This is a genomic window from Lactiplantibacillus modestisalitolerans, assembly GCF_005405425.1.
In the GTDB taxonomy this organism is placed as follows: domain Bacteria; phylum Bacillota; class Bacilli; order Lactobacillales; family Lactobacillaceae; genus Lactiplantibacillus; species Lactiplantibacillus modestisalitolerans.
The window spans coordinates 57,672-114,427 of sequence record NZ_BJEA01000012.1; the positions used below are offsets into that span (position 1 = coordinate 57,672).

The window sequence follows — 56,756 nt, forward strand, 5'->3', positions numbered from 1 at the left end:
CAACTGAACGGCCATGGAACCGACGCCCCCCGCACCATTGATAATCAGGATGGTTTGACCCGCGTTTCCAGTCCAGTTTAGTTGTAGTTGTTCAAACAGGGATTCGTAGGCCGTTAAGCCAACGAGCGGCACTGCAACTACTTGGGCAATTCAGGCGATGGCCTATAATGAAGCGAAAACACAGGGTGAAGTGACAAATTGAAGCCGATTAGCGAACTAACGGCGTAGCGCATCATAAGGCTCGAAGCGATGCTCGCAGTGCTTTCGCCAACCGCTGATTTCCGCCACTGACGGTCATCTCGGTGCCAATTGGATACAAAACTACTAAAAAACGAGCGTTAAAAATGGCAATTAGCCGTTTTTAACGCTCGTTAAATAATTTTCAATTAAGATGGTCTGGTTTAGTACCAGCCGTTTGAGAGCCAGTGGTTCTTGGCGTTTGTCCATGAACCGTAGCGGGAAGAAACGTAGTTGTTCGCAACCCGTTCCTGGTTAGCGGCGGAGTAGTCACCGTTTAAGTATGAAGCACTTAATTGGTACTTACCGATGTATTGACCGTTACGGGCGCTGTATGAACCACCAGATTCTTTTCCAGCAATCCAAGCCTTAGCAGCACTGTCGGAACTGTTACCAGCATTGTAGTTTGTTGCTGGGGTCGTTGCCTTAGCAGCGGGTGCTTGAGCTTGTGGCTGTGCCTGCGTCCGTTGTTGTGGTTGCGCCTGTTGGGTTTGTTGTTGTTGTGGTTGTGCTTGTTGGGTCTGCGTTTGTGCTTGTTGCGTCGTTGCTTCCCCGTCAAGTTCAAGTTGTTGACCAACGAAGATTAAGTTAGCGTTTTGTAATTTATTAGCTTGTTTGATTGCGTCGACCGTAGTGTTGTGGTCAGCGGCGATTTCTGAAACCGTGTCGCCCGCCTTAACGGTGACCGTAGCAGCTTGGGCGGTTGCACCAATGGCAAAGAGACTAGTGGCAGCGGCAGCGGTAGATAATAAAGCGTTCTTGATTTTCATACGTGATGTACACTCCTATTTTTAGTCCGAATTTGGCTTGGCCCCGAATTACTTCCAAGCGCTTTTACTATTCCATAGTATAACCGCTGATTGTAACAAACGAATAGCAGGAATTTTACGTTTTTTCATGAATATTGTAATAAATGGCGCTTTTTGTAATCTTCTGTAATATAAGCCGAATGAAATCGGTTAAATTTTAAACTTGATTTTAAGGTGGTTAACGCAAGGATTAATGGTTTGGTTGGCGAACGAACTAAATTGAGTCAAAAAAAAGCCCGTGTTACGGGCTTTTACAATTACTGTAGATTGAACGCTAACGGTGGCTAACGGTTAACCCATCGCGATGTAAGCGCTTTTTGCGTTAAATTTCCACTTATTTTTAGTAACTAGCAAATTAATCAGCTTTTAACTGGACGAGCCAGTTATCCTTCTCCGCGTTGGTGCCTAATTGAGCGGCATCAGCCAAAAGGGTGGTGTTAACCTTCTGAACGGTTCCGCCAAAGGGGGTGCTAATGGTCTGCGTGGTTTCACCGCTGGTTAGCGTGACGAGGGTCGCGCCACTAGCAAGGTGCTGCCCCTTTGCCGGGAGCGCCAGTGCAGTCACGGGGGTTGCCGGCGTCGCGGTAGCAGTTAGGCCTAAAATCAGGCGCTGGTGGGACTTAGTTTGAAGCCAAACGTCGCCGTAAATGGTGGGCGCGTGTTGTTCGCGGTATTCGTCGCGATAATAATTGATCATTTGTTTCCAAGCAGATTGACGTTTTGCCATGTGTAAGATCCTCGTTTTTTGAATTAGGTTAATGATAATAAGCGGTGCATTAGTTGAAAATGGTGCATTAACGCTAGCTTTTTAACGACGCCCAGGCCGGGAAAGCGCGGCGGTGTTTGGAGTGCTAGCAATTCCTGCAGCGCGGGGGTCGCGTTCAGGCCCGTTAAATGCGTTGGCGCCCAGGCCGTTAGTTTCGTTAAGGCCTCGAAAAATTTTTGCCGTTGGCCCCGCATGCTGGCGTTACTGTCGGAGACGAAGTGGTGAATCCGGAGCGTTCCGTCGGCGGTGGCATAGATGACGTGGAGGGCGATCGCCCGTTCCGGCATCCCACGGTCAAAGTAGCGTTGCCCCATTAACGAGTAGTCACCGAAGCCTTGGTAACCAAAGGGGGCTTGCGCCCACAACGCGCCACTGAAAAATTCATCGGGTAACTGCTGGTAATCGGCGACGTGCTCGGGTGTTGTAAGTGAATCCGTCAGCTGAATGGCGCGGTCACCCGCAATCGCGTGGAGCCGGGCCTCGTTGGAAATCAGAATACCAGCAACTTGGCGCAATGCGGCTGTTTGTTGATAGGCGGCCAATAACGGGTAGTTCGGGGCGACTAGTAAACTAGTTTGCTGCGGCCCGGTCGTCAGAAAATCCGCACTAAAATCGTTGGCTAAAATGGCGGCCGGGTGAAAGAACGGGACGTTGCTTAGAGTGGGTAACGGGTAGCGTTTCGCGCTATGGAGCCCGTATAAACTAACTTGCGGGTTAGCAATTAAACTAAACGGTTGTTGCGCGGCTATGAGCGCTTGGACGGTTCGTTGCAGTTCTTTAGAATCTCGGACCGGCTCAATGATTGGGACGATGTGCGGTCCCAGCATGTCAGCCTTTACGAGCGCTTCTAAAGCGAGCATATCATACATCCGACCGCGAAGATAGGGATAATAGGTCATAGGCGCTCTCCCAAATCGGGGGCGTGCAATTTTGCGAGTTGCAGTTTTAGCGCTTGGCACTCAGCGTTGCGGGCGTCCAGCTCGGTTTGCAGGGCGGTAACGGCCTGGTCTTCAAGTTCAGCGCTAAAGCGGTCGTACAAGTTGTGCTCCGGTGTGTAGACGTCGTAGCCCACCTGGGCGCGTTTTCGCAGCTCCTTAAAAAGCTGGTCATCCGAATACAGTTGCAGGCCCTTTTTAACCCGTTTAGCTTTATCGACTTCGCGGAATAGTGAGCCGACGAAGTGGTGGGTCAAAGCCGTTTCATCAACTTGTAAGGCTTGCGCCTGGGCCTTTTTAACGAGTGTTAGGAACCCGGGCGTTCGTAACGGGTGTGGCGCTAAGGCCTTTGCACGTGCATCGAAAGGCTGGTAAATCAGCACGCCAACGTGGGCCGGAATTTCATCCCGAACGGCATCGTATAGCTCGCGCGGCAGGACGAAGTAGTTGTAATGACCAATGAAGGATAACTTAGCCTTCGAGTGGAAGTCGGCCTTAGTTACTTTTAATTCGAAACAGCGCCAAACAACGTCGCCGTTTGCGGCGACTTCGTAACTGAGTGTATCGACGATTCCCTTTTTAGCGGGCATCGAGACTTCCTCCACGACGTAGGCGCCTTGGTCTAAACAGTAGTGGTAGAGGGTCGTTTCAAGTTGTTTCGTGAGTTTGGTTTTCATCGGGGACCTCCGTTTGGTGCCAAAAATTGGCAATCGTCGCCGTTAGTTGTGGGAGTGATTCAATCGTTTGGTAATATTGCCAGTGCGGCGGAAAGAGGGCGGTGTAGCGCCGACTCGCAAAGCGCTGGTCGAGTAACAAAATAATTCCGGTGTCGGTCTGACTGCGAATGAGCCGCCCAGCGGCCTGCAAGACGTTGTTCATTCCGGGCAATTGGTAGGCGTAGGCGAATCCCTGACCGTTTTGGTGATCGTAATAGTCGCGAATCAGGTTCGTTTCGGCGTTGATGCCGGGTAAGCCGACGCTAACGATGGCAACGCCAATTAGGCGGCGCCCCCGTAAATCGATTCCTTCGGAAAAAATTCCGCCGAGAACGCAAAACCCGACGAGCGGCTGATCATCGTCAATATTGAAGCGGTCGAGAAAGGCTTGCCGTTCGGCGGCCGCCATCGTTGGGGCCTGCGCCACCGTGGTGAGCTCCGGATGGGCCTGGGTAAACGCTGCCTGAACTTGGTGTAAATACCCGTAGGACGGGAAAAAGACGAGGTAGTGACCGCGTTTACCAGTCACGAGCGCGGATAAACTAGCCACGATGCGGTCTAAGTTATGTGCGCGTTGATGATAGGTCGTTTGCACGTAGCGGGTGACCAAAATCGCCTGGTGCTTGGGTGGAAATGGCGATGGTAGTTGGTAGGCTAAGCTATTCGCCTCGCCACCCAATACACGTTGGTAGTAACTCATGGGTGACAACGTTGCGGAGAACAGAACCGCGCCTGCGCCGAGGCTCAGCGAACGGTGCAGAAAGTCACTGGGATCAAGGCAGAGCTGCTTGACGGTTAAATGGTGCTCCGTGTAAACGTAGCGGGTTTGGTAACTGCCGTCGTACCAGTCCCCGATTTTAACGAACGTTAGGCTCGCAAAAAAATAGTCCCGAACCGCATCCACTAGCGGCGACGGTTTTTGGGTGGTTAGCCAGTCAGTGACGAACTCGTTGAACTTTCGTAACACTGGCAGTAACCGTTCCGGTGGGTCGGGCAGCACTTGTTCGGTCGCGTCTTCTTCAAACAGGCTCTTGGTCAGCCGGGTAAACCCGCGCCGAACCTTCTTCAAAGCCTGCTGGAGGTCGTCACTGGGTTGCGTTTGATCGGGCTTCGCCAATTTTAACAAGCCCGCAATCGGCTGATCACTAATTTCGGCCGAGTACATGGCCCGCGAGCGGCTCACGAGGTTGTGGGCCTCGTCCACCAAGAAAAAGTTATCATCGTCATCCTCACTAAAGAAGCGTTGCAAGTATACCAACGGATCAAAAAGGTAGTTATAATCGCAAATGACCAAGTCGCAGAAAAGTGACGCGTCGAGCGAAAATTCAAACGGGTCGACGGTGTGTTTGCGCGCGTATTGTTCAATAACGGGCCGGGTCAACTGATCCTCGTGGGTCAATAAATCCTTTAACGCCGGCTTTAAACGGTCATAGTAGCCCACCATAAAGGGGTTCTCTTCTGGGAGGAGGTCTTGCTCCTCGGCAAAGCGAATCTGATCCTTAGCGGTGAGGGTAATACTTTTTAAACGCAGGCCCTTGTTAGCCATTAAGGCGACTGCTTCTTCGGCAACTCGGCGGGTACTCTGCTTAGCGGTCAGGTAAAAGAGCCGTTCAATCAGGTCTTGCCCCATGGCCTTAATCGCGGGAAATAGCGTCGAAATTGTTTTACCAGTTCCGGTAGGTGCTTCCACGAATAAGCGCTTTTGAAGGCGGATGGTCTTGTAAACGGCCGCGGCCAGTTCCCGTTGGCCCGTGCGAAAAGCGGGAAACGGAAACGCAAGCGGTTCAATCGAAGTGTTGCGGCGATGGCGCAGGTCGGCTCGGAGGGTCAACCAATACTCGTATTCAGTAATTAAGTCCTTAAAAAATTGATCGAGTTCGGCGCGGTGAAGCACTTTTTGCGTCTTAGTAATTTTTTCGGTTGAAACTTGGAAATACGTTAATTGAAGCGTCACTTGGTCCAAATCGGGATGGGCTTGTAATAACAGGTAGCCGTAAACTTTGACCTGACCCCAGTAAAGTGTCAGGGTATTCGTGCTGAGGTCAGTGAAGTCCTGATCGGAGGTTTTGATTTCTTCGATTAAGGCCCCGTCGGCGTTTAATTGAAGGCCGTCGGCGCGGCCCGAAATGATGTAATCGGCGTTGTTCATCGTGACGGTCGTCTTCAAATAGACTTCGCTCGCGTAGTCGCTACCACGGGTGCTTTGAAGTTGGCGGTGGATTTTGGCCCCGGCCAGGGCAGTATTTTGGCTGTTTTTGACGTCGTTTAGGTCGCCCTGACGGAGAACGAATTCAACTAATTGGCGGATGCCAATTTTAGTGGCCACGGTGGACACCTCCTGCTTGCGTAGAAATTAAACCTATTATAAAACAGATGTTCGTATTTGGATAGAGTGTGAGGGCCAGCGGGTTGGTTTGAGGATTAGCCTAGCCAGTGGTGCTATGCGGGTTTTGCATGGTACCGCTGGCGTAGCTAACCGCAGAACCAAGCTGGCCCGAACACGTTTCGGCTATATCGCAGTAAAGCAACTAGTTGTCGCGGGTTATGCGATGGCGGCTTAGCGTAGCAAGCGCAGATGCCAGTCTGGCCGAACACGTTTCGACAATCGTTGTCTAAAAATAAAAACAAGACCGTGACGTTTGCCACGGCCTCCTAAAAAGTAACTTAAAAATGTAACCTGTGAGTAGTCGAAGTTAATGGAACCAGTTACTGTGACGGCGACGAATTGCCTTGCGAATGCTCAATCCGTAACTAGTGATTGCACCGGTTAAAATAACCGCTATGAGCGCTCCCAGCCAAGAGTGGGGCGAGCTATAGTAACTCGCGTAACCAGCGCCAAGACTAACGGCGATAATGACGGGAACGAGTAAAAATACGGGCGCTGGGTGAAGAAAAATCACTGCCGCAATCCACAGCACCGCTGCCGCAATGACGGCGTCCACACTGATTGACGATCCAAAACTGAGCCATAACCCACCGAGGGCTAATAGACTGCCAATGATAAATAAGAGCAGTGCGAAACAGTTGCTAAGAGTCCAGAAAAAGCGTTTGTTAGTCATGAGAATCGCCTCGCTTTCTTTACTCGTATTATACCGTAAAAGGGCCGTTTGAAAGAAACCAGATGCACCCGGGTTCGTTTACAAATTAACAAATTTGTTGCCTTTTACAAGAAACCCTTGAAAGCGCATCCATTATTGATTAAACTGACAGTAGGCACACTTGATGATGGATGGAGGAAAAACGATTATGGCAAAAGTTTTAGCAATTAACGCTGGTAGTTCAACATTAAAATGGAAGCTCTTTAGCGTTCCCGAAGAAAAGGTGATCGCTTCAGGGATGGTTGACCGGTTGGGGTTACCAAATTCCGTTTTTAAACTGAAAAAAGCAGATGGTACGAAGTATTCTGAAACCAAGGATCAGATTGATGCCCACGAAGCAGCCGCCATGGTGCTGACTCGCTTGAAGAGTGACGGTATTCTCGAGCATTTAACTGAAATCACGGGCGTTGGTCACCGGGTCGTTGCCGGTGGCGAACGGTTCCAAGATTCCGTTGTGATTACGCCAACGACGTTGAAGCAAATTAAAGATTTGTCCGAATACGCGCCGTTACATAACCCAACGCAAGCTTATTATATTGAAGTTTTCCAACAATTATTACCAAAAACGGTTCAAGTTGCCGTGTTTGATACCTCATTGTTTGCGAAAATGCCAAAAGTTAACTATTTGTACAGCTTGCCGTATGAATATTATCAACAATTTGGTGCGCGGAAGTATGGGGCCCACGGGACAAGTCACCGTTACGTTGCCAATCGAACCGCTGAATTGTTAGGTAAACCATTAGACGAACTGAAATTAATTACCTTACATTTAGGGTCAGGTGCGTCAATTACGGCGTTTGACCACGGTAAGGCGATTGATACGTCAATGGGCTTTACCCCATTAGCTGGGATCACGATGAGTACTCGTTCCGGAGATGTTGATCCGTCGGTTATTCCGTTCTTGATGCGGCACCTCGGAATTTCCGACGTGCAAGACTTCATTGATATCTTAAACCATAAGTCCGGGTTACTCGGGATTTCTGGCATTTCACCAGACATGCGGGACTTGGATAAAGCGAAGGATAGCAACGAACGGGCCGAATTAGCACTGGATATCTTTGCGAACCGGGTTGTGAAGTACGTTGGGAGTTACGTCGCCGAAATGAACGGTTTGGACGCCCTCGTCTTTACTGCCGGGGTTGGTGAAAACTCCGTTGCAATGCGGGCTCAGATTGCTAAGCAACTGGGTTACTTTGGGGTCACGATTGATGACGCTAAAAACGATACGCACGGCGAAGAACAGGTCATCAGTCAGGATGATGGCCCGGTTAAAGTGATGGTTGTCCCAACGAACGAAGAATTAATGATTGTTCGCGACGTGGAACGCCTCGCACACCGTAATCCGGTAATGAACTAAATTCAAATAATTAAGGAAAAGTGGCTGGTAAACGCAATCGGGGGTGGTTGCGGTACCGGCCACTTTTTTTACGGTGCTGAAAGTGCGACCATCCCGCTAGCTCGTAAAGTCAATTTAAATTGAAGTAACCTTTTAGCTGAAAATCCGGTCAATAGCGAGTACCATTAAATTATCAATAGGCTGTATCAAATTAAATTGCGATATAGCTAACCAGTGAGTTAGGTAAAAGCTTGAAAGGGGTTAGTAGGATGGCAGTAACGTTAGTTCTTGGCGGTGGCTACGCGGGTATGCGGGCCGTGAAATTTTTGCAACGCGGGCTTCCCAATGATGATCAGTTAATCTTGGTGGATCAAACCGGGACCCACACGGAAAAGACCAATTTACACGAGGTTGCAGCGGGGACGATTGCACCGGACCAGATCACGTATCAAATTGACCGGGTAATTGCGGACCGGGTCAAATTAGTGACGGCAACGGTCACTAAAATTGACGTTGAAACGCGGACGGTCGCGTTTGCCGACCACGCGGCTTTACGGTACGACTATTTAGTGGTTGCGCTTGGCTTTCAATCGGAAACGTTCGGCGTCCCTGGCGCGGACGAAAACGCGTTGCCGATGGACGATTTGGCTAGTGCTAAGGCGGTCGCGCACCACATCGGACGCCAAATTCGTAATTATCGCCAGTCGCACGATGACCGGGATTTGAAGGTTGCGGTTTGTGGCGCCGGTTTTACAGGCATCGAACTGTTAGGTGAATTGACCCAGTCACTACCCAAGTTAACGACTAAGTACCAGACGCCCGCGGTTGAATTGGTTTGTTTCGAACGGATGCCGTCGATTTTACCAATGTTCACCGAAAAATTGCAGACGTACGCGCTCGATTTCATGGCTAAAAATAACGTAGACATGCGCTTAGGCGCAAGCATCACGGCGATTAAGCCCGGAGCAGTGCTGTATAAGGACGACGCTGGAAACGAGCACGAATACGAGACCAACACGATTATTTGGACGGTCGGTGTCAGTGGCTCGCACGTCATTGCTGATTCCGGCTTCGACCAGCGGCGCAACCGGGTGAGCGTCCAGCCGGACCTGACGCTCGCTAAGCACCCCGAAGTCCTAATCGTGGGTGACGTTGCCGCGGTCATGCCGCCGGATGGGGAGCGACCGTACCCAACGACTGCCCAAATTGCGTTAGCTTGTGGCGAACACGCTGCTAAAAACATTATTGCCCACCGGCAAGGCAAGCCGATGACACCGTTTAAGTACGAATCTAGTGGGACGGTAGCGTCACTTAGCGACCGCGACGGGATCGGCGAACTGTTTAGTAGTCAGCGACCCGTGCACGGCTACGTCGCGTCAGCTTTGAAAAAGGTCATTACGGACCGCTCATTGTTGGAAAGTGCGAACCTGGGGACCGTCTTTAGTAAGGGCCGGTTTGACTTGTACCATTAAAATTGATTGAATGTTAAATAAGAGCGTGTGCCAAAAGTCGGACTTTTGGCGCACGTTTCGGTTATTAACATAAGGTAACTCTTTGGTTTGGGGATGAGTTTGCTTCATCAAATTGATTCCGTTAAGGTCGTTGTGGACCGCTTAGCTGCGGGCCTAAAATAGTGTCGATCATCAATAAAGTCCGCTCTGAATTGGTTTAACTCAGAGCGGACTTTATTTGGCTAAGTTATGTACTTACCGCACGTGTCGATTAACCGGGGTGTTCAATGAACGGACCCGGGCCACGTTTTGCTGCGGCGTAAAAAAGTGGAGTCGTGGGACGAACGTCAGTGCAGTACGCGCCACGCCAAATTGTGAAAAGGTGGCGCCGTTGGCCTCGATGGCCGCATTGATGCGTTGATTATGCCAATCTTCCATTAGCAAGCCTTCTTTGATGGATTACTCTAAAATGAGTTAATTCACATTTTATCATCATTTTCTAATAATTCAAGTCGAACGCCCGCTGTAACCAACGTAGGGTGGCCGTGCTAATCCGTTGAGATTTGAATTCCCCGGACTTGCCGACTGGCGACCACAAGCGCAATCACCAATAATCCCCCGTAAACGGCGGCAATGATCAGGGAGAGTTGCGGCTCGATATTTAAATTTGCCGAGCTGGTGGGGTGCTCAACAAGTTGAACAACGACCGAGATGTCGGTTGCCGCGTGCAATAAAATTGGTAATAGTAGGTTCCGAGTTCGGACGTATAGCCCCGCAAAGAAGGTCCCAAGGGCCATCGCGAATAAAATTTGCGGCAGAACGTAGGTCAGCGCAATGTGGCTACTATTGATTAAATGGAGACCCCCAAATAAGGCGCTTGAAAGTAAAACGACGAGGAGCGGTCGTCGTGGCCACGTTCGTGCAAGTAACGGAATCAGGACACCCCGAAAAACGTATTCCTCAGTAATGCCAATGAGGAGGACGTAGCCGAGGTAGCGAACGACCAATCCTGAAAGGGGGAGGTGAACGAGCTTAGCAACGTTGGCAGAACAGAGCACCCCGACAACGATTAGTGCGGGAAGGGCCTGCCGAAGCTGGGTGCCGAGTTGCCGGCCGTTCCACCAGTGAACGGGAACGTGAGCAATCCAACGATTAAACGCAATCACGCCCAGTAAGACGACGGCGTCCTGCGCAATGCCGTTATAACTTGCCGGAATGAAGTTGAGACCGGCTAATAATGCAACCCCGAAAAAGAGTGCGAGCACCCAGAGGTAGAGAAATAAAGCGGTGATAATGCCGCGACGAATGCGATGCATGGCTGAAGCCTCCTATTCATGACTAGTCCTATTTTACCATGTACAGGTCCGCGATAGTATGGACAAGTTTACGACAGCTAAAGGGCCGCGACTGCTTACCGGAATAATTGAGAGTTAAACAAAAACGGGACCACCTAACATTCAAGGATGGTGTTAGGCGGTCCCGTTGCTGGTGGCAATACCAGCATCGTTAATGGTTCATCTTAAATTCTAGGTAGCGGTCGTTATACAGCCCGACCTTTGCCGGTGATAAATCCTTGTAAATCTGTAAGTGGCGAATCGTTTCGTCACTCGGATAAAACTGCCGGTCGTTGCGAATTGACTTCGGTAACAGCGCCTTAGCGGGTGCGTTTGGCGTGGCGTAGCCGATGTACTCGGCGTTTTGCGCGGCGTTTTTGGGTTCACTCATAAAGTTTAGGAAGGCGTAAATGGCCTTAAAGTGCTTGGCCGTTTTAGGAATGACCAGGTTGTCAAACCAGAGGTTGCTGCCTTCGGACGGCACGACGTAGTGGAGGTGCGAATTGCTGGCGAGCATTTCGCTGGCTTCTCCCGACCAATCGACGGCAATGGCGGCTTCGTTTTGAATCATGTACATTTTGATTTCGTCGGCCACGACCGCCTTGACGTTCGGCGATAAGCGGTTGAGCTTATTGCGAGCGGCCAGCAGCGTTGCCGGATCCGTCGCGTTCATTGATTTGTTCATGGACGCTAATGAGAAGCCCATCACGTCGCGGGCACTATCGATCAACATAATTTGATCGTGGTACTTCGTCTGCCAGAGGTCGTCCCAGTGTTGGATACTGCCAGGTTTGACAAATTTATCGTTATAAATAATGCCCAACGTTCCCCAGAAGTATGGCACCGAATAGCGATTATGCCGGTCAAAAGCGAGGTTCATGAACCGGGAATCGTAATTTTGCATCCCGGTTAACCGGTTTTTATCCAGCGGTAACAATAAGTGGGCCCGTTTCATTTTTTCAATCATGTAGTCACTAGGGACGGTCAAGTCGTAACTCGTGCCCCCCTGTTTGATTTTAGTGAACATCGCTTCGTTACTATCAAAGGTTTCGACGTTGACGTGGTAGCCGGTTTCCTTTTGGAATTTTTTTAACAGCCCCGGGTCAATGTAGTCGCCCCAAGTATAGAGATTTAGTACCTTGGCACCAGTGCTTCCCGAAGTTCGTTCTAAGTGATTGGCGCCAAACGCGAGCAGGCCGCACACGACGAGTAGGCCAATAATGGCACTAATTAATTTTTTCATTTCCGCCGCCCCCTCGTTGCTGCCCGCCGGTGCCGACTACTGTACTGGTTAATAAAGTAGTAGCCGACGACGAGGACGAGCGCCATTAAGAACATCAAGCCAGATAGCGCGTTAATTTCGAGGTTGATTCCTTGCCGGGCCCGCGAATAAATTTCAACGGATAGCGTGGAAAAGCCGTTCCCGGTGACGAAGAAGGTGACGGCAAAGTCATCGAGTGAGTAGGTCAGCGCCATGAAAAAGCCGGAAAAAATACCGGGCATGATGTAGGGAATAACGACCTGACTCAGCAACTGCCAGTTATTGGCTCCCAAATCGGCCGCCGCGTCTAGTAAGCTGGTACTCATTTCCTGGATTTTAGGAAGCACCATTAAAACCACGATTGGAATGGAAAATGCAATGTGACTTAGCAATACCGAACCAAACCCCAGTGGGATTTTGAGGGCGGTAAAGAAGATCAAAAAGCTGGCCCCGATAATGACGTCCGGTGACACCATTAAAATATTGTTTAGCGAGAGCAGCGTATTTTTGGTGAGTGGCCGGGTAACGTTATTGATGCCGAGCGCTCCCAGTGCCCCCACCGCAGTTGCAATGATTGAGGACAGGAAGGCCACTAGTAATGTATCTAAGAAAATGGCAATTAGGCGACTATCCGCGAATAATTCCTGGTAGTGGGCCCAAGTGAAGCCGTGAAAATTGGTCATTGTACTGCCCTGACTAAAGGAGTAAACAATTAAAAAAACAATCGGCGCGTATAAAATAATGAAGACAAACCAAAGGTACAGGTAACGCCATTTAAATTGAAGTCGTTTCATTTTGTCAGCCCCTTTCCTGACCGCCGTTTCCGGCCGCCGGTGAGCCACATGATAATGACCATCGCAATGATTAAGACGACGCCAATCGTGGAACCCATCCCCCAGTTCATGGTGGTTAAAAAGTGTTCCTCAATCGCAGTCCCTAAGGTAATCACTTTGTTCCCGCCAATGAGGCGCGTCAACATGAAGAGTGACAATGACGGGATAAAAACGGCTTGAACCCCAGCTTTAACGCCCGGTAACGTCAGCGGGAAAATGACGCGACTGAAGGTTTGCCAGTTGGTGGCCCCCAGATCGCGGCTAGCGTTAACGTAGGACGCGTTTAATTCGCTAATGGAATTATAGATGGGTAAGACCATGAACGGAATTTGAATGTAGGCGGCAACAAAAATGAAACTAAATTTAGTAAACAGAAGTTGCTGTGGGCCGATGCCAATGAAACTTAGAAACTGGTTGGCAATTCCGGCTTGACTAAAAATCCCGATAAAGGCATAGGCTTTGAGTAATAAGTTGATCCAGGTCGGCATGATGATTAATAAGAGCCAAAGTTGCGGATGCTTGGTTGCGTTCAGCAAGTAGGCCGTTGGGTAGCTAATCAACAAGGTCGCTAACGTGATTAAAAAGGCGTACCAGACCGAATTAAGGGTCATCATTAAGTAAGTATTAGATGAAAAGTACGTCTGGTAGTTAGCGAGTGTGAACTGACCATCAATGTTAAAAAATGATTGATAAATTAATAGGATGACCGGTGCGATAACGAACAGGGCGATCCATAAAACGTACGGCACAAAGTAAGCCGTGTTGCGGCTAAGTCGTTGTTTACGTTGCATGTTGCCACCCCCTAATCCGCATCTTCGTCGTCATATTGTTCCAGTCGGGCATCGAAGGCGGCTTCACTTTCATTGAGCCGCATCACGTGAATGTCTTGTGGGTCAAAGGTCAGACCGATTGGTTCGCCCTCATCAGCTGGGTTGGTTGAATGAACCAGCCATTCGTTGTGGTCATTGTCGTAGGCAACAATTTCAAAGTAGTTGCCCCGAAAAAGCTGTGAGTCGACCGTGACGACCAGTTTCCCCTGGTCGGCCTTCACGATGTCCAAGTCTTCGGGCCGTAAGACAACTTCGACGGCCTCGTTGGGGTGCATCCCACCGTCCGCGCATTCAAAGCGCTTGCCGACAAACTCAACCTCGTAATCCTGAATCATTTTACCGGGGATGATGTTGCTTTCCCCAATAAAGTTAGCAACGAAGTGGTTGATTGGTTCATCGTAAATATCGACGGGGGAGCCGCCTTGCAAGATTTCGCCGGCCTTCATGACGAAGATCTCGTCACTCATGGCGAGGGCTTCTTCCTGGTCGTGGGTAACGAACAGGAAGGTGATGCCGAGTTGTTGCTGTAGTTCCCGGAGTTCGTACTGCATGTCCTTACGTAGCTTGGCATCCAACGCGGAAAGGGGTTCGTCGAGGAGCAACACTTTTGGCCGCATGACTAGTGCTCGAGCAATTGCGACCCGTTGTTGCTGTCCGCCAGAGATTTCACTGATCTCGCGGTCACCAAAATCGGGGAGCTGAACGAGCGCGAGTGCGGATTGGACCCGCGACTCGATTTCGTCCTTCGGAACTTTATGTAGCTTTAAGCCAAAGGCGACGTTTTCAGCAACGGTCATGTGTGGAAAGAGGGCGTAGTCTTGAAAGACCGTGTTGACTTGCCGCTGATTTGCCGGAAGCCCGTTGATGACTTGGCCGTCGAAATAAACTTGACCAGCCGTGACGTCTGTAAAACCAGCAATTGTTCGTAAAATGGTCGTTTTACCGCACCCGGATGGGCCGAGTAAGGTATAAAATTTACCGGCTTCTAATTCTAAGTTGATGTCCTTGAGAATCTGATGATCCCCATAACTTTTACATACGTTTGTGAGTCGAATAATTGGTTGTGGATTAACCGCCAAGGTAAAAACCCCCTTAATAAATTACAAGTAAGACGCGGTGGTTACTAGGGTAAACGTGCAGGCCGTTTGCCCGCTGTTAAAAATTTGGTGCGCCTTAGTTGCGTGAAAGTACAGGGTGTCACCAGCCGTTGCCTGGTAGCGTTGCTTACCAAGTTGTAAGCTGAGGGTTCCGGATTGAACCAGAACTAACGTTTCGGCAACCGACGGCTCGAACGGTTTGAACCGACCGTTGGGTGCGAGCGTAACGGTGATTGGTTCCATTTCATTTTCATTCGATGCCGGAACAAGCCATTTGAGTTGGTAACCAAGTGTGGCATCGTCGTAAGTGGTTTGCTCAGACGGGTGATAAACGACTTGGTGCGTTGGTTGCTCGGCTGAAAAGAAACTGGCCGGCGAACTTCCCAGTACTGCTAAAATTGAAAAAAATGTTTCCATTGAAGGCGATGACTGACCGTGCTCGAGTTGTGAAATGTAGCCTTTACTGAGATCCGTTCGTTCGCCCAATTCTTCCTGTGTCAGTTGTTTTTGGACCCGCAGTTCGCGAATTCGCTGACCAATATCCATGGCGACCACCCCCCTAGGTAGTTTTATTTGAGTAAACTTTAAGTTTAGTTCAGGCTTTAATTATAGCGAAAAGTGCCCGCGTTTCAAGCTTAATTTCAGTCAATTTCATTGTAACTTAGATTGCGGGTTTAGACATGTGAAAACCGTTTGATTCTTAAGCGCGGGGAGCGGTTTTAGTCGTTTTTGCTAACGGTTATTAAGCACCTTAGTGAAAGGGCCTTGAAAATTAACGTGGTTAGAAATGCAAAAGAAGCTACGACGAGGGTCGCAGCTTCTGAGATGTTTTTTTGGGGGGGACGAAACGTGTTCGGCCAGACCGGTATTTGTGCTTGCTACGCTAACGCGCCATCGCCAAGCCCAGGAGACAACGCCTTAGCTAGGCAGTGCTCGGCATCAACCCGGTATTTTTCTGCAATATAGTCGAAACGTGTTCGGTCCAGCTGACGCCTGCGCCTGCTACGCTAAGGACACAATGCCAAAGCCCGGCATCATGCCCTTAGCTAGGCAGTGCTCAGCATCAACCCGCTGGGCCTCACACTCTTAATCTGCCCGATACACCACTTCAAAGACCTCGCTAACCATCGGCGTATCGGCGTTCAACGATTGGCCGTGAGCCTCGAGCGTTGGCGTGAATTGCGTCGTTTTACGAGTCCGCCAGTCACCAATGGTGCGGTCGCCCTCGCCTTCGTGATAGGCGTGTTCGGCAGAAATCCGGTAAAACGGGATTAGTTCGGAAACGACGGTTTTGATAATCGCTACCGGCTTCATCTCACCGTTTAGCAGGATGTTATAGTCACCAACTTGCGGAATTGCGACTTGCTCGTGAGTATACGAATCAAGTGGCGTCGTCGTTGCGGTCTTAGTGCCGGCCAAAACGAGGTCGGTTAAGGCTTGGACGGCTTGCGGCTGGGACTGGTCACCGAACCACCGGGTTTGATAGCTTGCCCCGTGGGTGTCGGTCGTTTCATTGTAAGCGTTCCATAATTGTTCAGCTGATTGTGCTGGCATCGTGTCACCTAGTTTCATGAGATATAGTTGAATCCGTTTGCGTAAATGAAAACGAATTCACAACGATAGTATAGCATGACCAGTTCCGAAACGGCACGCTTAGCGACCGGAAATTATGAACGAGCGTAGCGGTAAAGGGCCGGTCTGGTATAATACAAGTGTGAATTGGAGGAAACTAATGATGATAGAAATTACGCCAGTCAAAGCCAGTGACTTGCCGCAAATCATGGCGATTGAAAAGGCCGGCTTTTCGAGTGCTGAAGCCGGGAGCGAGGCGGCCTACCGTGAGCGAATCGACCGGTTAGCGTCAACGTTTTTAGTTGCACGTGACCAGGCGGTTGTTCTCGGATTTATCGTCGGACCAGCTAGTGGTGCGCGCTACGTTGAAGATGGCATGTTTGAAAAAACGCCGACAAATTTGCCGCGCGGTGGGCACCAACTGGTTTTAACGTTAGCCGTTTCGCCGTTAGCGCGGCATCAGCGGGTTGGAAGCCAGCTTCTGCAAGCGCTGGAGCAACAGGCTCGGAAATTAGGCCGCAAGAGCATGTCGTTGACCTGTCTTGAAAAATTGGTGCCGTTTTACGAACAAAACGGGTTTGTTAATCAGGGCGTCGCGGCGTCGACGCACGCGGATGAAACTTGGTACAATTTAGAGAAAGTCTGGGAATCGTAATGAAATTAGCAGCTTTACAAGCGCAATTACCGAATTTTAAAATCCGGTTATTAACGCAAGCGGATCAAGCCGACCTGCTGGCATTAGAGCAAACTAATCCGGCTTATCACCGGTACTTCACACCGGAACCGTTAACCGCGACCGAAATTCAGCGAGATTTAACGGCTCATCCGGAGGGCGTCGTGGCCGCCCAAAAGCAGGTCTTTGGGTTCTATTTAGCGAACCGGTTGGTGGCCGTTTTGGACCTCTTAAATCAGTATCCCCAGGAGCGCTTTTTGTTCGTGGGACTGTTGATGGTTAATAAAACTTACCAACGAAAAACGATTGGAACGGTCATTATGACCGGTTTAATGGCGGCCGCGCAACAAGCGGGCATCGTTGCCATTCAATTGACTCGGGTCACGGCGGACACGGCCAGTGCGACTTTTTGGCGTCAGCTCGGCTTTGAGGATGGGGACCAACTATTTTTACCGTTGACCCATGGTGACCGATTACCAGTCACGACCATGACCCGTTTATTAGCCGAAATTTCTTAGTAAATCCTCATCAAAAAAGGGTTCTAAACTGCGGGGGTTCGTGTTAAACTCTCTCTGAATTTAAAACTAAGAAATGAGGCTAATTTTATAATGATTAAACGGTGGGGTAAGGCTGATACTGGGATGCTCGTTGCGGCCGGATTGATTTTAGCAGGTTTGTTTTACTTCTTTGAATTGACCGCCAACTTGCAACTCAGTTTGATTGCCTTTCCAGTTAGTTTGATTGCGCTGATGGGGATTATGGAATACGCTGCTAGTGAATTAAGAAAAAAATAAGGATTCGTCAAAAACGACCAACTCACGGGATTGATAGTGGGTTGGTCGTTTTTGACTGTCCGTGGTGGGGTTGCGTTTGGCGGCTTATTCGGTATGATAGGCTCAATAGTACAGTGTCATACAGTTAAGGGGGGACCGCGATGCAGATTGATCACCACAGTAGTCAGCCGTACTACTTACAAATCGTTACCGGAATTCAGCGGGATTGCGCTCAGGGAATTTTACGGGTGGGGGATCAGTTACCGTCCGTGCGCGAAATGGCTAAACGCCACCTGTTGAATCCAAATACGGTTAGTAAGGCGTATAAACAACTGGAGGCGCAACACGTGATTCAAACGGTCGCTGGCAAGGGGACCTACGTTGCGACGACCACGCAGGCCGAAACCCGGCAACGTATTTACGATCGTTTACAGGAACTAGTCACGCAGGCGCAAGCAGCGGGAATCACCGTCGCGGAACTAGCAAACTGGTTAGCACAGATGAGGGGGACGTCGAAATGATATTAGCGATTGAACAATTAGGAAAACGAATTAACCAGCGGGCAACGCTCACTGAAATTAGCTTCACGGTTCAGCCTGGGCAAATGGTGGGGGTCGTTGGCCGGAACGGGGTCGGGAAAACCACGCTTTTTCGGACGATCAACGGCCAGTGTTTGCCAGATAGTGGGCACGTTCTAGTAGCGGGCCACGATTTACAACGGGAGCCAGCTTACCGGACACAACTGTGTTTTATTGATCCGTTGGCTAATTATTTTCGGGGTGCGACGATTCAGGAAGTGCGTCGCGATTACCAAGCAGCTTACCCGGCGTTTGATCAGGCTAAGTTTGACCAACTGATCACGCGTTATCAGTTGGTACCTAACCGAAAGTTACGCCACTTTTCAAAGGGGAATTTTAACTTATTCTTGATTATTTTGGCGGTGGCGACGAACGCACCCTATCTTTTCTTAGACGAACCCCTGGACGGGCTAGACGTGTTGGTGCGCAAGAACATTTTAAGCATTTTGATTGATGAAGTGGCTGGGGGCCAGCGAGCCATCTTGTTAGCGTCGCATAATTTAGCGGAGTTAGAAGGCGTGGTGGACCGGGCCCTAATTTTAAAGGATGGTCGCTTAGTTAATGATTACCAGTTGGAAACGATGCGGGCGCAGGCGCGTAAAGTCCAGCTCGTTTACCGTGATAAGCAGGTGCCGAAACTATTGAATACGGCCGGCCGCATTGTCCACGTTTCTGGACGGGTAATCATCGTTGTTTTTGAGCACTATACGCCGGAACTAGCGGCTCAGCTTGCCGCAACCGAGCCAGTTTTTCAAGAGGAGTTACCGCTGTCGTTGACCGATTTATTTTTGGCAAATTTGACGGATCAAGCGGACTACGAATTATTAGCCTAAAAAGTGGGGACGAACATGACAAAACGAACAATATGGAAATTATTATGGCGACATTATCGCACGTTACTTTTGAGTGTGATTGGAATTCAGATTTTGGTGGGGATTCGTGAAGGTATCACGGTTTTAGAGTATCGCTTGATTCCCCGCGGTGGGTTTACTTTTGCCAGCGTTAGCGGCTGGCGGTTAGCGGCGGCCGCGCTGATCTTTTTTGCGGTGGGGTTAGCCGTCTTTTTGATGGACACCAGTACCCATTTTAATCAGTACCTCTTTAGTTTACCGGTTGCCCGCCGAAAGATTTTTCGCGTGAAAATGGGCTTGATCGCGGCAAGTTTGGTCAGTGGCTACCTATTAATGGAAGTTGCTTACGGGCTAGTCATTAATAACCGCTTAGCAAAGTATCACGCCTACTGGGACTGGTCGGTGGCGTGGAAGTTAGAGCTCGTGCAGCTCAGTATGTTGTTAGCACTTAGTTTACTGGGGATGACTTTTGGGTTGTGGCTCGGGCACTTACTGGCGGGGGTTATTTTTGGAACCGGCTTTGCGTGCAGCTTAGTCTTTGCGTACGACGCTTTAAATCGGCTAGTTGCGGCCGCGTTGGGCGTTTCCGTTAATCAAGCGCGCTGGTTAGAGTCAATTGATGCGCGGTACTGGCCGGGGCTGGTGCTAGCGGTTGGCTTACTTTGGTTAGTTAGTGTGGGACTTTATGGCCTAGATGCGTGGGCTTTTGACCACCTGTCGCTCGAAAATGACCAGGAATTCTTCCGGTTTCCTAGTTTGCGGCCGGTAGCGCTGTGGTTTTCAATCATCTATTTAATGATCACGATTAGTTGTTCTCAATTCGGGCTGGGCCTCCTCCAGTTGCTGACCAATCAGTATTACGAAGTGATGCCACTTTCACTCGGGATTGTGATGGCCGTTTTGGTCGGTTACGGGACTTGGGGCCTTGGTCGCTGGTTCCTGTACCGGCCGGACCATTTTCGGCGGGCGTGGACCATGAAAAAAATAAGTTAAAACCGTACCCAAAACGGGCCTGCTTAGTTGAAACTGAGCAGGCCCGTTTATTTGGCGGCAATTCTAAGATATGGAAAAACTTTAACGAATTTTGTCTAAACGCTTAGCGACAGTCTTGATATTTAGCAAGTCCCAATCAACTAAGTTGTGTGAAATTGAGTTATGACCCCAAGTACCGCAACCCAACGTCAGGGATGGCGCCACGTTGTCGTACTTATAGCCAATTGCGCCTTGTGAAGCTGGCACGTTGATCAAGGCCCGGCAAGCAGTCATTTCGAGTGCAAAGGCGTTCATGACATCCTTGTCAGTTGTGTGGAGAACGGCCGTGTGCCCAAGACCGCCTAGTGAAAGGCTCCGCTTCATTAAGTTAAAACCGGCCTGCGTATCCTTCGCGTGGACGACGGCTAAAACGGGGGAGAGCTTTTCACGGGAAAGCACCTGATCACCACCAATATCCGGTAACTCAACGGCGAGGACCTTGGTGTCGACGGGAACGTCAAAACCGGCCCACTGGGCGATTTGCCAAGCGGATTGACCCGCAACTTTCGGGTCGACGGCCTGCTTGTCGCGGTTCATAACGGTGCTTTCGAGGGCGTTGAATTGATCAGCTTGGACGAAGTAAACGCCGTTTGAGCGCAAGGCTTGCTTAACTTGGTCATAAAGTTCGTCCGCAACGATTAAATTAGATTCAGATGCGCAAATCATCCCGTGATCGAACGCTTTGGACGTGATCACGTCGCTGACGGCTTGCTTAACGTTAGCTGTTTTCTCAATGAAACACGGGACGTTTCCGGGGCCAACGCCTAGTGCTGGTTTCCCGGTTGAATAAGCGGCTTGAACCATACTAGAACCACCAGTTGCAATTACGGTAGCAACCCCTTTGTGGTTCATGAGGGTGTTGGTGGCATCGAGACTAGGCTGGTGAATCCATTGAATCCAATCCCTCGGAGCACCGGCAGCTACGGCCGCGTCACGGATGATCCGGCCAGTTTCAACACAACACTTCTGAGCAAAGGGGTGGAACCCGAAAATGATGGGATTGCGTGTCTTTAAAGCTAACATCGCGTTGAAAATCACGGTTGACGTTGGGTTGGTGACGGGGGTGACCCCGGCGATGATTCCAACCGGTTCCGCAACTTTGGTAATCCCGCTTACCGGGTCGTCGCTAATAATGCCAACCGTTTTATCGTCCTTGATGTAGCGATAAATTTGTTTGGCAGCGAAGTCGTTTTTGACGACCTTATCCCGATAATTGCCCCGGCCAGTTTCCTCAACGGCCATCGCAGCTAACATCCCACGAGCAGCGTGGGCGGCGTGCGCCATGGCCGTTACGGCCCGGTCAATTTGGTCCTGATTCATTACTTCTAAGTGGTTAGCGGCCAACGAGGCGTTTAACACGAGCCGATCAATTGATTGTTGAACTTCAGCGTGTGCGTCAATTTCTTTCAACATTGAATGGTTCCTCCTAAGCAATTCAGACTTGTCTTCTCTTTCACAAGTCTTATTATAATCATCTCTTCACAAATGTAAACAGGCAGTTGTTAAATGTAAATTTAATTAATATTTAGCTGATAATGCCGGCTTAATCGTCTTAATAGGTGTAAATAACTGCAAGCGTTTCCAAATGGTGATTTTAGCTGACTAGTAATATAATTCACAAGTGGTCATCTAACGCTGACACTTAGGAAAAATTAACGTGGATATAATTTTTTTAATAAACACTAACAGACCTATCAACGGCAATGAAAAGGCTTACATCTAAAAAGCCGATGATTTCGGCAATTAAGCGGGTTAAGTTGCCTAATTAAATATCGCAAATCAGTTATCACTCATAAGTAAAGTGTGCTAAAATGAATGTGATTCAAAAATCGTATCTCTTAATTAACCTAGGAGGGTTATTTTTATGTCATTTGTAAATGCTGTTGATATGACACGCGACGCATACAAGAACCATTACGCTATTGGTGCGTTCAACACGAACAACCTTGAATGGACTCGTTGCATCTTAAAGGGTGCGCAAGACACTAACACCCCTGTTATTATCCAAGTTTCAATGGGCGCTGCTAAGTACATGGGCGGTTACAAGCTCGTTAAGGACTTAGTTGCCGATGAAATGGAAAGCATGAACATTACTGTTCCTGTTGTAATGCACTTAGACCATGGTAACTACGAAGCTGCCAAGGAATGTATCGAAGTTGGTTACTCATCAGTTATGTTTGATGGCCACGACTTACCATTTGCTGAAAACTTAGAAAAGACTAAGGAAATCGTTAAGTTGGCTCACGCTAAGGGCATCTCTGTTGAAGCCGAAGTTGGTTCAATCGGTGGTGAAGAAGACGGTATCATCGGTGAAGGTGAATTAGCATCTGTTGAAGAAGCTAAGACTTTAGCTGACACTGGTATCGACATCTTAGCTGCTGGGATTGGTAACATCCACGGTAAGTACCCAGAAAACTGGACTGGCTTACACTTCGATCGTTTACAAGAAATCTCAGACGCCGTTAAGATGCCATTGGTACTTCACGGTGGTTCTGGTATTCCTAAGGACCAAATCGTTAAAGCTGTTAAGGCTGGTATTAGCAAGGTTAACGTTAACACTGAAAACCAAATTGCCTTTGCTAACGCTACTCGTGCCTACATCGAATCTGGCGCAGACCAAATCGGTAAGGGCTACGACCCTCGTAAGTTATTAGCACCTGGTAAGAAGGCCATCGTTGACGTGATTACTTCACGGATCGGCTGGTTCGAAACTCCATCTGTTAAATAATTGATTTTTGACTCAACTAAAAGCCGACCCCGCGGGGTCGGCTTTTTTTAGTGGAATATATCAATTGGTGTTGAGATTGTCGCCAGCAGCGGGTGTAACCGGTTGGCTGGAACACTGCGGGCATCGATTTGAGCTCACGCAGAAAACCACTGCGCAATCTCAAATTCGAGCCTTATTCTAAGCCGGAAGCAACCCACTTCCGACTAAGAATAATTTCGCAGTTGAGCCATGGTTACACCCGCTACTGGCTAGATTTGCCTGAATACAAGGTTACGCGGTGTATTTCAGTCAGTTTCAATTGATGAGGCTGGCTCTGCGGAACGTTTACTAAACTAAGCGCAAATTTACCCACTATTCTGGCAGTTACAGTGAATTTATTAAAAATTCAACTGACTAGCTTTTAGTAGATCAACATTACATATCAAAGCATTTTTTTAAGTGGCTATGCAATTGATAAATCGTGATTTCTAGTGCTACTACCTAAATTTGCGTTAACCGCCGTTCATCATAGAAGCTTAAAACGATAAACATCAAAATGTATAAGAATAGCGGAATCCAGGCGTAGTTTAAGGTGATCATGTGTTGGGTCGCTAAATTTTGAGTCTGGTTGGCGACGTAGCCGGATAGATGGAACAGTCCGGCGGTCACCAAACCGCCCAAGCCTAAGCCAACGTTAACCCCGAAGTCGTTGGTGGAAGCCAGAATACCCTCCGCCTGAATACCGAGGGCGGTGCCGTAGCGAATCGTGTCGGCAATCATAATTGAAACGAGACCGACAATTAAGCCGTTACCGATTGAATTGATAAGGGTGCCACCGAAAACTAAGCCTAACTGGTTTAGCGTAGTGCCGAGGCCTAGAATAACCTGGCCCACGATGGCGGTAGCGATTCCCGTGAGCATGGTTTTCTTTTTACCGTGGGATTTGGCTAGCCGGACAATCAGAATGACCCCAATGAGCGACGTAAACGTAAAGCCATTAACGACTGGCACGAGGTCTTCGCGTTGTAATAAGTACTTAAAGTAGTAAATCGTAGTTTGGTTCTTAATGGCAATCGTCAGCCAGTACAAAAGAATCACGATGGACAGAATGAACCACGGTTGGTTTTGTTTTAACATTCCCCAAACCGCACCCAGTGATTGGTGCGGTTTTTCGGGTTGGCTAAAACGTTCCTTTACTTGGAAAAAAGTGTTTAAAATTAAGATTAATGAAATAACGCTAAACAAAACGATGGTCAGTAAAAATCCTTGGCGTTGGTCACCACGCCCGAAAAACGCGACGAGCGGTAAGGTGAAGACGGCAACGATGATTTGTACACCACTCCCGCAGAATTGCCGGATAACTCCCAGTAAGGTTAGTTCCTGATCATTTTGTGACAAGGCCGGCAAAATGGACGTAATCGGCAGGTTGACGGCCGTGTAGAAAAAGCCGAGCCCTAAGTAGGTAACGTAAGCCCAGATCAGCTTACCAGTAGCGTCGAAGTCGGGCGTTACGAAGGTTAGGACCGCAAATAGCGCGTAGGGGAGGGCGTACCAGAGAAAGAATGGCCGACTCTTCCCAAACCGCGAGTGGGTGTGGTCAATCATCACCCCAAGAATCAAACTTTCAACAACGTCCGCAATCCGGGCGACGATGAATAGAAGCGCGGCGGCGCTGGCGGACAGGCCGTAAACGTCGGTGTAGAAAAAGAGTAAGTACGTGGTCATCATTTGAAAGACCAGGTTATCCGCGGCATCACTTAGGCCGTAGCTAATTCGCTCGGGCCAGGCGGTTTGCCAAGGTTGTTTCAACGTTATCACCTCGAAAAAGTTTTAGACGACTTAATTTTACACTAATTAAGCTAATGTTAATAATAATTGACATGAACGCGGTGAAAAAGGGCGCTCAGACGCACCCCTGATCAATGTGCGGATGGTGAGCAGCGGTCTGCCGGTAAGCGGTTGGGCTAAGACCCTTCCAGGCTTGAAAGTTCCGGTTGAAAGTTTTGCGACTGGAAAAGCCACAGCGTAACGCAATCACTTCAACGGGTTGGTCGCTCGCTAACAGTAGCTGGTCAGCGCGCATTAGGCGTACCCGCCGGATGTAGCGGTTCACGGAGACTTGTAGGCTGGCTTTGAATTGTTGGTGGAGGGTGGTTAGCGACACGTGAAATTCGGTGGCTAAACTTTGGCCACTCAACGGTTCGGCGTAGCGCTGGTTGATGGCGGTCATCACGTTATTGACCAGTGATTGGTTGGCAGTCACGACGGTCGTAGCGGCCGCGTTAGTGGTAAACGCCGTTCCCAGTAAGACAATTGCGGCATAGAAGTGGCTTAAAACCGTTAGACGGCGTAAATCGTCGGGGGCGGTTTGGAGGCCCTTTTGAATGGCCAGCAGGTGGTCAATTAGTTGGACTCTGGCGGCGGACTGTCCCGGGGCGTTTAAATCAAGATGCCAGTGAGTGCTGGCGGAGACCGCCTGCGTTAGCCAAGCGTCGTCAATAATCAGGCCGAACTCGTTCCAGCGGACTTGTTCGGCGCCACGAGCACTGTGGATGATTCGACGGTTAACCGCCCAGACGTCGCCGGGGTGGTAAGTGTGTGGATGGCCATCCGTGACGAAGGTGAGGGCTTCACCGGCCACTAAGTAGTTGAGCTCGATACCTTGATGCCAGTGAGGCTGAACGGTGATCGTCGTTAGTGGGTCGTGTTGATAAAATTTAAAGGGCAGGCGTGGTAAAACGGCCACCGGTTCGTGAACAATTGTCATTAAGTAACCTCATTTTATTTCGAATTGTGCGGCTGCGTGATTCGAATTGTGCGGCTGCGTGATTAGGACACGCACGGACGCACAATCCGTGGTATATTGGATGATAAATAACTGAAAGCGGTTTAGATTCATTGTAACCGTCTTTGGGGACGAAGGGAACTCAAGCGTATGTCAATCAAACTAATTGCAATCGACGTTGATCAGACGTTGTTGAATTCGAACGGCCAAGTCTTACCTAGCACGGTGAAGGCGGTTCAAGCCGCGTTAGCCGCTAATATCAAGGTCGTCCTTTGTAGCGGTCGGCCGCTAGCCGGGGTTCGCCCCTACTTGACTCAGCTGGGAATTAGTGGCGCCGACCAGTACGTCATTACGTTTAACGGTGCGGTTACGGAAAGTGTCGCGGGCACCATTTTAGCGCAATCGTTAATTAATAATCCACTGTACCGGGAACTCACCGCCTTTTCGAAGGCGCAACGCGTGCCGCTCAACGTCCTAGATTGGCAGAGCGTAATCTATACGGCGGATCGCGACGTAAACTGGGTGATGGTTCAGCAAGCTTGGGAAAACCACGCCGGACTATTGATTCGGGAGCCGGACGAGTTACCGACCGATTTTCAAATTGCGAAGGCGGTCTTTACCGGTGAGGGCGCCCAACTAGACGCGGCAGAACCCCGCATCCGGGCTAGCTTTGGTAACGACCTGTACATTGTTCGCGCCTCGACACATTTTCTTGAGATTATGAACGCGCGGGTCAATAAGGGCCAGGCATTGGCCGACTTAGCGCACCACTTGGGGTTCGCGCCTGAGGACGTTTTAGCGATTGGTGATGAACAAAACGACCTGCCAATGTTTAAAGTGGCCGGAACCGCAATCGCCATGGGTAACGGCGGCGCGGCAGCTAAACGGGCGGCCGATGCGGTTACTGGGACCAACGACGCTGACGGGGTGGCGCAAGCCATTGAAAAGTGGGCGCTGCAAGCTAACTAAGTAACGCCAGTATGACTTAAAAACCAAAAGCAGTGCGACGATGACAAAAGTCACGGTCGCACTGCTTTTTAAATAATTATTTAATTCGATTTGGGTGCGGTTGTACCTAGCTTGGTGAGGGCTGGAATTAAGCCCAAACTATCGAGCGTTTGGTTTGGTAAAACAACCGTGTTGGCTTGGCCGTCTGCAAGCGCCTTAACGGCTTCCGTATTTTGAAAAATGAAGTAATTTTCGGACGACTGGCTCAGCGCCGTGTTTAAGGTCTGGGTGCGGTAAGCGTCGGCATCCGCCTCCGTTTTAACGGCCGTGGCCTTCGCCTTAGCACTATTAACGAGGGCCTCGTTTTGCGCCTTGTTCGTCGCTAGCAGGGCGCGGTTATTGGCTTCGTTTTCCAAGGTGATTGACTTACTTTTCCCCTCGGCGGTCGCAATGGTTGCGTCCCGTTCCCGGGTAGCTTGTAAGAGGCGGTTCATGGACGCCTGAATGTCAGCGGACGGATTAACCGAATCGATGTTGACCCGGTCAACGTTTAACCCGTAGCCGGCCGTCACGGAAGAGATTTCCTTGAAGAGGGCCGCGTTGATGACCTGCGTTCCGTTAAGTACTTCGTTCAATTCCTTATTCCCAATAATGCCCCGTAAGGAAGCCCGGGTATCTTGAATCATACTCCGGACGGAATCTTCGTTTTTGAAAACAAAATCTTCAATGTTGGTCACGTGGTATTTGAGTGAAATCTTGACCGAAATTTCGGCGTTATCTTTAGTGATAACGACTTGTTGGTCCAGATCAACTGGCGTTTGGGCGGTGTTGACTAGAATGACGTGCGAGATGAACGGTTTGATGAAGTGTAGCCCTGATCCAAGCACCCCGTCAAATTTCCCTAACGTTAAAACAACGCCCTGATTGGGTTGGGTGATGATTCGGATGGATGCGAATAGCACTAAAATGATGAATAAAACGATGAATACACTAATAATGATACTAAGCATAGCTTGACTCCCCCCTTAAGCTGGTCCCCCAACTTTTTTCACGCTTAAACCGTGGGCGGTTGCCGCGGTAATTTCGACGGTATCCCCCACAGTTAGCGGGACTTCGGCCTGCAGGTGATAAAAGATACCATAAAATTGAACCCCGTCCGTTAAATCAGTTGTTTGAAGCTTGAATTGGCGGCCAATTAAACGTTGATCTAAATAGCCTTCTTGCATGTGGAAGCCCCCTTTGTCTGCGTTACTTAAATTATATGCTGTTTGGTTAGGGATTGGTAGGGGGAAATGTGTGGGGACGAGCTGGGCCTGCGGTTAGCTACGTCGCCAGCATCATGCCAAGCTCGCGTTACTGCAGGATAGTCGAAACGTGTTCAGCCAAGCTGACGCCTGCGCCTACTACGCTAAGGACACGATACCAAAGCCCGGCATCATGCCAAGCCCGTGTTACTGCAAGCTAGTCGAAACGTGTTCAGTCGAGCAGGTCCTGCGGTTAGCTACGCCACCAGCATCATGCCAAGTTCGCGTTACTGCAAGCTAGTCGAAACGTGTTCAGCCAAGCTGCCCTCTGCGCTTGCTACGCTAAGGCGCCATCGCATAACCCGCGATAACGCCTTAGCTAGGCAATGCTCAAGGGCAACCCGCTTGGCTTCACACTCTGCACAAAAAAACCTCCGTACAATATACGAAGGTCAAAAGGAGTAGGTCAACATATGACGGGGAATCATATGTTGAGACTTGGTGGGTGTTTATTCATATAAGCGGGGGGACGTTCACATGCCACCCACCAAGCTGTCAAAGCATCTGCCTTGACTGATTTCATTACTTTGGAGGAGTAAATGAAAAGAATGTTAATTATTATCTAGCAATCTCGGAGGGGGATCCTTGATTGCTATGGTTATATAATATCAGCAAAATGTGAAGAAAGTGTGGCGATGGTCTTTCAAAATTAAGAATTCTTAGTTTTGAGATTAAAATACTTGTTTTGCGGTGGCGTACAAATCATTTTTTTAAATGAATTGAGTAATTTTGGGCCGTAACTGGTATTTTTAGCCACAGCGCGTATCATGAGAAGTATAACTGATGCTATTTTATTGGAGATGTTTAGATGAATGAACAAGCTTGTACCACCATTTTAGTCGGTAAGAAGGCCACCGTGGATGGTTCCACCATCATTGCCCGCAATGACGATACCTTTATGCCGGTCACCCCGCAAAAATTTATTGTGCACCCCGCCGTTCATGGGCGCAGTGAAACCCTAACGTCGGGTCAAAACGGATTCAGCGCACCGCTACCAGCGGATGGTTATCGCTACCAATCCGTTCCGAATATTGAAGTTGCTGAAAAGGGCGTCTTCCCGGAAAACGGTTTTAACGAAAAAAACGTGGGGGTTTCCGCAACCGAAAGTGTTTATGGTAATGAACACACGTTAGCGTTCGACCCATTCGTTAAAAACGGCCTCGCCGAAGATAGCTTGCCAACGATGGTGACCCCCTTTATTGATTCGGCCCGTGATGGAGTGGTCTATTTAGGAAAGTTAATTGCAAAGTACGGTTCGCCAGAAGGTAACGGTGTTCTGTTTAATGATAAAAATGACGTGTGGTATATGGAAATTGTCACGGGTCATCACTGGGTTGCGCAACGGATTCCAGACGACGCCTACGCGGTTGCCGCCAACCAAGTTGCTATTCAGTGGGTCGATTTTGACGATCCGGATAACTTTATGTGGTCGGATGGGATTCAAGCCTTCGTTGAACGCCACCATCTAAATCCAGATAAGCAGGGCTTTAATTTCCGGCACATTTTTGGAACCGATACGGAAAAGGATCGCCACTACAATACGCCGCGGGTATGGTACGGTCAGCACTACTTTAACCCGGAAATTGAACAGGATCCGCAGTCGAGTGAATTGCCGTTTATTTGCCACGCCGCCAAAAAGATTTCCGTTGCTGACGTTGAATACGTTCTGGGTTCGCACTACAACGAAACGAAGTATGATCCGTTCTTAAATACACCGGAGGCTAAAAAGTTCCGGCCAATTTCGATGAACCGGACCCAAAATTCACACGTTATGCAAGTTCGTAACGACGTGCCCGAAGAACAGAGCGCGATTATGTGGATGACTTTTGGGATGCCCGCGTTCGCGCCGTACTTACCATTCCACGCGAACATTAGTGAAACGGATGCCAGTTTTGCGAATACCCCGCTAACTTTTGACATCAAGAGTGCTTACTGGTTGTACCGGACGGTGTCGATGATGGTGGAGACGCACTATGCTGACTTTGTGCAGGACGACATTGATTATTTAAAGGAATGCCGGACGGAGTTGATGCAGTTCGTTGCTGAGACGGATGCTGCTGCGGTTAAACTCTCCGGTGCCGAATTAACGGCTTACTTAACGGCCCAGGACAAGCAAATGGTTGCCCAAATGCGCACTAAGGCGCAAGCGTTTATTGGGCGGTTGATTACGAAGGGCTTGTCGCTTTCGAAATTGACGTACAACGTTGACATTAACCTTTAGATTACCGCATTAATGGTCAAAAACGGTATAATAAAGGTACCAATCCAAGGGAGCTGAGAGTATGGCTGAAAACGTTCTATTCAACCCGGGCGATGCCATTGCGGAATCGCACGACTATAATGAAGCACTTCGAAGCGCGGATATTTACAATGCAAAGCAGGGTCGCAAGCGCGGCATTTTGATTGCGCGGCCCTTAGAGGAGGACCATGGTTATTCCGTTTTTTACGCGGATGATTTAATTGCGGCGGACGGGCCGAAGCCGGCGACGTCTGCGAAGCAGTATCAGATTGAAAAGCGGTTGGGGAAGAAGTAAGAGTGTGAGGGCCAGCGGGTTGATGCTGAGCACTACCTAGCTAAGGGCATGATGCCGGGCTTTGGTATTGTGCCCTTAGCGTAGTAGGCGCAGGCATCAGCTGGCCCGAACACGTTTCGGCTATAAAGCAGGCGCAGGCATCAGTTGGTCTGGAGCACGTTTCGACGATAATTATTTAAAAACCTAAATAAGACGGCGACTTTTGTCGCGGTCTTATTTTTTTAGCTGGTTAATTTCCCAGTGAATATAAATTGTCACCTGCAATATTGATAACGGGTGACAATTAAATTATAATGGAAACTATTCTAATTTAAAGGGGTGCGTCTAGTGACAGCACGCAATGTTTTAAAACCACTCGTGCGGGCCGCAATGGTGACCGCACTAATTATTATTTTGGGACTCTTTCCGGGAATCCCCGTTGGAATTATTCCGGTCCCCATCGTTTTACAGAACATGGGGATTATTCTCGCTGGTGAGTTACTGGGGCGCCGGTACGGCACGCTTGCGGTTGGTGTCTTTTTGGCGTTAGCCGCGGTGGGGTTACCGGTCCTTTCCGGTGGTCGTGGCGGAGCCGCCGTCTTCGTTGGGCCGACTGGAGGCTACCTGTTCGGCTGGTTGCTAGTACCGTTACTGCTGGGCAGTTTACTCTACCACTTACCCGTTCAGCCGACGCGCCATTGGTGGTGGGAGTTGTTGATTGTCTGGAGCGTTGGCATCTTCTTCGTGGACCTCGTTGGGGCTGGCTGGCTGGCGATTCAGGCTCACTTAGCTTTCTCGACGGCCCTCATTTCGAACGTGGCGTTTTTACCGGGCGACTTGCTCAAGGCGACGTTCGCGGTCTTCTTGTCGCGGCGGATTCGTAAAATTGTCCACTTGGAGGCTGGGGGTGCCAACCAGTGAGCACGACCAAACAACGGGTGTTAAAAATACTCATAACGCACCCCCAGCAATGGTGTTCGGGGGATGCGTTAGCACGTGAACTGGCGGTGAGCCGTGAAAGCATTTCGAAGGCGGTGGCCCGGCTGCGTCGAAATGGGCATCAAATTGAAAGCCGCACGAAGCGTGGCTACCGCTATCTTCAGGGCACCCAATTAGACGCGGACGCCATTCAGATGCTAGCGCCAGCGTTTCCCGGCACCGTCACGGCCGTACCAACGACTGCCTCAACGCAGTGGTTAGCCAAGCAAGCGCTGCGAGCGACTGGTACCGTTCAAGCGGCCGCCTTTTTGGCGGATGAACAAACGGCGGGTTATGGTCGGCGGGGGCGCGCGTTTTATTCGCCCAAAAATACCGGCCTATATTTAAGCCTGGTTTTGCCGAATCCAGACGTAGACTTGCGGCAGAGTGGCCTGCTTACAACCGGGGTGGCCGTCAACGTGGTTCGCGTTCTTCAGCGCTTTTATCCCGGAGTTGACTTTGGCTTGAAGTGGGTTAACGATATCGAAGTGGCACACCACAAAGTTGGGGGCATCATCACGGAAGCTGATGTGGAGGTCGAGGCGGACGCCGTGACGGCGTTTGTCGTTGGGATTGGGTTAAACCTCACAACCACCAACTTTCCGGATGAATTGGCATCTCAGGCGGCGGCAATTGCCCCGACCCACGTCGTTGACCGTAACCAATTAGCTGCGGCGCTACTGACTCAGTTGGTGGCGGCTTACCAGCGGTTTCCCGATGAAACCGACCTGGCGGCGTACCGCCGCCAATCGGTGATTCTAGGACGGCCGGTCCAGTTACAAACTGGGCAACGCACCGTTAGTGGCATTGCGCGGACGATTGATGACCAGGGGGCGTTGGTGCTGGAACACCCCGATGGCACGTGCCACCACTACTTGAGTGGTGAAGTCGTACGGGTACACCCAGCTAATTGAAAATAAAAGACACCAACCGGGATTATGATTTTGATCATAGTCCCGGTTGGCGTCTTTAAATGGTGCGCGTGGGCACCAGCCAGAAATCAGAGATTACCAGCGTTTTTTAACCGTTTTTCTAATAGGTAAGCGTCCATATAACCGAACGATAATTCGACGACTTGTTTTAACTCAATCATGGTACCAAGCCGGTTGACCCGGTTATCAGCATCGACGTTGTAGAAGATAAAGTGACCGTTTGTCAGTTGGCCGGGATAACCCGTCATAGCTGGAATCATTGGATTTTCAGTCGTTAAATGAACGAGGTTGTTGAAAGTGGCCGCCTTGCGTAAGATGCTCTCGAAGAGGTCGGTCGTACCGTCAAACAAACGCTCGTTATTGAGGACGGGTTGGACGTTTAATTCAAACTGCTTATTCAGCTCGATAAAGCCCCGCATCGTCTGCAAATAATCGGAATCGGTCGTGACCGATTCAATCAGTGACCGGCGACAAAGGGTGTAGCCTCCAAACTGACCAGTCATATCAATTAAGTTAATCAAAACGCTATCTGCGTTTAAGGTATTGATAAAGCCAACGAAAAACATGCCGGATCCGTCCGCTGACCGGAGCGCAATCAATTGGTGCGTTTCCCGCGCAGTTGCGAGGGCGGAGCGCATGGCTTTGGGACTCGTCAGCCGGACCGCTGGATGGTGGTCGTGCGCCGTTTTAACGAAGGCGGTTTCCAACATCAGTTCAGTTCCCCGGAACTCTAAGACCTGGATGTCCGTTAGAGGAAGCTGTTGACTACCGCGGTGATGGAAGTTAAATTTATCAAACGTTTTGAACGTAAACGCCTGCTCAGTCACGTTTTGAACCTGGCCTTCCAGGTAATTATCCATACTGCTAAGCACTAATAGGATGACTTGTTGAGACGTTTGGGCCCGCGTTAAAATTTGTGGTAACGCATCCTGATCGGCGGCTAACGTAATTGGTGCGTGCGGTACCGCGCTTAAGCCGTCACTGACGGCGTTTTCCAAACGAAAGGCCATGTTGTCGAGGTCCTCACTCATCGTTTCCACTTCATCAATGACGCCGTAGCGCATAAACACGGCGCCGTCCTGTAAGCCCGCGTCGTCATAAGTGTTAATGACGACGCCGTCGGGTGCCAGACTATCAATATAGCCGGTATAAACGACCTCGGTATTGGCTTGATAAAGATTGATGAGCTGGTTTTGTTGCACGGCAAGTTGTAAATCTTCAAAAATTGAACTCATCTGGTCTAACCCCCTTCATATTAGTTCATCATAGCACTTTTTGGGGTGGGGTTGCTTGATTATGTCGCGGGTGGTTAGTTGACTAATAATTGATGGTTGGCCGGTAATACTAATTGGTGTTGATATACTGCCAACAGCTGGTGCAACCGGTTGGCTGGAACACTGCAGCATCATGGAGGTATAAAAATTAGACGGATAATCGTTTTTCGATTATCCGTCTAACTCTTATTTTTAATTAAACCGTTCATCCAGTTAACCACGTAAGTAGCCGTAGCTGCCTAAAATTAATCCCAAGTAGCTCAACGCAACTACTAATGAAAATAACATGCCACTTCCGAGGGTGAACCCCCGCCGGTGACAAAATAATAAACAGCTATTCGTTAAGAGGGCCAGTGTCAGTCCAGCTAGTAATACGCAGACTAGGCGTCCCCATTTTCCGAGTAGTGCACAACTAAACCCAATCAACGTGAGGCCAATCATGATCAGCCAACGTTGCCGCCTTGATAGTTGTCGTTGCATAAGTCATCCCACCATTAATTATTGACATCCTAAATGTTCTTCAGATGAAATTTTACCATGATTAATGGCGGATTACCAACGTTGACAGCGGTTTAATGGGATTTACAGTTAAGCTTGCTGCTGCTTAGGAGTCGCTTGCGACGCTAAGACGTCGTCAAAGGCGTGGAACTTTTCAATAATGGTATTGGCAGAATTCAAAAACTTCGCCTGTTCGTCCTTAGTTAACGCTAAGTGGGTGACCTGTTCAACCCCGTGCTTCCCAATGATGGCGGGTTGACCAACGTACGTTCCAAATTGTTCACTGTACGCGGAAACGGGGCAGGCCAAGCGGGCGTCGGCTAAGACCGCCTCGCTTAATTTAACGGCGCAGGTCGCGATGGCGTAACTCGTATAACCCTTCCCAGAATGGACGGCCCAGCCACCATGGCGGGCTTGCGCTTCAAGCGCATTTAAATCCAAGTGGTATTGGTCAACTAACTTGGTAATTGGAATGCCATTGACTTGGACCGTCGACCAAGCTGAAAATTGAGACTCGCCGTGCTCACCATAAACGTAGCCCGAAACGTTTTTAGGATCACAATTGAAGACTTCGGCCACCACTTTTTGCATGCGCGCGGTATCCAAAAAGGTCCCGGTACCGAAAACTTGTTGCCGGGAGAGACCGGTTGCTCGTTGGAAATAGTGGGTGATGGCATCGCAGGGATTCATCGTATCAATCACGATTCCGTTGAAACCAGTCGCCTTTACCTTGGGTGCAATGTCCTGCACAATCTGCTTAGTGTATTCGAATTCGGCCCAGCGATTGCCGGACGCGTGGTCGAGGGCATGAATGTTACCGCTGGTAATAAAGAGAATGTCCGTATCGCGTAGTTCATCGTAGTCGTTAATTTTAATAATCGTCCGGCTGTCCAAACGGGCCTGAGCGTCTTGTAAATCGAGTTGTTCCGCGCGCGCTTTTCCGGCGTTGGTATCAATTAAGACTAATTCGTCGGCAATTCCTTTACAGACTAGGGTATAAGCAACCGTGGCACCAACATGGCCCACGCCAATAATGGCATATTTTCGCATAAGCTGAACCTCCGATTTTAATTATTAAGACTAAAACTAATAATCTAATTAATTTTTAATTTAACGGTGGTAAGTCTACCCCTGAATGAACGGTCACGTCAATCCTTAAACGGAAACTACGGGTGAGCTAGTAATAATCTTAAGTATTGGCGGAGCTACGGGACGAAAATTGTCCCTGAAATTAAGATTATTAATCTAAAGACGGTTGTTTACTTTACAAAAGGTTGAATTCAGTCAGTCTCGTTTGGAATTATTAAAGTTCTAAAGCAATGTTTAAAGAAAACGACGTAAACGCAAGCTACTTAAATTTCGTAAGGATTAGGACGTGTGCGCTAATGAAAAGCAAGTGGTTGGGCTGGCTAAAAGCGAGTGTAAAAAAAGCTTACATTGAATAGGCGGATGAGCGCTTAATTGGGAGGCATAGTTTGGAAGCTGTCCAAAATATAGAAATGTCTCGGGGGTTAGGTGGGGATGATGTTATAATTTCTAACATCAAATGGCATGGATGGGAGTTGGCTTTATGAGTGCAGCAAATTCAGCGTTTTTGATTTTATCGAGTATTTTAGTCTTCTTTATGACCCCGGGGTTAGCGTTTTTTTATGGGGGCCTAGTTTCCAAACGTAACGTGGTCAACACGTTACTGTCGGTGTTTATGATTTGTGGGTTGGCAATTTTGCTTTGGATTTTGGTTGGTTACACCCTCTCGTTTTCGGGCGACTTCGGCGGGGTGGTTGGGGATTTAAAGGCCATTTGGTTACATGGCGTGGATTTAACCGCGTTGACGGCCACTAAGATTCCAAACGGCCTGTACTTAGTCTTTCAGATGATGTTTGCGATTATTACGCCAGCGTTATTTGTGGGGGCGGTTGTTGGTCGGATTCGTTTTAAGTTCTTGCTGGCATTTATTGCTTGCTGGTCGATCTTGATCTATTACCCAATGGTCCACATGGTCTGGGCGGGCGGTTTTCTCGCTAAGTTGGGTGTGATTGACTTTGCCGGTGGGACGGTTGTTCATATTAACGCTGGGATTACGGCGCTAGTTTTATCAATTTTCCTAGGACCGCGGCACAAATATGGTAAGGACGCGTCCCAACATTACAACGTTTTGTGGGTCTTATTAGGAACGGCCATTCTGTGGATTGGATGGTACGGGTTCAACGCCGGTTCCGCGTTGGCGATGAATAACGTGGCCGTTCAAGCCTTCTTAACGACGACGGTCGCAACCGCAACCTCGATGATGACGTGGATGGTCATTGAAATGGTCACGAAGGGCAAACCAACCTTGGTTGGCGTTTGTACCGGGACGTTGTGTGGCTTGGTTGGAATTACACCGGCTTGTGGGTACGTCACCGTTTCGGGATCGTTTTGGATTGGGTTATTTGCAACGCTAGCCAGTTACACGTTCATTAACGTATTGAAGCCGCGGTTAGGCGTGGATGATGCGTTGGATGCGTTTGGGTGTCACGGCGTTTCCGGGATTGTTGGTAGTATCATGACCGGACTATTTGCGACTAAGCAGATTAATTCGTCGATTGCGTTAAACGGGCTTTTTTACGGGGGTGGCTTCCGGCTCTTTGGGCTCCAGTTACTTGCGACGGCCTTTACGATTGTGTTCACCACGGCCATTTGTATTGTGATTATTGTCCTTCTCAAGAAGGTGATCCGGATGCGGGTTGATGCCAAGGAAGAGGCGCTCGGCCTGGATGAAGGGGAGCATGGTGAGGTTGCTGACTATACGGTGCCGATGAGCCATGAGCTGATGACGATTCAGCAGCATAGTGATGAGTTTCAGGGTCAGTTGTCGCAGTTGTTGCGGCACCACGGTAATTAAAGAATAAAGATTAGTTGGGAGCGTCGTGCTCAAATTCAGAGGTGAATTTGAGTGCGGCGCGTTTTTTGGGTATATTAGGAAGAGTATGAGGCCGAGTGGGTTGGTCCGAGGATTAGCCTAGCCACCGGCATTACGCGGGTTATGCGTGGTGTCGGTGGTGTAGCTAACCGCAGGACCAAGCTCGGCCGAACACGTTTCGGCTATAAGGCAGGAACGCGGCCGGTCTTTGGCATTGTGCCCTTAGCGTAGTAGGCGCAGGTATCAGCTGGCCCGAACATGTTTCGACCATAAAGCCGAAACGCACCACCCCAAATACAAGAAAGCGAGATGTTAACATGGCAACGAAAGCAACGTCAGAAAAGGTCGCCGGCAAACGGCTGATCGCGATTACGGCGGTCGCCTTAATGGCGTTTATTGGAATTTTAGTGGAAACGTCGATGAACGTGACGTTTCCAACCCTAATGAAAACGATGAACGTTTCGCTGAGTACGGTGCAGTGGATCACAACCGGGTACTTATTAACGGTTGCGTTATTAATGATTACGTCGGCGTTTCTAAAACAGCGCTTTACGAACCGGCAATTATTTGTGGCCGGGGCGTCACTATTTATTATTGGTGATTTAATTGGGGCTTTGGCCCCCAATTTTTGGATTTTATTATTGGGCCGGATTATTCAAGCGGTGTGTGCCGGGATTGCGATTCCGCTGATGATCAACGTAATTGTCGAAAGCGTTCCGCGGGCACGGCTGGGTTTCTACATGGGACTTTCCAGTTTGATTTTGATGATTGCGCCTGCGAGTGGGCCAACTTTTGGTGGCCTGATGGTCGCAATCGGCGACTGGCGGCTTATTTTTTGGGCGACGTTACCGGTTGAATTGTTGATTTTAATATTTGGTTGGCAGGCGATTGAACAATACTCGCCAACGCAAGCCGTTAAGTTTGATTGGCGCCAATTTGGTTTGCTCGCCGTGGCCTTTGTTGCGATAATGCTTGGTTTTAATAGTCTGAGCACCGCGGGCTGGTTGAGCTGGCAATTCTTAGGCGGAGTTGTTTTAGGAATTGTGACGTTATTGGCATATGTTCGGGTTGCACGGCATAGTCAACGGCAATTATTAAAATTAGAGATTTTTCGAAACCCGATTTTTACGTATAGTTTCTTTGCTTACATTCTTTTGCAATTTTGTAATATTGGCATCAACTTTGCGTTACCGAACTATGCGCAGTTGGCGATTGGGGCGTCCTCATTAGTGGGGGGACTGATTTTGTTACCGGGAAGTTTAGTGACGGCAATTTTGCAACCGTGGTTTGGTCATTTATTAGATAAGTATGGGGCGCGGTTACCAATCCTGTTAGGAAGTAGTCTATTTTTGGCGGCGGCGTTGGCCTTTACGGTGATGGGGCGAAGTTTAACGGTGGTTTTGATTGCCATCTTTTACGTTGTCTTTAGTATTGGACGGTCGATGGCGTTTAGCAATACGATGACAAACGGGTTAAAGGAAGTGGCGTTGGATCAGCGGGCGGATGCGAATGCCATCTATAATACGGGCCAGCAGTTCGCGGGTTCGTTGGGAACGACGGTGTTGGCCGTGTTGATGTCGTCGGTGAAGGCGGATAATTTGACGCAGGCGGTGGCGACGGCGCGCGGAAGCCAGTTGGCGTTTGGATTGATTGCGTTGATTGGGATTATTAATTTTGGTTTTTATTATGTGGTGTTTAAAAATCAGAGAGTGTGAGGGCCAGCGGGTTGATGCTGAGCACTACCTAGCTAAGGGCATGATGCCGGACTTTGGCATTGTGCCCTTAGCGTAGTAGGCGCAGGCATCAGCTGGCCCGAACACGTTTCGGCTATATCGCAATAGCGAGACGGGGTTATGCGATGGCGGCTTAGCGTAGCAAGCACAGATACCAGTCGGCCCGAACACTTTTCGGCTATCAGGCAAGAACGCGGCCGGGCTTTGGCATTGTGCCCTTAGCGTAGTAAGCGCAGGCACAGGCATTAGTTGGTCTGGAACACGTTTCGGCTATTAGGCAGAGAAAATGCGCCTGAATCTCGGACAGCGTAGCGGGCTTAGTGCAGTAACCCCGTTTAACCGGCAAGTAAAGAGACTGGTTTTATGATACGTGGCTGCCAAGAAGAATGCCCGCAGTGTTCCTGCCAACCGGTGATACCCGCTGCTGGCGGCAGCTCAACCCCAATTGGTACAGAACCAAAAGACCAACCCGCGGGCTGGTCTTTTTAAACTTAAAATAGTGTCGTCACCTGCTGATGATCCGCATCCCCCAAAATAGCGTTGGTCACGAGCCGGTCAAAGTAGGACGTTTCCACGACGCCGGCCGTAGCGACCAGTTCCTGGTTGAGTGCGCTTAAGTGTTCGTAAGTCGGAAAGTGGCAGTCAATTAATAGGTTGCCCTGATCACTTAAGGTAAACCCATCCCGGTTCGCCGCCGTCCGGACGGTAGCCTGGCCGCCGAGGTCGCTGACGGTTTGCATGACTAGGGCGAATGCGGTTGGGAGGACTTCTAACACTAACGGGGTTTGGGGATCGAATTGGTCGACGAGCCGGTCCTTAACCGTCAGGAGCCAGTATTCGTCCGCGAGACTGGCGATGATTTTTTCGGCGGTGTGAATCCCGCCACCACTTTTGAGGGCGTTACCGTGGTGGTCAAGTTGGTCACAGCCGTCAAAGGCGATGTCGATGCGGTCACAGTACGCGGGCGAAATCACCGTATAACCGAGTACGGTTGCGAGTTGGCGGGTCGTGGGCGACGGTGTGACGACGGTAATGTCGTTAACGTGGTTGGCCGCCTGACGGACGAGTTCGCCAACGGTCGTGCCGCCACCGAAGCCAACGACCATCCCCGCTTTGATCAACGGGAGCGCTTGGGCGACGATTGCTTGTTTAATAGCCATTCTGATCCACTTCCAAACTGATAAGATACCCTCATGATAGCACGTGATTGGCCATTTAACTAACAGGGAAGACGTTAATTCAGTAATTCCTAGTTGGGAGGTTGGGGATAATTAAAGGTGGTTTGAAACGCGACCCTTTAAAATAAGGGGGATTGATGGCAACCTTCGTTACGGCGGAAGAAGGTTACAAGCAAAGTGAAGCGGACACGATGGATTGTGATGATCACAATGCTGGTCGGTCTCGCGTTGCTGATCAGCGGTTCGGTGGTAAAAGCGGCCGTAACACCGTTTGGCCGCAACCGGTGGCCTCGAGCGCGGGTCACGTACGTTATTCGGGGCTCCGCGTACGACCGCCGGGTTTTTCAAACGGCGATTGCGGCTTGGAACGCGACTGGAAAGTTTCGGTTTGTTGCTGGTAGCAACGCCAATCATCAGGTCACCCTGATGACAAGTCGGGCGATGACCGGGCTGTATTACCGGTTGGCGGGAATCACGTTCACAACGAGTCCCAAAGCGGGGTATTTTAGCCGGGCACGGGTCTTATTGTTAACCCGTAACTTGACGAAGTATCACTATTCGTATTGGGATCAGGTGCACGTGGCAGAACACGAACTGGGGCACGTGATGGGGTTAAACCACAGTCGGGCGCCGCTTAGTGTGATGCGGGCGGATAACCGCTATAACGGGATTAGCCATGGGGATCAAACGGCCGTAAAATTGCGTTATCAGCTACCAGTTGGGGAGCGATGAAGCGATTTTTTAGACCTGATCGAAGGTTGGTCATCGATTGGCGCTTCACAACTTTGTGGGGCGTTTTCTTTTTGCAGCCGGTTCCAATCGTTGATTGACACTTTTTTAATGTAATTCTAAACTAAAGTTAGTGCTTATTTTGTTCACAAGTATTTGAGGTTTAGAATTTTAAGGGGATGTCAAGATGGCAAAAAAAGTCTATACTGATTATTTTTTTGATGAACCAGCTTATAACACACACGATGGGGGTTATATTCCGTTGACGACGCCGAAAACGGCGCCCCAACCGCTCGCAATTCCACCGTTATTGAAGCCGGACAAGCAAACCGCGACGGATGATTATTATACGGTGCGGGCGCAAGCGAGTGAAACCCAGTTTTTACCTGGTAAGAAGACGAAAACTTGGGGGTACAATGCCGGCTTTTTGGGTCAAACCATTGTTTTCCGGAATGGTAAGCAGACCCACATTGATTTAAAGAACGCGTTACCCGAACTAACGACCTTTCACTGGCACGGCTTAAACGTTCCCGGCCCAATTACGGACGGGGGCTGTCACGCACCGGTTTATCCGGGCGAAACGAACCATATTGACTTTAAGGTCATGCAGCCAGCCGCGACGATTTGGCTTCACGCCCATCCGTGCCCATCAACGGCCACCCAAGTTTGGAAAGGGTTGGCAGCGATGGTCATCGTTAAAGACGACGTGGAAGACCAATTGCCACTACCACGCAATTACGGGGTCGATGATATTCCGATGGTCTTGCAAGACCGCGAATTTCATGCAGATAACCAATTCGATTACCGGGCAGACTACGATCCCGATGGGGTTCAGGGACACACGGCCCTCGTCAACGGGACCGTTAACCCGTACTTTAACGTGACGACCCAACGGGTGCGGTTGCGGATCTTAGACGGTTCTAACCGGCGAGAATGGCGTTTGCACTTTGATGATGGTTTGGAATTTGCCCAAGTTGGCTCGGACGGTGGGATTTTACCAGCCCCAGTTTACATGGATAAAGTGATGATGACCTGTGCGGAACGTGATGAGCTGGTCGTGGACTTCGGCCGTTATCAACCCGGGGATGAGGTCACGTTAATGACCGATGACACGCCGTTGTGTCATTTCCGGATCAAGGCGTTTGACCCTGATGATACCCAATTACCAGACCACTTAGTCGATATTGAAGATGAGGAACCGACCCCTGGTTTACCCGTCCGCAAGATTACGATGGATGGTATGGACGAAGAAGTTGCGATGGACGGTAAGAAGTTCGATATGCAACGAATCGATGCCCGCCAAAAAGTTGGTGACGTGGCTATTTGGGAGATTACCAATACAAACAGTACGAAAAATGGGATGGTTCACCCGTTCCACGTACACGGGACGCAATTCCGAGTTTTGGCCCGCAACGATGGTCCGGTCTATCCAAATGAACACGGTTTGAAGGATACGGTCGGTGTTAACCCGGGCGAAACGGTTCGGATTAAGGTTAAATTTGATTTAACCGGGGTTTACATGTATCACTGCCATATTATCGAACACGAAGATGGTGGGATGATGGCCCAAATCGAATCGTACGATCCGGCTCATCCAAAGACTTACCATTTAATGGATATGGAAACACTTAGAAACGCCTTTGCTAAGGAAAAGGGGATTAAACCAGAAGATGTCTGGATGCCCGGTTGCTAAGCAAAAGGTGTGATTAGTTAGGTTAACGTCCAATTAACGGTATACTAAAACCAGCTAATTGGCGAACTAATTTGAAAATCAATGACCGGTTGGCGAATGCTGACCGGTCATTTTTTATGGAGGAATGAAGATGCAATTAATTGCAACGATTATGGTGGTCTTAGTTGCCGTGGAACACCTATTTATTACGGGACTAGAAATGTTTAACGCAGATAGCGACCTGGCAGCCAAGGCCTTCAACATGCCACGGGCGGCCTTGAAAGATCCGGTTGTCCAAACCCTGTTCAAAAATCAGGGCCTCTACAACGGCTTTTTAGCCGTGGGGTTACTTTACAGTTTGTTCGTAATGCCAGCGGTTGCGTGGGCGGGGGCTACCCTGTTCTTCTTAGCTTGCGTTTTGGTGGCCGCCATCTACGGGAGTGTGACGGCGAGCCGATCCATTATTGTGGTGCAAGGCTTACCAGCGTTGATTGCGTTTGTACTGGTTTATTTGGCATAGCGCTATGTAGCGAAAATCGTGCGCCAGTTGACGCACGGCTGGCTAATTAATTATTGCGGGACACAAATGAGGCCGTGACTTTGTCGCGACCTCATTAATGTTAAAAAACGCTTAGACGCGCCCAATCACGGTCGTCTTGGCAGTTGCTAAAACGTGGCCGGCGATGGCGTCGTGGAACTCATTCAACCAATAGCCACTTGCTAAGGGGAGCTCGCTATCTAAGGCAAATAATTTAAATGAATAGCGGTGGTCCTGATCGGGTGGGTTGGGACCAACGTAATGGTGGCTAATTTTGACGTCAGTTTCGCCAACGTAGCCCCCGGCAGTCGAGTTACTACCTTGAACCATCGGAATGGCCCCGGTCTGACTTGCGTTTTCCGGAATGTGGGTCGTCGTTGCCGGAAGGTTGGCGGCAATCCAATGAATCCAAGTAAAACCGCCGACCGGAATCGCATCGTGGTCGACAAAACTAAAAGCTAACGAGTGGGTTCCGGCTGGAACGCCACTAATATCGATTGGAAACGAAATAATCGGGTGACCGTGGTAGCGCTGGGCGGGGGCAGCTTGCTTAGAGTAAAGTGGTGCGAGCGCGCCATTAATAGTTGGAATTGTCACTTGCATGGGCTTGATCCCTCCTTAATACGTTTATTATAACGCTAATAATCGCTGACGTAGTGCTGGGTCAACCGCATAAAGGTAAAGCCCGTGCCGACCGCGTTTCATTAGAACGTTAATCGAATTGAAAATAAGTTGTACTTTGAGCGGATCCAAGTTACCCAAGTCGTTACGGCGCTTGAAGGCTTCTTGATCTTGATAGGCAGCTGGTTTAACAATCACGCGGTCGCTAACGGGGTCGTAGCCGACGGACGGGCCTAAAATAACGCCAGCGTAGTTTAAATCGAAACCTTGAATCGTGTAAATGGAGCCGACTTCGTTAATGGTTTCCGGGCGTAACGCCCACGGTTCGGCGGTTAAATTGACTTTATCCCAGGGGAGCTTTAGGGAGCCCGCCGTGACGTACCAGGTCCCGTGGTTAACGACGTAGGGAAAATCGGCCGTCGCAATCATCCGCGCGAGCCCACCTTGTTGGTCGCGTTGACGAATTAAATCGTAGAGCGGTTGCCCGTCCTGAAAAACGCGCAGGTCGAAGTTCGGACTGCTAGGTAGGGGTTGGAGGTGGCCCCGCGTAAAGGCGTTGATCCAATTGACCACGTCCGCGTCTGCGCTAACCCGAAATTGTTGATCGAGGTCAAAAATTTGATGCGAATAACGGTTTAGTAGCGGATCAAGGTCATTTGCGTGCCAATAACTTTTGAGTTTTAAGACTTGGCGGGTATCAAAAACAACCACCACGACGTGACTCAGGTTAAGTAAGTCGGCCAGTTGATTTTGCCCCGTGTAACGGTTATAGCGGTCCGGCTGCGTCAATAACAAGTGGGCTTCGTCCACGAAAACGACGTCGGCCCGGTGGTTCGTTTTCGTTAGCCGGTTAATTAGCGGTGTCGGTTTTTGGAAGTCTTTTTTCAAGAGGTGTGGATCGTCTGCGGCCAATTGTTTGTAAATCTTGAGCATTTCGTTATGGTTGACCGTTAGATAGTTGTTAGTCCCTTGTAACGGATTCGCGTCGTGCTGACGACTGAGCGCTTGCAACTTGGCGAAGGCCGCGGCCAGAACGGCACTTTTGCCAGTCCCGGCGTCACCGCGAATAACGAACAGGCCGGCCTGTTCGGCGTGGCGGTGTTCGGTGATAAATGTTAGTAGTTGTTGTTCTAGAGCTTGTTGTGCCGGCGATAGGGCGGCATCGGCCGCTAATTTAAAGGTGGCGGCACTCATTGAGGTTGTCATCCAAATCACTCCCAAGCGTCATTATAACTTGAATTTGGATTAAATTGAAAGTTGTCGGGTGGTCGAGCGATGGTGGTAAACTAAAGGTAATATTAATCAGAGGGGGAAATTGCACTATGAAACTTGATTTTTCGGTTGCCGTTCACAGTTTGCTGTACCTTGATACTCACCGGTCAGAGAAGGTTTCTAGCCGGGAGCTGGCTCAATCACTGCAACTGAACCCCGTTATGATTCGTAATATTTTATCCGTCCTCCATAAACATGGTTACTTAATTGGGACGGTTGGTAAAAACGGGGGTTATCAGCTTGAAAAGCCGTTGGCCGCCATTAATTTGGGGGAACTCTACGATTTAACGATTCCGCCAACGATGAGTTACGCGCGTTTTATTACCGGCCCTTCAAAAACGGCGCAGCAGGCCGACCACTCACCGATTGCTGCCAATATTAGTGAGACTTTGACCGACCTCTTCACGGTGGCGGACCGCCAATACCGCGCTTATTATCACCAATTTACAATGGCCGATTTACAAGCCGATTTGCGGCATCACGGGCGCTTTTTGCGGCGGGCCGCCCGACATCCGGGAGCGGTTCAAGCGGATGATTCGGAGTCTAATTAGCGACTTTAAATTATTAACTAAAAAGACTGACTAGTTTGGAAAATGAGCTGGTTGCGCTTAAGAACCTTAATTTAACAGGAGTTATCCGTGAAGGATTGTCAGCGCCCCCAACTGATGGTATCTTAGTAAGCAATTCAGAGTAGGCGTGCAGTGAAAGGGGTTTTGGCAATGGAACCACGGGTAGTGATGATTCATGAAGAGGGCCGCTATCGCGAGCTTTCAGAACAACGGTATTGGTTGGAATCGGCGGACTTTTGGGGCGTTGATGGCACTGGCGATACGGTCAATGAAGCAATTGGGAACTTTTTGACCAACCTAGTTCAGTATTGCCACGACTACTATCAACGTGATCTGTGGCAGCTCGATAATCGGCTATTGCAGGTGGACAGTGTCGACGCCGTGCTCGCCTACGTGCACGCGGGAAAGTCGCCGGCACCGCTATTTACGTTTAAAATGGGCCGCGAGCCGATTGCCTTCGCATCTTAAAATATTGAAATATTGATAGATTCTTAACGAATGCTTCATACTTCCACCACAATCCTGCGCTAAACTTTGCGGTATAATCAAAGCGTAATCATTGGAGGGTGCAGGTATGGAATTTGATAAGATTTATGAATTAATGTCGCGATTTGAAAATAGTAATTTAACGAGTTTTAGTTACCATGATCAAGATTTTGAAATCAAGTTGGGTAAGGCGGAATCAACGCCAGTGGCTCCCGCGAAAACGCCAGCCAACCCCCAACCGGTGAAGCTGGCAAGTCCCGCGGCTGCGAGTGCGGCGCCAACTTCCCAAGTCACGCTGAGTCGCTCCCAGGCGGCCGCTCAATCGGAAGCCCCGGCATCGGCAGTCGTGGAACCAACTAGTGAAGCCACGAGTACGGCGCCAACGCCAGTCAGTGTTGACCCGAAGGAATGTGTTACTGCGCCGGTGGTTGGGATTTACTATCAAGCGCATTCATCCGAAGAATCGCCGTACGTTCAAGTTGGTGACCATGTTAGCGTGGGTCAACAAGTTGGCTTGATTCAAGCCATGCAAATGATGCGGCCAGTAGTGGCTAAGCAGGCCGGCTACGTCAAAGCGTTACTGGTGCGCAATGGCGACGAAGTTAATTTCGGGCAACCGCTAATTCAGCTGGTGCCGGATACGCCGGACGATATTTAAGCCTTGGTGCTATCAACCCGCGTTTTAAACCCGGGTTGGCGGTAGGTGGCATAATTACTAATTAATGATCAATTGAAAAAGCAAGTTTTCTGGATACACCGTATCCTAGAAAACTTGCTTTTTGTGTCTTAGTTAGGTTCTATGATATGTGGTGCCGACCTGCTGACGAAGATGCCCGCAGTGTTCCAGCCAACCGGTTACCCCCGCTGCTGGCGGCATATCAGCACCAATTGATACAGAACCTCTAATTAAGCATTATTTAATCGCGGCAACGGTTTTTAAGAACCAGTCGTTGAACGCGGCCGCGTCGATGTCGACGCAGACGTTGGCGTTGGTTTTGCCATCGTGGTAAGCGCCACGGATGTCGCCGACGGTTTCGCCATTAGCGGGCCCGTCCGTCTGTACGTCGATCCACATTTTTTCGGTCGTGAAGGCTTCGGGGTGTAGCAAGTAGAACAACGTGTTAACGTCGTGCATTGGAATGCCGCCCTTAGCCCCGTCGTGGTAATGATTGAAGAGCGCGTAGAGCATTGCACCCGTCCGGTTTAGCGTGGCCAGTTTGTCTAGCGTTGCGGCCGTTAAGAGGGCTTTCATGGTGACGTCTAAGCCCACCATCGTAATTGGAACACCGGATTGGTACATAATTTCGGCGGCGTGGGGGTCGGTAAAGACGTTAAATTCAGCCGCACTGGTCATGTTACCCTTACCGAGGGCGCCACCCATTGCAATGATTTCTTTAATATGGGACAGCACTTCGGGATAAGTCTTGAATAGAAGCGCAACGTTGGTGTACGCTCCGGTTGGAATCAAGGTGACGGGTTCAGTTTCAGCCATGAGTTGGTTCCGCAGTGCGAGGACGGCTGGTTCTGGGAGCGGTTGGGCTAAATCACTTGGAAAGTCGTAGCCTGGCATCCCCGAAACGCCGTGAATCCGGACGGCGTCCTCGAACGGCTTAATTAACGGTTGCGGCGCACCGGCGGCCACCGGCACGTCCCGGTTGAAAAACCGGGTTAATTTGAGTGCGTTTAGCGTCGTTTTATCCACGGTAACGTTTCCGGCCACCGTTGTAATGAGCTGTAAATCTAAGTCTGGATGGTTCAAAGCAATTGTAATGGCCGCGGCATCGTCGATCCCGGGGTCACTATCCATAATGATTTTAGTTGACATGACGTTCCCTCCATTATCAAGCACATTTGGTTACTCCCATTTTAGCATAGTCGCCATACTGAAATCGATTGCAATTACACCCGGATTGACGTAGCATGACAGTAACAAAACGGAACAACGGAGGAATCAAGGATGAACCAACCACGGGTAATTTTAATTACGGGTGCTTCTTCTGGAATTGGTAAAGCGACGGCGCTGAAATTGCAAGCGCAGGGTAACATTGTCTACGGGGCGGCGCGCCGAATCGAAAAAATGACCGATTTAGCAGCGGCCGGCGTGCACGTTCTGAAAGTCGACGTCACGGACGAGACAACGTTGGAAGCCGCCGTTCATACGATTGAAGTTGAACAAGGTCGGCTCGACGTTTTAATTAATAACGCCGGTTACGGCTCGTACGGCGCGGTTGAGGATGTCCCCATCGAAGAGGGCGAGTACCAGTTTAAGGTCAACGTTTTCGGTGTGATGCGGTTAACCCAGCTTGTTTTGCCGTTAATGCGCGCACAAAAGCGGGGCCGGATCATTAACACGGCGTCCATTGGTGGTAAAATTTATCAACCACTTAGTGCGTGGTATATGGGAACGAAGCACGCTCTGGAAGGGATGAGCGATTCCTTACGGATGGAAGTGGCACCGTTCGGCATCGACGTCATCGTCATTGAACCAGGTGGAATTAAAACTGAATGGGCCGGTATTGCCGAAAAGAAACTGATAGAGGTTTCTAACGCGGGCGTCTACCACGAGCAGGCGCTCAAAGTTGGCGCGATGCTGTCCTTATTTGACCGCTTTGCGTCCAATCCGGGCGTGATTGCTAAACTCATGGTTCGGGCGGTGACCGACGTTCAGCCCAAGACGCGCTACCACGCGGGGATGGCGGCTGGCCTATCGTTAACGGCCCGTAAGTGGCTGACCGACCGCCAGTTTGATTGGGCGATGAATAAGGCCATTGACGGCTCGGCCCGCCTCGCCAAAATAACGCGGCACCGCAACCGGCGAACGGGAAGTCGCCATTACCGTCATGACCGCGCGAAACACGCGTCCGCGGCGGCTGATAAATGAGTTTACCAGTATGTTTATGGTGATTAATCAAGTAAAGTGAAAACTTAGAAAGCCCGGATAGTAGCAACTTGCCGCCTTGCCGGTTGGTCCTAAAGCGGTTGGAACGTGGTGGACACGACTTTAAGCCAAGCAAACCACTTGTCTTAAAGCTCGGTCTTTGGGTAAGTCGGGAAACAACCCCGACTAACGCAAACGACACCACTGAGCCACTTTAGGACCGCCCTCACGGCTAAATGAGTGGCAACTAAACAGAGTCTCCCACTGACTGATATTGCAAAAATCAATCAGTGGGGGACTACTAAAATTAAATTATAAGGTGTGACCCTGATTGGACTGCGAGTCCGTGGTATGAGTAATCATACCCTTGATTGGCCTTTACCATGGCTAAAAGACATTTAACGGTCTTATTCATGCAGGCCACCACTGCGACCTTATCCTGTTTGGGATAAGGTTTTTTTAATCTGTAATAATAATCAACGATATGGTTGGGAGCCGCTTTTTATTGGCGGATCATGTTACGAACGGCAAAGAATAAAATACGACGAGCGTGAGCTTCACCGCGTTTGTGTATCTCCGAATGTTCATAGCCGAAGCGTACGCCAAAAGTCAGCTAGCTCCGCTTAACCCCGTAAGTGCTCCCCTTTGGCACACGCTCATTTTTTGATGCCACTGTACCTGCTTAGATTTGCCGCCAGCAACGGGCGTGGACGTTAAAAGTCAGCATTTTTCCGATGTCTAAATTGACAGGCTTCGAAAAGACGCGTAGAGTAAAAGGTGAAACTTTTGTTGTTACAAGACGACGAGCGCATATCACTGGGAATCTGACGGGGGTGTGCTACGATTAGGAAAATCAGGCTATTTTTGGGAGGAGAAGGGCATGCAGACATTATTACAGACGTTGGCGGACCGCCGCGGGGACCTGCTGACCGCACTATGGCAGCACTTAGGAATTTCTTTGACTGCGCTCGTTTTAGCGATGGTCATTGCCATTCCGCTGGCGATTTGGGCGGTGCGGCGACCTAAATGGGCGGAGGGTTTGTTGCAGCTGACGAGTGTTTTGCAAACGATTCCGTCGCTGGCACTCTTGGGATTGCTGATTCCACTAGTTGGGATTGGCACGGTGCCGGCGGTAATTGCACTGGTAATTTACGCGCTGTTACCAATTTTTCAAAATACGTACTTGGGGATCGCTGAAATTGACCCGTCAATTGAAGAGGCGGCCGACGCGTTTGCGATGTCGCGGATGCGGAAATTGTTTAAGGTGGAATTGCCGATTGCGCTCCCCCAAATTATTGCCGGTATCCGGACGGCGTTAGTGCTCATCATTGGGACAGCGACGTTGGCCGCCTTAATTGGGGCTGGCGGTTTAGGGACGTTCATCATGCTCGGAATTGACCGCAACGATACGCCGCTGCTCTTGATTGGCGCGATTTCGTCGGCGTTACTGGCGATTCTGCTGAGTGCGTTAGTGCGTTGGTTTCAAACGGCGAAGCCCCGGCAGGCTCTAGTCATGTTTGGGGTAATCGTCGCGCTGCTTGGCGGGGGCGGTGCGTATAGCGTGTACGCTAACCGGGTTGAAACCGTGACGATTGCCGGTAAGCTGGGCTCGGAGCCGGACATCCTGATCAACATGTATAAGGAATTGATTGAGGCGCAGGATAAACACGTTAAGGTCACGTTGAAGCCCAATTTTGGGAAAACGACCTTTCTCTATAGCGCTCTCAAAAATGATCAAATTGATATTTACCCCGAGTTTACCGGTTCGGTACTGGAAACGTTGGTGAAGGGGCAAAATCCTAAGCGGATGACGGCCAAGCAAACTTATCAGTTAGCCCAGAAACGCTTGCGGCAACAGGCCGATATGCGGCTGCTAAAACCCATGCGGTATAACAACACCTATGCGTTAGCGGTGACCGCGCAGTTTCAACGGGAGCACCACTTAAAGACGATTAGTGATTTGAACCGGGTCGAGGGTTTACTGAAACCGGGGATGACGCTAGAATTCATTGACCGTAACGACGGCTTAAAAGGACTTAAAAAGGCCTACGGGCTGGACGTGACAGCTAAATCAATGGAGCCGGCGCTACGCTACGAAGCGATTAGTAAGGGGCGCATTAACCTGGTTGACGCTTACGCAACGGATAGTGAATTGCGACAGTACAATTTAAAACTTTTAAAGGATGACCAGCATTTCTTCCCGACGTATCAAGGGGCACCGTTGATGAAGGCGAGTTTTGCTGGGCAGCATCCGCAAATTGTTCGGGCGTTGAATAAATTAGCCGGACAGATTTCAGAAACGGATATGCAAGAGATGAATTATGAAGTCAACGTCCAGAAGCGTTCGGCGGCTAAAGTCGCGCGGGCGTACCTGGTTAAACATCATTTACTAACAACGGGGGCGGAATAATGGAACCAACAACGACAAAACCAGTGGCAATTACTTTTCAACACGTCCAAAAAGCGTTTGGTGACCAAGTCGTGATTCCCGACCTCAACTTAACCGTGGAGCAGGGTGAATTGTTCGTCCTCGTAGGTACGTCTGGTAGTGGTAAAACGACCACCCTGAAAATGATTAATCGCTTGGATCCACTGACGAAGGGGACGATTCTCGTCAATGGTCAGGATAGTAGTCAAATGCCGGTGCGTGATCTTCGCTGGCAAATGGGCTACGTCCTTCAGCAAATTGCCCTCTTTCCAACGATGACCGTCGCCCAGAACATCGCGGTGATTCCCGAAATGAAGGGGACGGCTAAAAAGGTCATTAACCAAACGATCGACGAACTATTAACGGAAGTGGGCCTAGCGCCGGCGGACTATCGTAACCGACTACCACGGGAGCTTTCAGGCGGTGAGCAACAACGGATTGGCATCTTACGGGCAATTGCGGCTAATCCCGAAATTGTGTTGATGGACGAACCGTTTAGCGCGCTCGATCCCTTGTCGCGCCAGCAGTTACAGGACTTAGTCTTGCGGTTACACGCCCGCTACCATAATACGATTGTTTTTGTCACCCATGACATGAACGAAGCGTTAAAATTAGGGAACCGGATCGGCGTGATGCGGCAGGGACAACTCGTCCAAGTTGGGACGCCGACCGAACTAGCGCAACACCCAGCCAACGCGTTTGTGCGGGACTTTTTCGGCGCTAGCCGGGCTAAAAACGTCTACGATATTTACGTTGGCCGGGTCGGCCTCAGTCAGGGCTATTTACCAAAACCAGCTGTCGCGGCGGGGCGGATTCAAACGTTGGCTGCGCAGGCCACGCTCCGAACGGCCTTCAAAGCCTTTCGAACGCACGACTACCTGGCAATCACGGAGGATCAGCAGGTGCGTGGCTACCTTGACCGGCAGCGCGTTGTCGCGTATTTGAGTGAACACGAAGCGGATTAAACGAGGAGGAAGTAAGCATGGCGAATCAATATGACGTAATTGTAATCGGTGGGGGCCCCGCGGGAACGGCCGTCGCCGGGGGCTTAACGGCTCAGGGCAAGCGGGTCCTAATTGTTGAAGCGGACTTGTGGGGCGGGACTTGCCCGAACCGTGGCTGTGACCCTAAGAAAATCTTATTGAGTGCAGTTGAAGCAAAGGAAGCGGCGGAACACTTACAGCACCGCGGCTTGATCGCGGGTCCCCAAATTGATTGGCCCGCTTTGATGGCTCATAAGCGCGGCTACACGGATGGTATCAGTTCTGGGACCCACGCTAGCTTGGAAAAGCAGGGAATTGCAACCATTCACGGTCAGGCGACGTTTGGTGCGGACGGTCAACTGACGGTTGACGGCACGCCCGTTAGTGCCCGCGACTATGTGATTGCGACCGGGCAGCGACCGGCCATTTTACCAATCACTGGGCACGAAAATCTGAGGACGAGTACCGATTTTTTGGACCTAGACGACATGCCCAAGCGAGTAACCTTCATTGGCGGGGGCTACGTGGGCTTTGAACTGGCGACAATCGCGAAGGCGGCCGACGCCGACGTTCACTTGATTCATCACAACGACCGGCCACTCAAAAACTTTGACCCGGCCATGGTCCAAGCACTGATGACCAATTTGGAAAAAGAAGACGTCCACTTCCACTTGAACGAAGACGTGACGGCGGTTACCAAGCAGGCGGATGGCTATCACGTTCAAGCGGCCAGCGGTTTTGAACTCGTGACCGACCTTGTAATCTGTTCTGCGGGTCGGGTGCCTAACGTCGAGCAACTTGGCTTGGAAAACGTGGGCGTCGCCTATGACCGCCAAGGCGTTCAAGTCAACGACCACTTACAAACCGCAAATACCCACATTTACGCCGTGGGTGACGTGAGCGCGACGCCGGTGCCGAAGCTGACGCCGGTTGCGGGCTACGAAGCTCGTTACTTGGTGGGTGAATTAACGCAACCGGGCGCGGCGATTCAGTATCCGGCCGTGCCAACGCAAGTCTTTGCGGCGCCGAAGTTAGCCCAAGTTGGGTTAAGCGCGGCGGCGGCCCAGCGGGAACCGGACCGGTATCGTGTCCAAACCATCGACATGACTAAGTGGTTTACGTATTACCGCTTTGGGGCGCAACAAGCGCTTGCTAAGGTAATCGTGGATCAACCGAGCGGGACCATCGTGGGGGCGACTGTGTTGAGTGACTTGGCGGATGAAATGATCAACTATCTAACACTCCTAATTGATCAAAAGCTGACGCTTGCCGATTTACAACACCGGATTTTGGCATACCCAACACCGGCAAGTGATTTGCAGTATTTATACTAAATTTGAATTAACTAAGCACGCCGACACCCAATAATTAGGTTATGAGTAACGCAAAAACCGGAAGTATCCCAATCAGAACGGGGCACTTCCGGTTTTTGTGGTTTCTTAAGTTGCGGCCGGCCACCACTTAACGAATTGATCCATTAAATGACGTAGCGCAGCGTGGTCACTTTTGAGGTAACTCATGTAGATGGGCATGTGGGCCGCCTCGTCACTAATTGGGATGGCGACCCGGTTATCGTCCGTTGTTTGCCGCCGTACTTCGTCGCGCAGGAGCGAGACGTTGGTACTAAAGTACGGAAAGTCGGAATATTTAGCGATTTCTTGAAAGCTACTTTGATCGTCCTGGTAGAGAAATTTTGCGTCCGGAATGAGTTGCTGGCTAACGTGGCGCCAGTCGCCAATATTATCCAACATGACGAAACTGAGACCGCGCAACTCTTTAAACGTAATCGTCGGCTGGTTAGCCTGATACATAAATTTCTGGAGGTGGACAACGAGGCTTTCGATGCCTAAAAAGCGCGATTCAATCGTCGCGGTTTGGACCTCCTGGTTAGAAAAAATTAACCGCGCCCGCCGGTTGGTGAGCGTCGCGGCCAGTTGATCGTCGGTAATTAGGGTTGAATCGACGGTCAGGTTGGCAGGTAACTGCGATTGGCGAGCGTCAAGCATGACGAGTGGTCCGGGTAAGGTCGCCATGACGACCAACCGTTGCTGGTTGCGTTCAAAGTTTTGTAACTGGGTCACAAACGCTTGCTGGTCATGTAACAGCTGGGCCGCGGACGTAGCCGCCAATTTGCCGGTTGCGGTTAGGGTAATTTTATTCGGTTGGCGATTAAATAACTGAACGTTCAAGTCGCTTTCCAATTTTTGCATGCCGCGGGTAACGGTTGGCTGGGTGACGTGCAACGCGGCCGCCGTTTTGGCCAGGGTCTGCGTCCGCGCAAAGGTCACGAGTGCCAATAGTAGGTCATTATTGAGCAATGGAGCACCTCCAAAATTAGTATACGTTAACTGTATACTAGTATTGAAAAGGGGTAATTTTCAAGTGAAACGGTTGGCGGTAAGCTAGGTTTTGTTAACACGAACAGAAAGGTTGCGATATGATGTCAGTTCCAGTCATTCAATTAAATAACGGCGTCGAAATGCCCCAGCTCGGCTTCGGCGTTTTCCAAGTGCCAGATTTAGATCAGTGCCAAGCCGCGGTTAGTGCGGCGCTTAAAGCGGGTTACCGCTTAATTGATACCGCCACCGCTTATCAAAATGAACAGGCGGTCGGGGCGGCCATTAAAGCTAGCGGGATTGACCGCCAAGAACTCTTTGTAACGTCGAAACTCTGGGTTTCCGATTTTACCTACGAGCGGGCTAAGCGCGGGATTGACGCGTCACTTGAACGCTTAGGGTTAGATTACCTCGATCTTTACTTATTACACCAACCGTACGGTGACGTCATGGGTGCTTGGCGGGCCATGGAAGAGGCCTACCACGCCGGTAAAATTCGCGCGATTGGGGTTTCAAACTTTTACGCTGACCAGTTGAAAAATTTAGAGTTAACGATGGCAGTCCAGCCAGCCGTTAACCAAATTGAAGTGAATCCGTGGTACCAACAACCAACCGAAGTTGATTTTAACCAGCACGAAAACGTCCGGGTCGAAGCCTGGGCCCCGTTTGCGGAAGGCAAGCACGGGATCTTTACGAACACGACCTTACAAGCCATTGCGGCCAATCATGATAAAACGACCGGTCAGGTGATTTTGCGGTGGTTGTTACAGCGCGGAATTACGGTGATTCCGAAGTCGGTGCACCCGGAACGGATGCGCGAAAATATTGCCGTCTTTGATTTTGAATTGACGGCAGCCGAGATGGCTAAAATTGCGACGTTGAACCAACATCAAAGTCAATTTTTTGACCACCGTGATCCGGTTACGATTGAACAGATTTTTGGGTCAAGTTTGGCCCAACTACACGATTAATTTTTAGGAGGAATTTAAATGCCAACAACACCAACTATTACGTTAAACGACGGAACTCAGATTCCAGCCATTGGGTTTGGAACGTTCCAAATTCCCAACGACGGCCAGACGTACCAAGCCGTTAAAACGGCGCTGGAACTAGGCTACCGGCATATTGATACCGCGGTTGCCTACTTCAATGAAGCTGAAGTGGGCCGCGCCGTCCGTGACAGCGGGATTCCGCGTGACCAAATTTGGATTACCAGCAAGCTTTGGCTGCAAGACTTTGGCTATGACGCTGCGACCCGCGCCATTGATAAGTCACTTAAGCTGATGGGGTTAGACTATTTGGACCTATACTTGGTTCATCAGCCATACGGCGACGTCTTGGGAGCTTGGCAAGCGATGGAAGCCGCTAAAAAAGCGGGTAAACTGCGTTCAATTGGGGTTTCCAACATGACGCCCAAAATTTGGGAACACTTTGTGCCGCAATTTGAGACGGTCCCGTCCGTTAACCAGGTTGAATTTAACCCGTATTTCCAACAGCACCCCCTGCGGAAGTTGCTAGCGCCACATAATGTTAAATTAGAAGCGTGGGCACCGTTGGGTCAAGGCAACCCGGCCTTATTTAAGGAACCAGCCATCACGACCCTCGCGGCAAAGTATCACAAGGACGCGGGCCAAATTATGTTGCGGTTTGAACACCAAGAAGGCATCATCGTCTTTCCAAAGTCGGTTCACGAAGCGCGTATCAAGAGTAACCGCGAGATCTTTGACTTTGAACTTACCGAGCCGGAAATGGCAAGCCTCCGGGCGTTAGATACGGGCAAGGGTCAACATGACCCCGATGCACCGGGCTTAAGAGAGCAATTGTTAGGGGCGTTTGACGTCCACGCTAACGATTAAATTGAATCAGAAAATCGCGCTTGACATTTATTGAAATGAGATTATAATGTAAAACATTAAAAATAAATGAGATAAACGTGTTGAACAGGAGAGTAGCGCAACGTCTAAATTTTAGGGAGCCGTTGGTTAGTGCAAAGCGGTATGGTGACGTGGTGTGAAAGTAGCCTGGGAGCGATTAATGCGACCGTTTTAACGGAAGTGTTAACTGGATGACCACCATTAACCGGTCCGCGGATCGCCACTCGTTACGGTGGCCGTCCGGTTGAGGTTGGTTGCACTTGCAACCAATAAATTAAGGTGGTACCACGTGTAAACGTCCTTACAAAGCAAATTAGCTTTGTAGGGGCGTTTTTTTAGTCCTTAGCACGTTTTGATTAGGGAAGGAATCTACATGGGAATGAATCATAATGGCGGGTTGGCCCGAGTCGGTCAAGTAATTAGTTGGCGGTAACTCGTA

56 protein-coding genes, 1 pseudogene and 1 other annotated feature (1 of these 58 only partly in view) are annotated in these 56,756 nt (G+C 49.9%); of the genes and pseudogenes, 28 read left to right on the top strand and 29 right to left on the bottom strand.

Annotated elements, in window-relative coordinates; translation table 11 throughout:
• The 7 genes from FFM79_RS08045 to FFM79_RS08075 form a co-directional block, all read right to left on the bottom strand.
• On the bottom strand, positions 1–132 hold the start of the coding sequence (locus FFM79_RS08045) for a zinc-binding dehydrogenase (RefSeq protein WP_225424407.1). Its footprint begins 513 nt before the window's first position; 132 of the gene's 645 nt are visible here — the first part of the coding sequence; the start codon lies at positions 130–132; its stop codon lies off the left edge, out of view.
• A gap of 269 nt (positions 133–401) precedes the next feature.
• Positions 402–1,007, bottom strand: coding sequence for an aggregation-promoting factor (gene apf / locus FFM79_RS08050; protein ID WP_137642961.1), 606 nt, complete (start codon positions 1,005–1,007; stop codon positions 402–404).
• A gap of 394 nt (positions 1,008–1,401) precedes the next feature.
• Positions 1,402–1,773, bottom strand: a complete 372-nt coding sequence (locus FFM79_RS08055) for a biotin/lipoyl attachment domain-containing protein (protein ID WP_137642962.1) — start codon at positions 1,771–1,773, stop codon at positions 1,402–1,404.
• A gap of 23 nt (positions 1,774–1,796) precedes the next feature.
• Positions 1,797–2,711 carry a sce7725 family protein gene (locus FFM79_RS08060; RefSeq protein WP_137642963.1) on the bottom strand — a complete coding sequence of 305 codons (915 nt, stop codon included), beginning with the start codon at positions 2,709–2,711 and terminating at the stop codon, positions 1,797–1,799.
• Positions 2,708–3,424 carry a hypothetical protein gene (locus FFM79_RS08065; protein ID WP_137642964.1) on the bottom strand — a complete coding sequence of 239 codons (717 nt, stop codon included), beginning with the start codon at positions 3,422–3,424 and terminating at the stop codon, positions 2,708–2,710. Before FFM79_RS08065 ends, FFM79_RS08060 begins: the two co-directional genes overlap by 4 nt.
• Positions 3,396–5,789 carry an ATP-dependent DNA helicase gene (locus FFM79_RS08070; RefSeq protein ID WP_137642965.1) on the bottom strand — a complete coding sequence of 798 codons (2,394 nt, stop codon included), beginning with the start codon at positions 5,787–5,789 and terminating at the stop codon, positions 3,396–3,398. Before FFM79_RS08070 ends, FFM79_RS08065 begins: the two co-directional genes overlap by 29 nt.
• A gap of 367 nt (positions 5,790–6,156) precedes the next feature.
• The gene (locus tag FFM79_RS08075; protein WP_137642966.1) at positions 6,157–6,522 is read right to left on the bottom strand and encodes a hypothetical protein; all 366 of its coding nucleotides are present in this window, start codon (positions 6,520–6,522) and stop codon (positions 6,157–6,159) included.
• A 187-nt stretch (positions 6,523–6,709) separates the two neighbouring features.
• Here FFM79_RS08075 and FFM79_RS08080 point away from each other — a divergent pair, with 187 nt between their 5' ends.
• Both FFM79_RS08080 and FFM79_RS08085 read left to right on the top strand, forming a co-directional pair.
• Positions 6,710–7,918: an acetate/propionate family kinase gene (locus FFM79_RS08080; protein ID WP_137642967.1), complete on the top strand. Its 1,209-nt coding sequence runs from the start codon at positions 6,710–6,712 to the stop codon at positions 7,916–7,918.
• A 248-nt stretch (positions 7,919–8,166) separates the two neighbouring features.
• Positions 8,167–9,369, top strand: a complete 1,203-nt coding sequence (locus FFM79_RS08085) for an NAD(P)/FAD-dependent oxidoreductase (RefSeq protein WP_137642968.1) — start codon at positions 8,167–8,169, stop codon at positions 9,367–9,369.
• A gap of 234 nt (positions 9,370–9,603) precedes the next feature.
• Here FFM79_RS08085 and FFM79_RS08090 read toward each other — a convergent pair whose 3' ends face one another.
• The 8 genes from FFM79_RS08090 to FFM79_RS08125 form a co-directional block, all read right to left on the bottom strand.
• A complete protein-coding gene (locus tag FFM79_RS08090) occupies positions 9,604–9,786 on the bottom strand; it encodes a hypothetical protein (RefSeq protein ID WP_137642969.1) in 183 nt (60 codons plus the stop codon).
• Positions 9,787–9,896: 110 nt separating this feature from the next.
• Positions 9,897–10,664, bottom strand: a complete 768-nt coding sequence (locus FFM79_RS08095; RefSeq protein ID WP_137642970.1) for a CPBP family intramembrane glutamic endopeptidase — start codon at positions 10,662–10,664, stop codon at positions 9,897–9,899.
• Positions 10,665–10,854: 190 nt separating this feature from the next.
• Complete coding sequence (locus FFM79_RS08100; RefSeq protein ID WP_137642971.1) at positions 10,855–11,925, bottom strand: ABC transporter substrate-binding protein; 1,071 nt, start codon at positions 11,923–11,925, stop codon at positions 10,855–10,857.
• Entirely contained in the window at positions 11,922–12,737 is an 816-nt protein-coding gene (locus tag FFM79_RS08105; protein ID WP_137642972.1) for an ABC transporter permease, read from the bottom strand. The genes FFM79_RS08100 and FFM79_RS08105 overlap by 4 nt, the downstream gene beginning before the upstream one ends.
• Positions 12,734–13,567: an ABC transporter permease gene (locus FFM79_RS08110; protein ID WP_137642973.1), complete on the bottom strand. Its 834-nt coding sequence runs from the start codon at positions 13,565–13,567 to the stop codon at positions 12,734–12,736. Before FFM79_RS08110 ends, FFM79_RS08105 begins: the two co-directional genes overlap by 4 nt.
• 11 nt (positions 13,568–13,578) lie before the next feature.
• Positions 13,579–14,685, bottom strand: a complete 1,107-nt coding sequence (locus tag FFM79_RS08115; protein WP_137642974.1) for an ABC transporter ATP-binding protein — start codon at positions 14,683–14,685, stop codon at positions 13,579–13,581.
• A gap of 21 nt (positions 14,686–14,706) precedes the next feature.
• Positions 14,707–15,249 carry a helix-turn-helix domain-containing protein gene (locus tag FFM79_RS08120; RefSeq protein WP_137642975.1) on the bottom strand — a complete coding sequence of 181 codons (543 nt, stop codon included), beginning with the start codon at positions 15,247–15,249 and terminating at the stop codon, positions 14,707–14,709.
• A gap of 540 nt (positions 15,250–15,789) precedes the next feature.
• Complete coding sequence (locus tag FFM79_RS08125; RefSeq protein WP_137642976.1) at positions 15,790–16,257, bottom strand: ASCH domain-containing protein; 468 nt, start codon at positions 16,255–16,257, stop codon at positions 15,790–15,792.
• A 184-nt stretch (positions 16,258–16,441) separates the two neighbouring features.
• On the opposite strand from FFM79_RS08125, the gene FFM79_RS08130 reads away from it, so the two are divergent.
• The 6 genes from FFM79_RS08130 (at position 16,442) to FFM79_RS08155 (ending at position 20,143) form a co-directional block, all read left to right on the top strand.
• A complete protein-coding gene (locus FFM79_RS08130; protein WP_137643036.1) occupies positions 16,442–16,930 on the top strand; it encodes a GNAT family N-acetyltransferase in 489 nt (162 codons plus the stop codon).
• Positions 16,930–17,466 carry a GNAT family N-acetyltransferase gene (locus tag FFM79_RS08135; protein ID WP_137642977.1) on the top strand — a complete coding sequence of 179 codons (537 nt, stop codon included), beginning with the start codon at positions 16,930–16,932 and terminating at the stop codon, positions 17,464–17,466. Before FFM79_RS08130 ends, FFM79_RS08135 begins: the two co-directional genes overlap by 1 nt.
• Positions 17,467–17,556: 90 nt before the next feature.
• Positions 17,557–17,742, top strand: coding sequence for a hypothetical protein (locus tag FFM79_RS08140; protein WP_137642978.1), 186 nt, complete (start codon positions 17,557–17,559; stop codon positions 17,740–17,742).
• Between the two features lie 140 nt (positions 17,743–17,882).
• A complete protein-coding gene (locus tag FFM79_RS08145; protein WP_137642979.1) occupies positions 17,883–18,242 on the top strand; it encodes a GntR family transcriptional regulator in 360 nt (119 codons plus the stop codon).
• A complete protein-coding gene (locus FFM79_RS08150) occupies positions 18,239–19,132 on the top strand; it encodes an ATP-binding cassette domain-containing protein (RefSeq protein WP_137642980.1) in 894 nt (297 codons plus the stop codon). Before FFM79_RS08145 ends, FFM79_RS08150 begins: the two co-directional genes overlap by 4 nt.
• A gap of 15 nt (positions 19,133–19,147) precedes the next feature.
• A complete protein-coding gene (locus FFM79_RS08155) occupies positions 19,148–20,143 on the top strand; it encodes an acetoin ABC transporter permease (RefSeq protein WP_137642981.1) in 996 nt (331 codons plus the stop codon).
• Positions 20,144–20,224: 81 nt separating this feature from the next.
• On the opposite strand, the gene FFM79_RS08160 is transcribed toward FFM79_RS08155, so the two are convergent.
• A complete protein-coding gene (locus FFM79_RS08160) occupies positions 20,225–21,595 on the bottom strand; it encodes an aldehyde dehydrogenase family protein (RefSeq protein WP_137642982.1) in 1,371 nt (456 codons plus the stop codon).
• A 451-nt stretch (positions 21,596–22,046) separates the two neighbouring features.
• Here FFM79_RS08160 and fba point away from each other — a divergent pair, with 451 nt between their 5' ends.
• Positions 22,047–22,910, top strand: coding sequence for a class II fructose-1,6-bisphosphate aldolase (gene fba, locus FFM79_RS08165; RefSeq protein ID WP_137642983.1), 864 nt, complete (start codon positions 22,047–22,049; stop codon positions 22,908–22,910).
• A 480-nt stretch (positions 22,911–23,390) separates the two neighbouring features.
• Here the strand turns inward: fba and FFM79_RS08170 are convergent, their stop codons facing one another.
• On the bottom strand, positions 23,391–24,698 hold the full coding sequence (locus tag FFM79_RS08170; RefSeq protein ID WP_137642984.1) for an MFS transporter: 1,308 nt from the start codon (positions 24,696–24,698) through the stop codon (positions 23,391–23,393).
• 94 nt (positions 24,699–24,792) lie between these two features.
• Positions 24,793–25,656: an AraC family transcriptional regulator gene (locus tag FFM79_RS08175; protein ID WP_137642985.1), complete on the bottom strand. Its 864-nt coding sequence runs from the start codon at positions 25,654–25,656 to the stop codon at positions 24,793–24,795.
• 168 nt (positions 25,657–25,824) lie between these two features.
• On the opposite strand from FFM79_RS08175, the gene FFM79_RS08180 reads away from it, so the two are divergent.
• Positions 25,825–26,643, top strand: a complete 819-nt coding sequence (locus tag FFM79_RS08180) for a Cof-type HAD-IIB family hydrolase (protein WP_137642986.1) — start codon at positions 25,825–25,827, stop codon at positions 26,641–26,643.
• Positions 26,644–26,723: 80 nt separating this feature from the next.
• Here FFM79_RS08180 and FFM79_RS08185 read toward each other — a convergent pair whose 3' ends face one another.
• Complete coding sequence (locus tag FFM79_RS08185; protein ID WP_137642987.1) at positions 26,724–27,632, bottom strand: SPFH domain-containing protein; 909 nt, start codon at positions 27,630–27,632, stop codon at positions 26,724–26,726.
• Positions 27,633–27,647: 15 nt separating this feature from the next.
• Entirely contained in the window at positions 27,648–27,848 is a 201-nt protein-coding gene (locus FFM79_RS08190) for a hypothetical protein (protein WP_137642988.1), read from the bottom strand.
• Between the two features lie 886 nt (positions 27,849–28,734).
• Between FFM79_RS08190 and FFM79_RS08195 the strand changes: the two genes are divergently transcribed.
• From FFM79_RS08195 to FFM79_RS08210, 4 genes are all read left to right on the top strand, one after another.
• Positions 28,735–30,147: a C69 family dipeptidase gene (locus tag FFM79_RS08195; RefSeq protein WP_137642989.1), complete on the top strand. Its 1,413-nt coding sequence runs from the start codon at positions 28,735–28,737 to the stop codon at positions 30,145–30,147.
• A gap of 61 nt (positions 30,148–30,208) precedes the next feature.
• Positions 30,209–30,460, top strand: coding sequence for a hypothetical protein (locus FFM79_RS08200; RefSeq protein ID WP_137642990.1), 252 nt, complete (start codon positions 30,209–30,211; stop codon positions 30,458–30,460).
• Positions 30,461–30,787: 327 nt separating this feature from the next.
• Positions 30,788–31,360, top strand: coding sequence for a biotin transporter BioY (locus tag FFM79_RS08205; RefSeq protein WP_137642991.1), 573 nt, complete (start codon positions 30,788–30,790; stop codon positions 31,358–31,360).
• Positions 31,357–32,331: a biotin--[acetyl-CoA-carboxylase] ligase gene (locus FFM79_RS08210; RefSeq protein ID WP_137642992.1), complete on the top strand. Its 975-nt coding sequence runs from the start codon at positions 31,357–31,359 to the stop codon at positions 32,329–32,331. Before FFM79_RS08205 ends, FFM79_RS08210 begins: the two co-directional genes overlap by 4 nt.
• An 86-nt stretch (positions 32,332–32,417) precedes the next feature.
• Here the strand turns inward: FFM79_RS08210 and FFM79_RS08215 are convergent, their stop codons facing one another.
• From FFM79_RS08215 to FFM79_RS08225, 3 genes are all read right to left on the bottom strand, one after another.
• Positions 32,418–33,584: a hypothetical protein gene (locus FFM79_RS08215; RefSeq protein WP_137642993.1), complete on the bottom strand. Its 1,167-nt coding sequence runs from the start codon at positions 33,582–33,584 to the stop codon at positions 32,418–32,420.
• A 252-nt stretch (positions 33,585–33,836) separates the two neighbouring features.
• Positions 33,837–34,103 (bottom strand): hypothetical protein, encoded by a 267-nt coding sequence (locus FFM79_RS08220; RefSeq protein ID WP_137642994.1) that lies wholly within the window; start codon positions 34,101–34,103, stop codon positions 33,837–33,839.
• Between the two features lie 108 nt (positions 34,104–34,211).
• Positions 34,212–35,171, bottom strand: coding sequence for an L-lactate dehydrogenase (locus FFM79_RS08225; protein ID WP_137642995.1), 960 nt, complete (start codon positions 35,169–35,171; stop codon positions 34,212–34,214).
• Positions 35,172–35,691: 520 nt separating this feature from the next.
• Between FFM79_RS08225 and FFM79_RS08230 the strand changes: the two genes are divergently transcribed.
• Positions 35,692–37,002 (top strand): ammonium transporter, encoded by a 1,311-nt coding sequence (locus tag FFM79_RS08230; protein WP_137642996.1) that lies wholly within the window; start codon positions 35,692–35,694, stop codon positions 37,000–37,002.
• Between the two features lie 335 nt (positions 37,003–37,337).
• Positions 37,338–38,735 (top strand): MFS transporter, encoded by a 1,398-nt coding sequence (locus FFM79_RS08235; RefSeq protein ID WP_137642997.1) that lies wholly within the window; start codon positions 37,338–37,340, stop codon positions 38,733–38,735.
• Between the two features lie 509 nt (positions 38,736–39,244).
• Here the strand turns inward: FFM79_RS08235 and rpiA are convergent.
• Positions 39,245–39,913: a ribose 5-phosphate isomerase A gene (rpiA, locus tag FFM79_RS08240; protein ID WP_137642998.1), complete on the bottom strand. Its 669-nt coding sequence runs from the start codon at positions 39,911–39,913 to the stop codon at positions 39,245–39,247.
• A 195-nt stretch (positions 39,914–40,108) separates the two neighbouring features.
• Between rpiA and FFM79_RS08245 the strand changes: the two genes are divergently transcribed.
• The 3 genes from FFM79_RS08245 (at position 40,109) to FFM79_RS08255 (ending at position 42,852) form a co-directional block, all read left to right on the top strand.
• Entirely contained in the window at positions 40,109–40,663 is a 555-nt protein-coding gene (locus tag FFM79_RS08245; RefSeq protein WP_225424408.1) for a matrixin family metalloprotease, read from the top strand.
• A 184-nt stretch (positions 40,664–40,847) separates the two neighbouring features.
• Positions 40,848–42,353 carry a multicopper oxidase family protein gene (locus FFM79_RS08250; RefSeq protein ID WP_137642999.1) on the top strand — a complete coding sequence of 502 codons (1,506 nt, stop codon included), beginning with the start codon at positions 40,848–40,850 and terminating at the stop codon, positions 42,351–42,353.
• A 130-nt stretch (positions 42,354–42,483) separates the two neighbouring features.
• On the top strand, positions 42,484–42,852 hold the full coding sequence (locus FFM79_RS08255) for a DUF1304 domain-containing protein (RefSeq protein WP_137643000.1): 369 nt from the start codon (positions 42,484–42,486) through the stop codon (positions 42,850–42,852).
• A 111-nt stretch (positions 42,853–42,963) separates the two neighbouring features.
• Here the strand turns inward: FFM79_RS08255 and FFM79_RS08260 are convergent, their stop codons facing one another.
• On the bottom strand, positions 42,964–43,473 hold the full coding sequence (locus tag FFM79_RS08260) for a YbhB/YbcL family Raf kinase inhibitor-like protein (protein WP_137643001.1): 510 nt from the start codon (positions 43,471–43,473) through the stop codon (positions 42,964–42,966).
• A 27-nt stretch (positions 43,474–43,500) separates the two neighbouring features.
• Complete coding sequence (locus FFM79_RS08265) at positions 43,501–44,697, bottom strand: DUF2075 domain-containing protein (protein ID WP_137643002.1); 1,197 nt, start codon at positions 44,695–44,697, stop codon at positions 43,501–43,503.
• 116 nt (positions 44,698–44,813) lie between these two features.
• Between FFM79_RS08265 and FFM79_RS08270 the strand changes: the two genes are divergently transcribed.
• The 3 genes from FFM79_RS08270 to FFM79_RS08280 all read left to right on the top strand — a co-directional run bounded on the left by FFM79_RS08270 (position 44,814) and on the right by FFM79_RS08280 (position 46,476).
• Positions 44,814–45,314 (top strand): RrF2 family transcriptional regulator, encoded by a 501-nt coding sequence (locus FFM79_RS08270; protein ID WP_137643003.1) that lies wholly within the window; start codon positions 44,814–44,816, stop codon positions 45,312–45,314.
• A gap of 168 nt (positions 45,315–45,482) precedes the next feature.
• Entirely contained in the window at positions 45,483–45,800 is a 318-nt protein-coding gene (locus FFM79_RS08275; RefSeq protein WP_137643004.1) for a hypothetical protein, read from the top strand.
• A gap of 106 nt (positions 45,801–45,906) precedes the next feature.
• On the top strand, positions 45,907–46,476 hold the full coding sequence (locus tag FFM79_RS08280; protein WP_137643005.1) for an acetyl-CoA carboxylase biotin carboxyl carrier protein: 570 nt from the start codon (positions 45,907–45,909) through the stop codon (positions 46,474–46,476).
• 255 nt (positions 46,477–46,731) lie between these two features.
• Here the strand turns inward: FFM79_RS08280 and rihC are convergent, their stop codons facing one another.
• Complete coding sequence (gene rihC / locus FFM79_RS08285) at positions 46,732–47,643, bottom strand: ribonucleoside hydrolase RihC (RefSeq protein ID WP_137643006.1); 912 nt, start codon at positions 47,641–47,643, stop codon at positions 46,732–46,734.
• 132 nt (positions 47,644–47,775) lie between these two features.
• Here rihC and FFM79_RS08290 point away from each other — a divergent pair, with 132 nt between their 5' ends.
• Positions 47,776–48,699 carry an oxidoreductase gene (locus tag FFM79_RS08290; RefSeq protein WP_137643007.1) on the top strand — a complete coding sequence of 308 codons (924 nt, stop codon included), beginning with the start codon at positions 47,776–47,778 and terminating at the stop codon, positions 48,697–48,699.
• Positions 48,700–49,003: 304 nt separating this feature from the next.
• Here FFM79_RS08290 and FFM79_RS12755 read toward each other — a convergent pair.
• A pseudogene (locus FFM79_RS12755) lies at positions 49,004–49,270 on the bottom strand (hypothetical protein); the annotation flags it as partial.
• A 306-nt stretch (positions 49,271–49,576) separates the two neighbouring features.
• Here FFM79_RS12755 and FFM79_RS08300 point away from each other — a divergent pair.
• From FFM79_RS08300 to FFM79_RS08310, 3 genes are read left to right on the top strand one after another with little or no spacing between them, the layout of a single operon-like run.
• Complete coding sequence (locus FFM79_RS08300) at positions 49,577–51,106, top strand: ABC transporter permease/substrate-binding protein (protein ID WP_137643008.1); 1,530 nt, start codon at positions 49,577–49,579, stop codon at positions 51,104–51,106.
• On the top strand, positions 51,106–52,089 hold the full coding sequence (locus FFM79_RS08305) for an ABC transporter ATP-binding protein (protein ID WP_137643009.1): 984 nt from the start codon (positions 51,106–51,108) through the stop codon (positions 52,087–52,089). The genes FFM79_RS08300 and FFM79_RS08305 overlap by 1 nt, the downstream gene beginning before the upstream one ends.
• Before the next feature lie 17 nt (positions 52,090–52,106).
• Positions 52,107–53,441: a dihydrolipoyl dehydrogenase family protein gene (locus FFM79_RS08310; RefSeq protein WP_137643010.1), complete on the top strand. Its 1,335-nt coding sequence runs from the start codon at positions 52,107–52,109 to the stop codon at positions 53,439–53,441.
• 105 nt (positions 53,442–53,546) lie between these two features.
• Here the strand turns inward: FFM79_RS08310 and FFM79_RS08315 are convergent, their stop codons facing one another.
• Positions 53,547–54,425 (bottom strand): LysR family transcriptional regulator, encoded by an 879-nt coding sequence (locus FFM79_RS08315; protein ID WP_137643011.1) that lies wholly within the window; start codon positions 54,423–54,425, stop codon positions 53,547–53,549.
• Positions 54,426–54,544: 119 nt separating this feature from the next.
• Here FFM79_RS08315 and FFM79_RS08320 point away from each other — a divergent pair, with 119 nt between their 5' ends.
• Together FFM79_RS08320 and FFM79_RS08325 are read left to right on the top strand one after the other, a co-directional pair.
• Positions 54,545–55,414 carry an aldo/keto reductase gene (locus FFM79_RS08320; RefSeq protein WP_170177421.1) on the top strand — a complete coding sequence of 290 codons (870 nt, stop codon included), beginning with the start codon at positions 54,545–54,547 and terminating at the stop codon, positions 55,412–55,414.
• Positions 55,415–55,432: 18 nt separating this feature from the next.
• A complete protein-coding gene (locus tag FFM79_RS08325; protein WP_137643012.1) occupies positions 55,433–56,299 on the top strand; it encodes an aldo/keto reductase in 867 nt (288 codons plus the stop codon).
• A 71-nt stretch (positions 56,300–56,370) separates the two neighbouring features.
• Positions 56,371–56,623 (top strand) — a binding site (T-box leader).
• Positions 56,624–56,756: the final 133 nt, after the last annotated feature.

Excerpts from the sequence above, each read along its gene's own strand:
- apf (WP_137642961.1), bottom strand. The coding sequence starts at position 1,007 with ATGAAAATCAAGAACGCTTTATTATCTACCGCTGCCGCTGCCACTAGT.
- FFM79_RS08055 (WP_137642962.1), bottom strand. The coding sequence starts at position 1,773 with ATGGCAAAACGTCAATCTGCTTGGAAACAAATGATCAATTATTATCGC.
- FFM79_RS08060 (WP_137642963.1), bottom strand. The coding sequence starts at position 2,711 with ATGACCTATTATCCCTATCTTCGCGGTCGGATGTATGATATGCTCGCT.
- FFM79_RS08065 (WP_137642964.1), bottom strand. The coding sequence starts at position 3,424 with ATGAAAACCAAACTCACGAAACAACTTGAAACGACCCTCTACCACTAC.
- FFM79_RS08075 (WP_137642966.1), bottom strand. The coding sequence starts at position 6,522 with ATGACTAACAAACGCTTTTTCTGGACTCTTAGCAACTGTTTCGCACTG.
- FFM79_RS08080 (WP_137642967.1), top strand. The coding sequence starts at position 6,710 with ATGGCAAAAGTTTTAGCAATTAACGCTGGTAGTTCAACATTAAAATGG.
- FFM79_RS08085 (WP_137642968.1), top strand. The coding sequence starts at position 8,167 with ATGGCAGTAACGTTAGTTCTTGGCGGTGGCTACGCGGGTATGCGGGCC.
- FFM79_RS08090 (WP_137642969.1), bottom strand. The coding sequence starts at position 9,786 with ATGGAAGATTGGCATAATCAACGCATCAATGCGGCCATCGAGGCCAAC.
- FFM79_RS08095 (WP_137642970.1), bottom strand. The coding sequence starts at position 10,664 with ATGCATCGCATTCGTCGCGGCATTATCACCGCTTTATTTCTCTACCTC.
- FFM79_RS08100 (WP_137642971.1), bottom strand. The coding sequence starts at position 11,925 with ATGAAAAAATTAATTAGTGCCATTATTGGCCTACTCGTCGTGTGCGGC.
- FFM79_RS08105 (WP_137642972.1), bottom strand. The coding sequence starts at position 12,737 with ATGAAACGACTTCAATTTAAATGGCGTTACCTGTACCTTTGGTTTGTC.
- FFM79_RS08110 (WP_137642973.1), bottom strand. The coding sequence starts at position 13,567 with ATGCAACGTAAACAACGACTTAGCCGCAACACGGCTTACTTTGTGCCG.
- FFM79_RS08120 (WP_137642975.1), bottom strand. The coding sequence starts at position 15,249 with ATGGATATTGGTCAGCGAATTCGCGAACTGCGGGTCCAAAAACAACTG.
- FFM79_RS08125 (WP_137642976.1), bottom strand. The coding sequence starts at position 16,257 with ATGCCAGCACAATCAGCTGAACAATTATGGAACGCTTACAATGAAACG.
- FFM79_RS08135 (WP_137642977.1), top strand. The coding sequence starts at position 16,930 with ATGAAATTAGCAGCTTTACAAGCGCAATTACCGAATTTTAAAATCCGG.
- FFM79_RS08140 (WP_137642978.1), top strand. The coding sequence starts at position 17,557 with ATGATTAAACGGTGGGGTAAGGCTGATACTGGGATGCTCGTTGCGGCC.
- FFM79_RS08145 (WP_137642979.1), top strand. The coding sequence starts at position 17,883 with ATGCAGATTGATCACCACAGTAGTCAGCCGTACTACTTACAAATCGTT.
- FFM79_RS08150 (WP_137642980.1), top strand. The coding sequence starts at position 18,239 with ATGATATTAGCGATTGAACAATTAGGAAAACGAATTAACCAGCGGGCA.
- FFM79_RS08155 (WP_137642981.1), top strand. The coding sequence starts at position 19,148 with ATGACAAAACGAACAATATGGAAATTATTATGGCGACATTATCGCACG.
- FFM79_RS08160 (WP_137642982.1), bottom strand. The coding sequence starts at position 21,595 with ATGTTGAAAGAAATTGACGCACACGCTGAAGTTCAACAATCAATTGAT.
- fba (WP_137642983.1), top strand. The coding sequence starts at position 22,047 with ATGTCATTTGTAAATGCTGTTGATATGACACGCGACGCATACAAGAAC.
- FFM79_RS08175 (WP_137642985.1), bottom strand. The coding sequence starts at position 25,656 with ATGACAATTGTTCACGAACCGGTGGCCGTTTTACCACGCCTGCCCTTT.
- FFM79_RS08180 (WP_137642986.1), top strand. The coding sequence starts at position 25,825 with ATGTCAATCAAACTAATTGCAATCGACGTTGATCAGACGTTGTTGAAT.
- FFM79_RS08185 (WP_137642987.1), bottom strand. The coding sequence starts at position 27,632 with ATGCTTAGTATCATTATTAGTGTATTCATCGTTTTATTCATCATTTTA.
- FFM79_RS08190 (WP_137642988.1), bottom strand. The coding sequence starts at position 27,848 with ATGCAAGAAGGCTATTTAGATCAACGTTTAATTGGCCGCCAATTCAAG.
- FFM79_RS08195 (WP_137642989.1), top strand. The coding sequence starts at position 28,735 with ATGAATGAACAAGCTTGTACCACCATTTTAGTCGGTAAGAAGGCCACC.
- FFM79_RS08200 (WP_137642990.1), top strand. The coding sequence starts at position 30,209 with ATGGCTGAAAACGTTCTATTCAACCCGGGCGATGCCATTGCGGAATCG.
- FFM79_RS08215 (WP_137642993.1), bottom strand. The coding sequence starts at position 33,584 with ATGAGTTCAATTTTTGAAGATTTACAACTTGCCGTGCAACAAAACCAG.
- FFM79_RS08220 (WP_137642994.1), bottom strand. The coding sequence starts at position 34,103 with ATGCAACGACAACTATCAAGGCGGCAACGTTGGCTGATCATGATTGGC.
- FFM79_RS08225 (WP_137642995.1), bottom strand. The coding sequence starts at position 35,171 with ATGCGAAAATATGCCATTATTGGCGTGGGCCATGTTGGTGCCACGGTT.
- FFM79_RS08230 (WP_137642996.1), top strand. The coding sequence starts at position 35,692 with ATGAGTGCAGCAAATTCAGCGTTTTTGATTTTATCGAGTATTTTAGTC.
- FFM79_RS08235 (WP_137642997.1), top strand. The coding sequence starts at position 37,338 with ATGGCAACGAAAGCAACGTCAGAAAAGGTCGCCGGCAAACGGCTGATC.
- rpiA (WP_137642998.1), bottom strand. The coding sequence starts at position 39,913 with ATGGCTATTAAACAAGCAATCGTCGCCCAAGCGCTCCCGTTGATCAAA.
- FFM79_RS08250 (WP_137642999.1), top strand. The coding sequence starts at position 40,848 with ATGGCAAAAAAAGTCTATACTGATTATTTTTTTGATGAACCAGCTTAT.
- FFM79_RS08255 (WP_137643000.1), top strand. The coding sequence starts at position 42,484 with ATGCAATTAATTGCAACGATTATGGTGGTCTTAGTTGCCGTGGAACAC.
- FFM79_RS08260 (WP_137643001.1), bottom strand. The coding sequence starts at position 43,473 with ATGCAAGTGACAATTCCAACTATTAATGGCGCGCTCGCACCACTTTAC.
- FFM79_RS08265 (WP_137643002.1), bottom strand. The coding sequence starts at position 44,697 with ATGACAACCTCAATGAGTGCCGCCACCTTTAAATTAGCGGCCGATGCC.
- FFM79_RS08270 (WP_137643003.1), top strand. The coding sequence starts at position 44,814 with ATGAAACTTGATTTTTCGGTTGCCGTTCACAGTTTGCTGTACCTTGAT.
- FFM79_RS08275 (WP_137643004.1), top strand. The coding sequence starts at position 45,483 with ATGGAACCACGGGTAGTGATGATTCATGAAGAGGGCCGCTATCGCGAG.
- FFM79_RS08280 (WP_137643005.1), top strand. The coding sequence starts at position 45,907 with ATGGAATTTGATAAGATTTATGAATTAATGTCGCGATTTGAAAATAGT.
- rihC (WP_137643006.1), bottom strand. The coding sequence starts at position 47,643 with ATGTCAACTAAAATCATTATGGATAGTGACCCCGGGATCGACGATGCC.
- FFM79_RS08290 (WP_137643007.1), top strand. The coding sequence starts at position 47,776 with ATGAACCAACCACGGGTAATTTTAATTACGGGTGCTTCTTCTGGAATT.
- FFM79_RS08300 (WP_137643008.1), top strand. The coding sequence starts at position 49,577 with ATGCAGACATTATTACAGACGTTGGCGGACCGCCGCGGGGACCTGCTG.
- FFM79_RS08305 (WP_137643009.1), top strand. The coding sequence starts at position 51,106 with ATGGAACCAACAACGACAAAACCAGTGGCAATTACTTTTCAACACGTC.
- FFM79_RS08310 (WP_137643010.1), top strand. The coding sequence starts at position 52,107 with ATGGCGAATCAATATGACGTAATTGTAATCGGTGGGGGCCCCGCGGGA.
- FFM79_RS08320 (WP_170177421.1), top strand. The coding sequence starts at position 54,545 with ATGATGTCAGTTCCAGTCATTCAATTAAATAACGGCGTCGAAATGCCC.
- FFM79_RS08325 (WP_137643012.1), top strand. The coding sequence starts at position 55,433 with ATGCCAACAACACCAACTATTACGTTAAACGACGGAACTCAGATTCCA.